Consider the following 57,671-nt stretch of genomic DNA (forward strand, 5'->3'; position numbering starts at 1 on the left):
CCTTACGGCTTCGCACGGACCTGTGTTTTTAGTAAACAGTCGCTTCTCGCTGGTCTCTGCGGCCACCCCCAGCTCAGAGTGCAAGACTCATCACCAGTTGTGGCCCCCCTTCTCCCGAAGTTACGGGGGCATTTTGCCGAGTTCCTTAACCATAGTTCACCCGAACGCCTCGGTATTCTCTACCTGACCACCTGAGTCGGTTTAGGGTACGGGCCGCCATGAAACTCGCTAGAGGCTTTTCTCGACAGCATAGGATCATCCACTTCACCACAATCGGCTCGGCATCAGGTCTCAGGCTTCATGCTGTCCGGATTTACCTGGACAACGCCCTACACCCTTACCCCGGGACAACCACCGCCCGGGCTGGACTACCTTCCTGCGTCACCCCATCGCTTACCTACTACCACCTTGGGTCGACGGCTCCACCACTTTCCATTCCCCGAAGGGTCCGGAACGGCTTCACGGCCTTAGCATTAATGGGCTCGATACTGGGCGTTTCAAAGCGGGTACCGGAATATCAACCGGTTGTCCATCGACTACGCCTGTCGGCCTCGCCTTAGGTCCCGACTTACCCTGGGCAGATCAGCTTGACCCAGGAACCCTTAGTCAATCGGCGCACACGTTTCTCACGTGTGTATCGCTACTCATGCCTGCATTCTCACTCGTGAACCGTCCACCACTAGCTTCCGCTGCAGCTTCACCCGGCACACGACGCTCCCCTACCCAACCCAACAGGCGTTGGCCCTATTGCTGGATTGACACGACTTCGGCGGTACGCTTGAGCCCCGCTACATTGTCGGCGCGGAATCACTTGACCAGTGAGCTATTACGCACTCTTTCAAGGGTGGCTGCTTCTAAGCCAACCTCCTGGTTGTCTCTGCGACTCCACATCCTTTCCCACTTAGCGTACGCTTAGGGGCCTTAGTCGATGCTCTGGGCTGTTTCCCTCTCGACCATGGAGCTTATCCCCCACAGTCTCACTGCCGCGCTCTCACTTACCGGCATTCGGAGTTTGGCTAAGGTCAGTAACCCGGTAGGGCCCATCGCCTATCCAGTGCTCTACCTCCGGCAAGAAACACACGACGCTGCACCTAAATGCATTTCGGGGAGAACCAGCTATCACGGAGTTTGATTGGCCTTTCACCCCTAACCACAGGTCATCCCCCAGGTTTTCAACCCTGGTGGGTTCGGTCCTCCACGACCTCTTACAGCCGCTTCAACCTGCCCATGGCTAGATCACTCCGCTTCGGGTCTAGAGCGTGCAACTCAAACGCCCTGTTCGGACTCGCTTTCGCTACGGCTTCCCCACACGGGTTAACCTCGCTACACACCGCTAACTCGCAGGCTCATTCTTCAAAAGGCACGCAGTCACGACGTTGTACAAGTACTCAACGCGACGCTCCCACGGCTTGTAGGCACACGGTTTCAGGTACTATTTCACTCCGCTCCCGCGGTACTTTTCACCATTCCCTCACGGTACTATCCGCTATCGGTCACCAGGGAATATTTAGGCTTAGCGGGTGGTCCCGCCAGATTCACACGGGATTTCTCGGGCCCCGTGCTACTTGGGTGTCTCTCAAACGAGCCGTTGATGTTTCAGCTACGGGGGTCTTACCCTCTACGCCGGACCTTTCGCATGTCCTTCGCCTACACCAACGGTTTCTGACTCGCCTCACAGCCGGCAGACTGTGAAAGAGAGATCCCACAACCCCGCATGCGCAACCCCTGCCGGGTATCACACGCATACGGTTTGGCCTCATCCGGTTTCGCTCGCCACTACTCCCGGAATCACGGTTGTTTTCTCTTCCTGAGGGTACTGAGATGTTTCACTTCCCCTCGTTCCCTCCACATACCCTATGTGTTCAGGTACGGGTGACAGCCCATGACGACTGCCGGGTTTCCCCATTCGGAAACCCCCGGATCAAAGCCTGGTTGACGGCTCCCCGGGGACTATCGTGGCCTCCCACGTCCTTCATCGGTTCCTGGTGCCAAGGCATCCACCGTGCGCCCTTAAAAACTTGGCCACAGATGCTCGCGTCCACTGTGCAGTTCTCAAACAACGACCAGCCACCCATCACCCCGAACCAACCGGTTCGAGTGCACTGGGGCCGGCAACCGAAGACACAACCTTCACGGCCGCACCTTCAGACACCCAACAGCGTGCCCGGCCCTCCCGTCCGTACCCGACCCGCGTTCCACGCTCCGAAGAGCAGTACTTGCGGCCCGAACCGGCCGAGAGCGCCGAATAGTCAACGTTCCACCCATGAGCTGACCGTGCAGGACACTTGCCTGCAGACGGTGCTGTGCTCCTTAGAAAGGAGGTGATCCAGCCGCACCTTCCGGTACGGCTACCTTGTTACGACTTCGTCCCAATCGCCAGTCCCACCTTCGACAGCTCCCTCCCACAAGGGGTTGGGCCACCGGCTTCGGGTGTTACCGACTTTCGTGACGTGACGGGCGGTGTGTACAAGGCCCGGGAACGTATTCACCGCAGCAATGCTGATCTGCGATTACTAGCAACTCCGACTTCATGGGGTCGAGTTGCAGACCCCAATCCGAACTGAGACCGGCTTTTTGAGATTCGCTCCGCCTCACGGCATCGCAGCTCTTTGTACCGGCCATTGTAGCACGTGTGCAGCCCAAGACATAAGGGGCATGATGACTTGACGTCGTCCCCACCTTCCTCCGAGTTGACCCCGGCAGTCTCCTGTGAGTCCCCATCACCCCGAAGGGCATGCTGGCAACACAGAACAAGGGTTGCGCTCGTTGCGGGACTTAACCCAACATCTCACGACACGAGCTGACGACAGCCATGCACCACCTGTATACCGACCACAAGGGGGACACCATCTCTGATGTTTTCCGGTATATGTCAAGCCTTGGTAAGGTTCTTCGCGTTGCGTCGAATTAAGCCACATGCTCCGCTGCTTGTGCGGGCCCCCGTCAATTCCTTTGAGTTTTAGCCTTGCGGCCGTACTCCCCAGGCGGGGAACTTAATGCGTTAGCTGCGGCACCGACGACGTGGAATGTCGCCAACACCTAGTTCCCAACGTTTACGGCGTGGACTACCAGGGTATCTAATCCTGTTCGCTCCCCACGCTTTCGCTCCTCAGCGTCAGTAATGGCCCAGAGATCCGCCTTCGCCACCGGTGTTCCTCCTGATATCTGCGCATTTCACCGCTACACCAGGAATTCCGATCTCCCCTACCACACTCTAGCCAGCCCGTATCGAATGCAGACCCGGGGTTAAGCCCCGGGCTTTCACATCCGACGCGACTGGCCGCCTACGAGCTCTTTACGCCCAATAATTCCGGACAACGCTTGCGCCCTACGTATTACCGCGGCTGCTGGCACGTAGTTAGCCGGCGCTTCTTCTGCAGGTACCGTCACTTGCGCTTCTTCCCTGCTGAAAGAGGTTTACAACCCGAAGGCCGTCATCCCTCACGCGGCGTCGCTGCATCAGGCTTTCGCCCATTGTGCAATATTCCCCACTGCTGCCTCCCGTAGGAGTCTGGGCCGTGTCTCAGTCCCAGTGTGGCCGGTCGCCCTCTCAGGCCGGCTACCCGTCGTCGCCTTGGTAGGCCATCACCCCACCAACAAGCTGATAGGCCGCGGGCTCATCCTTCACCGCCGGAGCTTTCAACCCCCCACCATGCGGTGGAAGGTGTTATCCGGTATTAGACCCCGTTTCCAGGGCTTGTCCCAGAGTGAAGGGCAGATTGCCCACGTGTTACTCACCCGTTCGCCACTAATCCACCCCGAAGGGCTTCATCGTTCGACTTGCATGTGTTAAGCACGCCGCCAGCGTTCGTCCTGAGCCAGGATCAAACTCTCCATGAATGTTTACCCGTCATCGGGTGCACACATCACGTAAGAGCGGGACGGAACCACCGGAATAAGGCGGCCCGTCCACAGCGTCCTCGCTGTGTTTGTCGCCACCCACACCTCAAACAAGGAGGCGGGTGGACTTTTCAAAGGAACCTCGATCCGCCGGAGCGGATACGGGGTTGTCAATCTGGCGTTGACTTTTGGCACGCTGTTGAGTTCTCAAGGAACGGACGCTTCCTTCGTACTCACCCTCGCGGGCTTTCCTCCGGGCGCTTCCCTTCGGCATTTCGTGTTCCCGACTCTATCAGACTCTTTCGTGTCCGATTTCCTCGGCGCCTTTCCGGTTCTCCCTCTCGGGTTTCCCTTTCCGGCGGTTCCGACTCTATCAGATCCTTTCGGCCCTGATTTCCGGTCTCCCGGAGCCAAGTCGGCTTGTCTTCCCGGCTGTTGGGCCGTTCCGACTCCCGAACTCTAGCGGATTTTCCCGGCAACCCGTAATCGGGTCTTCCGGGCCCGATCGAAATGAATTCGGCATGCCGAAAACACTCCCGGTCGGGAGGTCGTGCTGAGTTGGGTGGCCGCAGAATCTGCGGCGGATGGTTGTTGCAGAACCGTATCGGCTCCGCGACAACTCGAAGAACCTTACGGATCGGGCAGGGGGGTGTCAACCCCGGCCCCGGCTCCTGTCCACTGGTTTTTCCGTCGAGGTCGGTCGAGCGGGGTCAGTCGAGGTCGGTGAGGCGTCCGCCCGCGTCCGGCTGTGCGTGCTCCACCCGGCGGAGCAGGCGGATCAGCATCTCGCCGAGGAGGCCGCGCTCCTCGGCGGACAGGTCCTGGAGGAGGTCCTCCTCAAAGTCGCTGGCCATGCGCATGGCCTCCAGCCACTTCGTACGGCCCTCGTCCGTCAGCTCGACGATGACGCGCACCCGGTTGTTCTCGTCGCGGTCGCGCGTGACCAGGCCTTCGCCGGCCATGCGGTCGATGCGGTGCGTCATCGCGGCCGGCGTGAGGCCGAGGCGCTTGGCGAGTTCGCCGGGGCCCAGGCGATAGGGCTCGCCCGCCAGGAGCAGGGTCTTGAGGACCTCCCACTCCGCGTTGCTGATGCCGAGGGCGGCGACCTGGCGGCCGTACGCCACGTTCATCCGGCGGTTCAGGCGGCCCAGGGCCGAGACGACCTTTTCCACCTGGGGGTCGAGGTCGCGGAACTCCCGCTGGTACGCGGCGATCTGCTCGTCGAGGGTCGGCTCCTGGGGGCCGTCGGGCTCGGCGGGCTCGGTGGTCTCAGCCATGTCGCGAGTATGGCACGGGGTCCGTTGGCGTCTAAGTCCTTGAGTGTGTATTGTTAAGGATCTAATTTTAGTGTTGAAGTCTTCAGAACTGAGCCCTTCAGGTTCAAGTCCTCCAAGCTTCTAGACCCCAAGGTGGTGAAGTGTGACCAAGGCGATGGGTGCTGCGATGCGCCGGATCCAGGCAGGTAACGCGCTGAGCGCGTTTGGACTCGGGTTCACCGTTCCGTACCTCTATGTGTACGTGGCTCAGGTGCGGGATCTGGGTGCGACCACGGCCGGCGTCGTGCTCGCCGTCTTCGCCATGGCCGCGCTTGTCGTGCTGCCGTTCACCGGCCGCGTCATCGACCGGCGCGGTCCGCTGCCGGTGCTGGTCGGTGCCGCGGTGCTGGCCTCGGCCGGCGCGCTGAGCATGGGCTTCGCCTCCAGCGTGCCCGCCGCCGTGGCCTCGGCCGCGCTGCTCGGCGCCGGGACCGCCGTCATGCAGCCGGCGCTCGCGACGATGATCGTCTGGTGCTCCGGTCCGGCCACCCGCACCCGCGCCTTCGCCATGCAGTTCTTCCTGCAGAACCTCGGGCTCGGCATCGGCGGGCTCATCGGCGGCCAGATCGTGGACAAGAACCGCCCCGCCACCTTCACCCTTCTCTTCTCCATCGAAGCGGTGATGTTCCTGGTGCTCGCCGGGATCGCCGCCTCGGTGAAGATGCCGGGCTCGGCAGTCCTCTCGGACGCGCGTCCCAAGGGTGAGCAGAGTGCTGCCGGCGGGATCCGCACGATCCTCGGGCACCGGGCGATGGTGCAGCTGTGCGTCCTTGGCTTTGTGCTGTTCTTCGCCTGCTACGGGCAGTTCGAGTCGGGTCTTGCCGCGTACGGCACCGAGGCCGCCGGGATCCAGCCCTCCACGCTCGGGATCGCGCTGGCCGCCAACACGGCCGTCATCGTGGTCGCTCAGTTCCGGGTGCTGAAGTTCGTCGAGCGCCGGCGCCGCAGCCGCGTCATCGCGTCGGTCGGTCTGATCTGGGCCGTGGCCTGGATCGTGGCCGGTTATGCCGGGCTCGGGCACGGCAGCCAGGCGATGGCGACCGCCGCGTTCGTCTCGACGTACGCGCTCTTCGGGCTCGGTGAAGCGATGCTGTCGCCGACCGTGGCGCCGCTGGTCGCCGATCTGGCGCCGGAGTCGATGGTCGGGCAGTACAACTCGGCGTTCGCGCTGGTCAAGCAGCTCGCGCTGGCCGTCGGTCCGGCGGTGGGCGGGCCCATGGGGGCCGCGCTGCACGGCCCGTACATCGTGACGTTCGTGCTCTTCTCGCTCGGGATCACCTTCCTCGCGCTGCGGCTCGGCAAGGGGCTGACGCTCGCGCAGGACCATCCGATGCTCGCGGCCAAGTCGCGCGTGGTCGCGGTGCACAAGCCCGAGCAGGAGCCCGCCAACGCCTAAGCGGGCAGCGCGAACTCGCACCACACCGCTTTGCCGCCGCCCGGTGTGCGGCGCGAACCCCAGGACGAGGCGATCGTCGCGACGATCGAGATGCCTCGTCCTGCTTCGTCCCCGGGGTCGGCGCGGCGGCGGCGCGGCAGGTGGTCGTCGCCGTCGGTGACCTCGATGATCAGGCGGCGGTCGGTGCGGCGGAGCCTGAGGCGCATCGGCGGGGTGCCGTGCTGGAGCGAGTTGGCCACCAGCTCGCTCGCCGCGAGGACGCCCAGGTCGCGCAGCTCCACCGGGAAGCGCCAGGAGGCGAGGACGCCGGAGGCGAACGCCCGGGCGCGCGGGGCCGCTTCGATGCCGCCGAGCAGGTCGAGCGCCGCGTTGTGGAAGAGCTCGGCGGCAGGTCCCGTGCGGGCCGGGTGCTGGCAGACCAGGACCGCGACGTCGTCGTCGTGTTCCGCGGTGACGCCGAGCGATCGGATCAGGCGGTCGCACACCACCTGCGGCGTGCCGACCGCGCCGGACAGCGCCCGCTCAAGGGCGGCCACTCCCTCGTCGATGTCCTCTCCCCTGCGCTCGACCAGGCCGTCCGTATAGAGGACGGCGGTCGCGCCGGGCGGCAGGGCGATCGTGCCCGAGGTGTGGAGCCAGCCGCCGGTGCCGAGCGGGGGGCCCGTCGGGTCCGCGGCGCGGTGGACGGTGCCGTCCTCATGGCGTACGAGAACGGGCAGGTGGCCCGCCGACGCGTACACCAGGCGGCCCTCGTTGGGGTCGTGCACGGCGTAGACGCAGGTGGCGATCTGGCTGGCGTCGATCTCGGCGGCCAGGCCGTCCAGGAGCTGGAGCACCTCGTGCGGGGGCAGGTCCAGGCGCGCGTACGCCCTGACCGCCGTGCGGAGCTGGCCCATCACGGCGGCGGCACGCACCCCGCGGCCCATCACGTCGCCGATGACCAGGGCGGTGCGGCCCGCGCCAAGGGTGATCACGTCGTACCAGTCGCCGCCGACCGCCGCGTCCTTGCCGCCGGGCTGGTAGGTGGCGGCCACCCGCAGGTCGTCGGGCTGTTCCAGCTCCTGCGGGAGCAGGGAGCGCTGGAGGGTGACGGCGGTCTCGCGGTGGCGGCGCTCGCTCGCGCGCAGCCGCTCGGCGGCCTCGGCGTGGTCGGTGACGTCGGCGGCGAAGACGAGCACGCCGCCCTCGGCGTGGCCGGGGATCTCGACCGGGCTGCACGTCACGGTGTACGAGCCGGCGGCCTGCGTCTTGCGGGACTTGACCGTACGGGGCTTGCCGCTGCGCAGCACCTGGTCCATCAGCGGGAGCAGGCCGAGCTCGTCCAGCTCGGGCAGCGCCTTGGCGGCCGGGGCGCCCAGCGGGCGGGGGCCGAAGGCCGCGGCGTAGGCGTCGTTGACGTACGCGATGCGGTGCTCGGGGCCGTGCAGGAGCGCGACCAGGGCGGGGAGCTGGCCGAGGATGTCGCGCACGGAGAGGTCGTCGAGGGCCGGGGCCTCGGCCGTATCGTCCGGCCAGGGCTGCGGCCCGGATTCACCGCGGGCCGCGGGCACGGAGCCCCGGTCGGCGCGGTCGGTCCGTGCTGCGGCGCGGCGCGGCGTACCGGGGAGCCGGGCGCTCCAACGCGTGAAGTTCACGGTGTTCCAAGCCTCGTGTGTTGCTGCGGGTGCTGTGCTGCCGGTCCTTGTGCGGTGCTGGGTCGCTGGATCACTCTGTGCAGGTGTGGGCCCACCTATGGTCACACGCCCAGTGTGACGGACCGCACTGACAACCGTCAGTTCTCCTGCGGGGCGGGGCCCTTGGCGGGCGGGCCGCCGCCCGCCGCGATCTCGAACTCGGCGCGCGGGTGTTCCAGCGAGCCGAGCGAGACGATCTCGCGTTTGAAGAGCCCGGCGAGCGTCCATTCGGCGAGCACGCGGGCCTTGCGGTTGAACGTCGGGACGCGGCTCAGGTGGTAGGCGCGGTGCATGAACCAGGCCGGGTAGCCCTTGAGTTTGCGGCCGTAGACGTGGGCGACGCCCTTGTGCAGGCCGAGAGAGGCGACCGAGCCGGCGTACTTGTGCCGGTACTCCTTGAGCTCTCCGCCCCGTAGGGACGCCGCGACGTTCTCGGCCAGGACCTTCGCCTGGCGGACGGCGTGCTGGGCGTTGGGCGCGCACTCCTTGCCCTCTCCCCCAGTGCCGAAAGCCTGGGAGGGGCCCCCAGCGGTCACATCGGGTACGGCGGCCGCGTCGCCGGCCGCCCACGCGTGCTCGGTGCCCTCCACGCGCAGCTGTGCCGTGCACTTGAGGCGGCCGCGCTCGTTCAGGGGCAGGTCGGTGGCGGCGAGGATCGGGGCGGGCTTGACGCCGGCGGTCCACACGACGGTGCGGGTGGGGAAGCGGGCGCCGTCGCTGAGGACGGCGACCCGGTTCTCGCAGCTGTCGAGCCGGGTCTCCAGGCGTACGTCGATGTTGCGGGCGCGCAGCTCGCGGATCGCGTACCGGCCCATCTCCTCGCCGACCTCGGGCAGGATCCGGCCGCTGGCCTCGACCAGGATCCACTTCAGGTCCTCGGGCCGGATGTTGTGGTAGTACCGCGCCGTGTAGCGGGCCATGTCCTCCAGCTCGGCGAGCGCCTCGACGCCCGCGTAGCCGCCGCCCACGAAGACGAAGGTGAGGGCCGCGTCGCGGATCGCGGGGTCGCGCGTCGAGGAGGCGATGTCCATCTGCTCGATGACGTGGTTGCGCAGGCCGATGGCCTCCTCGACGGTCTTGAAGCCGATGGCGTAGTCGGCGAGGCCGGGGACGGGCAGGGTGCGCGAGATCGAACCGGGCGCGATGACGAGTTCGTCGTACGCCAGCTGGATGGCGCCGGTGCCGTCCTCGGGTGACGCGAGGGTGGTGACGGTGGCGGTGCGCTTGGTGTGGTCGACGCTGTCGGCCTCGCCGATGACGATGTGGCACTGGTCCAGGACCCGGCGCAGCGGAACCACGACATGGCGCGGGGAGATGTTTCCGGCCGCCGCCTCGGGCAGGAACGGCTGGTACGTCATGTAGGGGTCGGGGGTGACCACGGTGATCCGGACGGCGCCGCTCTTCAGCTCTGCCTTGAGCTTCCGTTGCAGGCGCAGCGCCGTGTACATCCCGACGTATCCGCCGCCGACCACGAGAATGCGCACAGGTTCTGTCACCACCCCATGACGCAACGGGCCCCGGGCTTTGTCCACAGGCCCGGCAAATTGTGTGACTGGAGGGAACTGCTGTGGCGGGTGGCTCATTCTTCGCGCCGCGATGAGAGATGCGCAGGTCAGAGGATGAGTGACACGTGATGGTCCGGGTCCGATTCGGTCAGGTTTCGGTCCTTGGTCCGATCGGGGGGCACACCGTGCGGAAGAACCTCTTCTGAATTGACTCCGGCTCAACTATGTTCGTATCCCGTCGGGGTGTCGGGTTAGGGACCGGTCCCCGGCTGTCAGGGCGGGGAGTCTCCGGGGGGAGACGTTATTACCGGGGGATAAATGCACATTCAGGACTCTCATTGGCAGACCGCCGTCGCAGCTTCCGACGGAAACGGTCGCGTGGGCACGGGTCCGGGCGCGGGCGGATCGCGTTCCGCGCCGCTGCGGGTGGATGCCCAGCGCAATCTTGAGCACGTGCTGCGCGCGGCACGTGAGGTGTTCGGCGAGCTCGGCTACGGGGCGCCGATGGAGGACGTGGCGCGCCGGGCCAGGGTCGGTGTGGGCACCGTCTACCGGCGGTTCCCGAGCAAGGACGTGCTGGTGCGGCGGATAGCCGAGGAGGAGACCTCGCGGCTGACCGACCAGGCCCGCACGGCGCTTGGCCAGGAGGAGGAGCCCTGGTCGGCGCTCTCCCGCTTCCTGCGCACCTCGGTCGCCTCGGGCGCCGGGCGGCTGCTTCCGCCGCAGGTGCTGCGGGTCGGCGTCGACGCCGAGGAGACCGACGGCGTACGTCCCGAGGGCCTGCGGTCCAACGGCGTGCGGGACGGGCTCGACGAGGCGCGGGTGCCGCAGCAGCGTCAGGTGGGCCTCGCCGAGCAGGGCTCCAGCTGGGGCCGGGTCATCGAGCAGCGCACGGCGCCCGAGGCGGAGCTGGACGACGCGGGGGCGGCCGAGCTGCTCGACGTGGTCGGGCAGTTGGTGGACCGGGCGCGGGCGGCCGGTGAGCTGCGCGGTGATGTGACCGTCGCCGATGTGCTCCTGGTGATAGCCACCGCGGCGCCCTCACTGCCGGACGCCACACAGCAGGCCGCGGCCTCGTCGCGGCTGCTCGACATCCTCCTTGAGGGGCTGCGCTCGCGGCCGTCCTGAGGATCAACTCGCCTTCGCAGAGCGCCAGTTGGGGTGTGCGGCGACCGCTCCCGAGCCTTCGAGTCTTCCCCGATCGGGTGACGGGTAGTGCTCGGGTGCGGCAAGTCGCCCCGGATGAGTGGTTGCCGGTCCTGAGACTCGGCTCCACTTGAGCTCTGTGGCACGCTTGCCCGGTGTTCGGGTCTGAGCGTGCTTACAGGAGCTTCCGCGATGGGCGTTGAAGAGCGGGACGAGTCGCGCTCGGGCGGCGGCGGTCCGGAATCCGGCGGCCCTGACGGCGGTCTTCCGCCGCGCCAGGTGCCGAGCCAGGGCGGCCCCGGCGGCGGTTCGCCGGGCGGGCCCGCACCCATTCCGGGACAGCCCCGCGGGGATTCCGGTTCCGAGTCCGCCACTGAGTTCGGCGGGACCGTGCTGCCCGGGCCCTGGGGGCCCATGGACGGCGTCGGGGAGCCGGGCGCGACCGTGCCGCCGCAGCGCGAGGGCGGCCTGCGCGACGGCGCGGCCCTGGGGATCGCCGAGGCCGGACAGTCCGACGCCGACCTCATCCACGCGATGCGGACCGGCGACGACAGCGCGTACGAGGAGCTGTTCAGGCGCCACTCGGACGCGGTGCGGCGCTACGCACGCAGCTGCTGCCGCGACGCGTACACCGCCGACGACCTGACGGCGGAAGTCTTCGCGCGGACGCTTCAGGCGGTACGCGGCGGGGCCGGGCCCGAATACGCCGTGCGCGCCTACCTGATGACCACCGTGCGCAGGGTCGCGGCCTCCTGGACGCGGACCGCCAAGCGGGAGCAGCTGGTCGACGACTTCGCGGTCTTCGCCCAGCAGTCCGCGCGCTCGGCCGAGGTGTCCGACGACGACACCATCGACCTCGGCGCCGACGTACGGGCCATGCACGAGGCCGAGCAGACCCTCGCCATGCAGGCGTTCCGCTCGCTGCCCGAGCGCTGGCAGGCGGTGCTGTGGCACACCACCGTCGAGGAGGAGTCGCCCAGCGAGATCGCGCCGCTGTTCGGGCTGACCGCCAACGCGACCGCGGTGCTGGCGAGCCGGGCCCGCGAGGGCCTCAAACAGGCCTATCTCCAGGCCCATGTCTCCAGCGCGCTGACCTCCGGCGGGGACTGCGCCCGCTATGCCGACCGGCTCGGCGCGTACGCGCGGGGCGGGCTGCGGATGCGGGCCGAGCGCGGGCTCAGCAGGCATCTGGACGAGTGCGCGAAGTGCCGGGTCGCGGTCGTCGAGCTCCAGGACGTCAACGCCGGGATTCCCGCGCTGCTTCCGGTCGCGGTCATCGGCTGGTTCGCCGCGGGGTTCTCGCTCAAGGCCGCCGGAGTGGTGGCGGGTGGCGCCGCCGGGGCCGCGGGCGCGGGTGCCGCCGCCGCGGCTACGGGCGGCAGTTCGTCGGGCGGTACGGCGGGGGGTGCCGCGGCCTCCGAGGGGCTCGGCGCCCCGGCCAAGGCCGGCATCGCCGCGGCGGTGGCCGTCGCGGTGGCGGCGGGTCTCGTGTTCGCGCTGACCGGCCACGATGCGCCGCCGGCCAAGCCCGACGCCAAGCCGCCCGCGGTGGTGCCCGTCGTACCGCAGAAGCAGCCGCCGCCCTCGCCGCCCGAGGCCCCCGCGCCGAAGCCCCCGCCCCCGGCTCCGCCCGCGCCGGAGAAGCCGGCGGCCCGGCCGACGCCGCCGAAGCCGACGCATCCCCGGCCCACGCCGCCCCGGCCGGTGCCGCCGCCCAAGCCGACCCCGCCGAAGCCGACGCCGCCTCCCCCGCCGCCGCCCGCGCCGACCGTGTTCCAGGTGAACCGGCTGCAGTACGGCGTTCTCGGCGACGGCACCAAGCCAGAGGTGCGGCTCGGCGAATCCAGCTGGCTGTGGCAGCGCTCGGGCATGCGCATCGGCGAGCACCGGTATCCGCACGGGGTGACCGTGCACGGCCGGTCCTCGGTGACCATCGACCTCAACCGCCAGTGCCGTACGTACGACGCGTACGCGGGCGTGGACGACCTGACGATGGGGCTCGGGGCGGTGCGGTTCTCGCTGTACGGGGACGGGGCGAGGCTCTGGCAGTCGCCGGCGGTCCACGGCGGCGACCCGGCGGTACCGGTGCACGCCGACATCTCGGGCCGCAGGACGATCCGCCTCGTCGTCGAACCGGCGGGCCCGTTCGGAGGCTCGACGCTGGCGGACTGGGCCCAGTCGGAGATCAGCTGCGGATAGTTCCGTACGGGGCGCGGGCCCGGGTCAGCCCCCGGTGACCGTATCCAGGACCGGCGGGACCTCGGCAGGGGTCAATACCGCTCCGGCCGCCCGTTCCGCCCCGGACTGCTCGGGCGTGAGCGCACGCCGGGCCCGTGCCGTGATGGAATCCTCCATCGCCTGCTCCGGCACGGACCGCGGGATTCCGGCACGCCAGGCCGTGGCCGCCGCCAGGACCCGTACCGCGAGCCCGTGCTCGTCGAGGTCGGCCAGGAACTGGGCCGCGCGCCCGGCGAGGTGGGCCAGGACGATCTCGGTGCACTCGGCGGCGGCCGCCGTGCGCAGGGCGTCCGCCATGGCCCGCAGGCCTGGGAGCGGGCCCGACTCGGCGGCGGTGATCCGGGCGCCGAGCGCGTCGAGCAGCGCGGCGAAGTGCGGGGGCAGCGGGCCCGTCATGGCGAGTGCGACGGCCTCTTCGCGCAGGGCGCGGGCGGCGGCGGGCTCGCCCCGGTCGAGGGCGATGGTGGCGAGCAGTGCGTGGATGTACGGAGTGGCGTCGCCGACCCGGTAGCGGTCCGCCTCCGTGGAGGCCTCGGCCAGGGACTTCTCGGCGGCGTCCAAGTCGCCGCTGCGGTAGGCGAGTTCGGCGACCCGGGCGATGAGGAACGGCGCCTCGTGGTGGGCGCCCACCTCGCGGGCCAGTTGCAGCGCCTCCTCGTAGGCGGGCCGGGCCTGCTCGGGGCGGCCGCGCATCATCGCGGCCTCGGCGGCGGCGCTGGCCACCTGGGCACGCATCCAGCGGTCGCCCACGCGGCGGCCGAGCTCGCGCAGTTCGGCGAGGTCGTCGTCGATGCCCGCGAAGCCGCCGGGCGTGTCGATGGCCATGTGCGTACGGAACATCAGGGCCACTCCGGTCGCCCAAGCGTCGCCGTGGCGGCGGCAGTTGGCGACGACCGCGTCGATCGACTCGCGCACCAGGGCCGGGGTGTCGGTGAAGAACGTGGTGAACGGCCAGAGCAGTCCCGGGAAGCGGGCCGACTCGGGCCCGCCGGCCTCGAAGGCCTTCCGGAGCTGGACGAGGCGGTCCTGCACGACCGGGCTGTCGAGGCCCTCGCGGGGGTTGGCGTCGGAGAGCAGGAAGAACCGGAGCAGATCGAGGTGGAGCCGCGGCCAGTAGCGCGGGTCGGACCCGTCGGCGGGCGCGGGCGAGAGCTCCGCGACGGCGAGGCCCCAGGCGGCTCCCTCGGTCCGGTAGTTGCGCAGCCACCAGAACCAGCCCATGGCGAGGGCGAGTTCGGTGGCGGCCACCTCGTCGGCGGTGGGCGGAGTCGTCGTGCGGCGCAGTACGGCCCGGATGTTGTCGAGCTCGGTCTCCAGGCGGCCGATCCAGGGGAGCTGCTCGCGCGAGCGGACTCTGGGTTCGGCACGGCGGGCGAGCTCGCGGTAGTACGCGGCGTGGGCGTCGGCGGCCTCGCGCAGCGCCTCGGGGGTCTCGGCGGCGCGCTCGGCGGCGTACTCGTGGATGGTCTCCAGCATGCGGTAGCGCATGCCGGTGCCGTCGGGCGCGGGGACCGCGATGACCAGGGACTTGTCGACGAGGGCGGCCAGGTCGTCGGTGGCGCCGCACACCGCCTGGGCGGCGGCGAGGTCCCAGCCGCCGGCGAAGACGGAGGCGCGGCGCAGGACGGCGCGTTCGGGTTCGTCCAGGAGGTCCCAGGACCAGTCGACGACGGCCCGCAGGGTCTGCTGCCTCGGCAGTACGGTGCGGCTGCCGCTGGTGAGCAGACGGAAGCGGTCGTCGAGCCGGTCCGCGATCTGACGAGGTGTCAGTACGCGGAGTCGCGCCGCGGCCAGTTCGATGGCGAGCGGGAGTCCGTCCAGGCGGCGGCAGATCTCGGCGACTGCCTCGGGGTCGACGTCCGGGTCGAAGTCGGGGCGTACGGTGCGGGCGCGCTCGGCGAACAGACGGTGGGCCGGGATGGGCGGCAGCGGCTCGACCGGGCGGACCGCCTCGCCGGGCACGCCGAGCGGTTCTCGGCTGGTGGCGAGGATGCGGAGCCGGGGACAGCGGGTAAGGAGCGTCTCGGCGAGGAGGGCCGCGGCGTCGATGACGTGCTCGCAGTTGTCGAGGACGAGCAGGGTGTCCGGGCGGCGGGAGAGGTCCTCGACCAGGCGGGCGGTCGGGTCGTCGTGGCCGGGCGCCTGGCCGGCCTGGGGCAGCAGGATCGTCTCGCGCAGGCCAAGGGCGGAGACCACGGCGCCGGGGACGGCCTCGGGGTGGTCGAGCGGTGCGAGTTCGACGAGCCAGGCGGCCGCTTCCGACCCCGCCGCCGCCTGTTCCGCGAGGCGGGTCTTGCCGGTGCCGCCGGGGCCGGTGAGCGTGACGAGCCTGGAGCCCGCCAAGTCCGCCCGGATCAGCGCCAGTTCGGGCTCGCGGCCGACGAAGGAGGTCAGTCGGCGGCGGAGGTTGCCTTCGCCGGGGCGGGGGGCTTCGGCGGGGCGCGCAGGTGCGGCCTCCAGCAACTCCGTGTACAGGGAGGTCAGTTCGGGGCCGGGGTCCGCGCCGAGCGACTCGGCCAGGGTGCGGCGGGCCTTCTCGTAGGCGGCCAGGGCGTCGGCCCGGCGGCCCTCGTTCCTCAGCGTACGGATCAGCTGGGCGTGCAGCGTCTCGTCGTACGGGTGCGAGGCGAGCAGCTCCGTCAGTTCGGGGAGCAGTGCGCTCGTGGCGCCTCGCCTCAGGTCGGCCTCGATGCGGTTGCGCTGTGCGGCCAGGCGCTGGGCTTCGGGGCGTACGGCCGCGTCGCGTTCGGGGAGGTCGTTCAGGGCGGGGCCGCGCCACAGGGCGAGGGCTGCGCGCAGGGTCCGGGCGGCGGACTCCGGGTCGCCCCCGGCCAGCTGGGCCGCGCCCTCTGCCGCGCGGTCCTCGAACTCGTACAGGTCGATCGCGTCGCGCGGGGCCGTCAGGCGGTACCCGGCGGGGCCGGACTCCACGGCTTCTCTGCCGAGGGTGCGGCGGAGCCTTCCCACCAGGGCCTGGAGGGCCGCGGGGGCGTCCTGTGGGGGATCGCCCGCCCATACGTCGTCGATCAGAGTGGGTACGGGTACGGGGCGGGGGGTGCGCAGCGCAAGGGCGGTCAGCAGGGTGCGCAGCCTCGGCCCGCCGAGGGATATGGCGGTGCCGTCGTCGTCGTGCGCCTCGGTGGCGCCCAGGATCAGGTACCGCACGGTTGCCATTTTGACCTAGCCTCCCCCGTTGAAGCACGGGGATTCTCCGTCCGCCCTCGGCTCGTGTCGTGAGCCGGGGCCACGGTGTTTCCTGGTTCCTCCCGGCAGGTGCCGGGGTTGTGCGCGCTGCCGGGCGGCTGCCTGGTCTTACGTGCGCTCCGCAGGCGTTTACCTCGCTCGTTGCCGGGCGAGGGCCCCAGGTCCTGGGGTGGGTGGTTCTGTTGTGCCGACCGCGAGGATGCGGCGGCCTTCGTAGCGGACGTTCTTGCCCGCGTCCCAGTCCCGGTCGTGCCGGGTGCCGCAGCTCGGGCACGTCCATATGCGAACGTTGAGCGGCTTGGGGCCGTCCCGGTAGCCACAGGCTGAGCAGATCTGAGAGGAGGGGAAGTGCCGGTCGACCTTGGCGAATGAGCGGCCGCGCCGGATCGCCTTGTACTCCAGCATCTGCACGAACTGTGCCCAGCCTGCGTCGTGCACGCTCTTGGCCAGACGGGTTCGCACCAGTCCCCGCACGTTCAGGGTCTCGGTGAAGACGGCTTGGTTCTCGCTCGTCAATCTGTGAGACCACTGGTGGTGGAAGTTGCGGCGTGCGTCGGCGACCTGGGCGTGTGCGCGGGCTACCCGGGTGCGGGCCTTGTCCCGATTGCTGCTGCCCTTCTTCTTCCGCGACAGCTCCCGCTGCCGCTTCTTCAGCTTCTTCTCCGCCCGCCGCAGGTACTTCGGGCTCGCGATGTGCGAGCCGTCCGCGAGGACCGCGGTGGGGGTCCCCCCTGGTCCTCAAGACCTTGGGGGAGCGTCAGGCCGAGGTCGATGCCCTGATCTCCGTCCGTGGGCGGCAGTACATCGGCGGCCCCGACCGGCGCATCCGACAAGAACGCCCGCTCCGGGGTCCTCTTCGCCTGCGTGATCAGGAGTTTGGACAGATCAGCGTTCTTCGGGACCTGCTGATACGGGCCGTGTGCGAGCCGGTGACCGGTACTGCCCAGCAGATTGTTCGACGCCTTCACCGGCCTGACCCGGGCCAGCGCGTCGTTCCAGACCACACGCCGACACCCGAACACCCTGGCCGCACTGATGCACTGGCCGGGCGTCGGGTAGACGCGGTACTGATAACGAAGCTGCACGACCACCACGCTAACGGCCACCACTGACAACGCCCCTTCCCAGACAGGGCATCCGTGCTCCAGCCCAAATCAGACCAGTCTCGAGAAGCCATTCCCTACCGGCATCCGGTGGCGGGGTGTTCCTGTGCGGGGGCATCGGGCGATGCTCGGCCGGGCCGGGCCGAGGCTTTCCCGCCTCTTCCCCCGTTCTGCCCATTGGAGAGGGCTGAGCAGTAGCGGGGCGTTCCTCGCCACCGCCTGCGACGGGCTGGGCTCCGGTGGGGCGAGGACACGGCATCGGCTTCCGCCCCTGATAAGAAGCCGCGTCTCAAGACCGCAACGTAGGCCGTCGAGGCGGAACCACCCCTCCCGCCACCGCCCGCTGCCTCGGCGCTGCCGTGCCCGTCCAGCAGGTGCCCCGGCGGGACAGCAGGCGCCGCAGCCACAGTTCTGTCGAGATCAGGTCTGCCAGGCCGTCCAGGGGGAGGGGGGCGCCTTCGGATGCCGCTCGTAGTGCCTTGCGGATGGTCCGGGCCTCGATCAGGCCCGCGTCCGCGAGCAGCGGGGCTTCGAAGAGGGAGATCAGCGGGTCGGCCGACTGGCGCAGGCCCGCTCTCGCGGCGGCCGTCGAGGGGGCGTGGGACGGGGTGCCCCAGCCGGGGGGCAGGTCGCGGACCCCGGATGCCGAGAGCACCGTACGCAGGATCGCCGCGCGGGCGCCCGGCTGGACCCGCAGGGATTCCGGCAGGGCCCGGCACGCCCGTACCACCTGGTTGTCCAGGAACGGCGCGTGCAGGCGCTGGCTGCGTACCTCCGCGGCCTGCTCCAGGACGCGGTGGTCCGCCGCATAACGGGCGAGCGCGGCCGACGCGCGGGCCTCCCCCGGGCGCTGCGACGGGGCCGGGCGGGTCGCCGAGGCCATCAGGCGAACCGATACTTCGGCGAGTGCTTCCCCGGTCAGCCAGCGGGCCGCCGGGCCGGGGCGCGTCCATGACAGCGCGGCAAGCGAGATCGACAGCGGGCTCGCCGTGTCGTCCAGGCGGGGTGCCCCCCGGCCGTCCGCCGCCGACGCCCGCAGCGCGTCCGCCGCCGATTCGATCCCGGTTCGGTACGGAGTTCTGGCCAGGCGCCGGGCCGCCCTGTAGACCGTCAGGGGGACGAACAACGAATGCGCCGACGGGCCGCCCGCTTTTGCCAGTGCTGTTGCCGGGCGGAGCAGATGGCGGCGCTGACGGTCCATCAACAGGTCGGCCAGGCGCGCCGGATGGGCGTCCAGGACCTGGCGGGCGCCGCTTCCCGTGAAGTGGTCCGCGCTGCCCGACAGCAGGCGGCGGCGGTGGCGCGGGGCCGCGATCAGGGAGGGTCCCGGCTCGTCCGTCAGGGGGCCCTCCAGGTCCGCGTACGGCAGGCACTCCTCGCCTCCCGTCACCACCACGTGGTGCAGGCGGGGGTTGGCCGCCATCGCTCCGGCCCGTTCCAGCTCGGCCTGGCGCCCCGCGCCCGGGACCGTGAGGTCGTTGAAGGTGACGGCCAGGAGGCGTTCGCCCGCGCCCGTGCCGTGGCCGAGCACCGTGCCCGGCACCCCGGGCAGCCCGGCCGCGAGCAGGGCGAGGGTCGCGGAGGCGGGGCCTCCGGAGAGGTCGGCTCCTATGCCGGGGGCCGGGCCCCCGCGGGCGGCGCGCCGCTCGGCCGGGCCCATGCCGGGGACCGGGCCGGGGTCGGGCGGCAGGGTCTCGGGCGCGTGCCGGGGTGCGGTGAGCCTGGCCCGCACCGCCGAGACCAGGGCCTCGCGTACGCCCTCCACCGCTGCGGCGGGCGCCAGTTGCGGCGCGGCCACCGCGAGCGAGGCGACCGGCTCGTACCCGGTGATCTCGCGCGAACCCTCGCGCAGCACGAGCGCGTGGCCGGGCGGGATGCGGCGCACGCCCGCGTACGGGGTGGAGTCGCCGAGCGCCTCGGGCACGTCGGGGCAGGCGAGGAGGGCGGCGAGGTGGCCGATGTCGAGCTGGGCCTCGATGAGGTCGGCGAGCGGAAGTGCCGCCGTTCCGTAGGCCGTTCCGCCCGCCCAGGGGGTGTAGAAGACGGGCCGGGCGCCGGCCAGGTCGCCGACGACCGTGACGCGGCGGGCCACTTGGGCGACCGCCGTGTAGCTGCCGGGCCAGGCGGAGAGGTGGCGCAGCGCGCCCCCGCGCGCGGCGAACAGGCCGACCCTGAGCTCCTCGTCGGTGGCGGCGCAGCAGCCCAGTACCGCGAGGCGGGTGTCGGCTCCGACGCTGACGATGCGGATCTCGTCGGGGCGCCAGTCCCCCACCGCCCACAGCGGATCCGGGTCGCCCCACAGGAGCTGGGCGCCGACGGGATGGACCGTGCGCCCCTCGCCGGGCTCGCCGACGGCACCGGCCGTGCCGTATCCGCCCGGACCGTGGCTGCCCGCGCGGAAGCTTGCGGCGACGCTGCTCCACCCCACCAACCACCGCATCGCGCCTCCACAGGCTGTGGACAACTCGTGGACAACCTCGGGCCGGCCTCGATATGACGACCCGTCAGAATGCTCGGCGCTGGGGCTCAGCACTGGGCTCGCGTACGGGCCGAAGGAGGCCGGGACCCCATGCTGCCACGACAACGGCACCCCGGAGGGGCTACGGGTAGCGGGCGCAAAAAGTGAATGCGCCCCGGCGGGTGGCCGATTGGCGTCGGTCCCGGGATGCACGGGACCGGTCATCGGTGATCGGCAACCGGCTCCGGGGCCCTCATCCCAGGGGCGATATCCGGCCATTCTCGGGACGCGGCGGGCTCGTCACACCGGCCTCCGGAAGCCCTCAACACACAGTCCGGGAGGCGCTGTTCGCCTCCCGGACCGGTCCGCCGCCCGCGGGGATTGAGGCGGCGGTGTCCCCCAGCCCGCTGGATCCATGCAGCGGGCCGACCCACGCACCACACATGGAAGCGCTCCCCTGGAGGACCGGCGAGAGCGCACGGCCGGGCGCACGGCCACACGGCGGGAGCGCGGCGGCGGCCGGTCCCGCCTCACCCCCGGCGCAGCGGTCCGGCGATCGCCGCGCGTCCGCGGGCGTCAGCAACTGTTCGTACGGAAAACAATCTCGCCATACGGAAGACCGCCTCTTAACGGTCGGGATGCGGCGAACTACGCTGTGTTTACTGCTGTTCCCCGCGAGCGGCATATTCCCGGGGGTTCGGCCACGTGCTTTTGCGGCCGGCGATCCGGACACCACACCGCCCGGGGGGAACGCCGTCTGTGTCGAGGGGTGGCGCATGTCCAGGGAGCAACGCGGGCCGAACGAGAAGCTCGGCACCGTTCTCGCCCTCGCGGGAATAAGCAATGCGGGCCTGGCGCGACGGGTCAACGACCTCGGCGCGCAGCGGGGCCTGACCCTTCGCTACGACAAGACCTCCGTGGCCCGGTGGGTCTCCAAGGGCATGGTGCCCCAGGGCGCCGCGCCCCATCTCATAGCGGCGGCGATCGGCGCCAAACTGGGCCGGCCCGTCCCGCTGCACGAAATCGGCCTCGCGGACGCGGATCCGGCCCCCGAGGTCGGGCTCGCCTTCCCGCGCGACGTTTCGGAGGCGGTGCGCTCGGCGACCGATCTGTACCGGCTGGATCTGGCCGGACGGCGGGCCGGCGGCGGCATCTGGCAGTCGCTCGCCGGCTCGTTCGCGGTCAGCGCGTACGCCACGCCCGCGTCCCGCTGGCTCATAACTCCCGCCGACTCCTCGGTCGCCCGCAGCATCGAGCTGACCGACCTGCCACCGCTGAAGGTGGGCCACAGCGACGTCGCCAAGCTGCGCGAGGCGGCCGAGGACGCGCGCCGGTGGGACTCCAAGTACGGCGGCGGCGACTGGCGTTCGTCGATGGTTCCCGAGTGCTTACGGGTCGACGCGGCCCCGCTGCTGCTCGGTTCGTACAGCGACGAGGTGGGTCGCGCGCTGTTCGGCGCGACCGCCGAACTGACCAGGCTGGCCGGGTGGATGGCCTTCGACACCGGCCAGCAGGAGGCCGCCCAGCGCTACTACATCCAGGCGCTGCGGCTCGCCCGCGCCGCGGCCGACGTGCCGCTCGGCGGCTACGTGCTCGCGTCGATGTCGCTCCAGGCCACTTACCGCGGCTTCGCCGACGAGGGCGTCGACCTCGCGCAGGCCGCCGTCGAGCGCAACCGCGGCCTCGCCACCGCCCGCACCATGTCCTTCTTCCGCCTCGTGGAGGCGCGCGCCCACGCCAAGGCCGGCGACGGGCACCCCGCCGAGGCCGCCCTGAAGGCCGCCGAGGCCTGGCTGGAGCGCTCGCGCGACGGCGACTGCGACCCGTCCTGGCTCGGCTTCTACTCCTACGACCGCTTCGCGGCGGACGCGGCGGAGTGCTACCGCGACCTGAAGGCGCCCCGCCAGGTCCGCCGCTTCACCGAGCAGGCGCTTTCGCGGCCGACCGAGGAGTTCGTCCGCTCGCACGGGCTGCGTCTGGTGGTGAGCGCGGTGGCCGAGCTGGAGTCGGGGAACCTGGACGCGGCGTGCGCGGCGGGCACCCGGGCCGTCGAGGTCGCGGGCCGCATCTCCTCGGCCCGTACGACCGAGTACGTCCGCGATCTGCTGCACCGCCTGGAGCCGTACGGGGACGAGCCGAGGGTCGCCGAGCTGCGCGAGCGCGCCAGGCCACTCCTGATGACCCCGGCGTAGACCCCTCTACCGGACGTTTACCGGGATTGTCAGTGGGTCAGTGCAGTATGTGGTGAGGGGGTCCGGGGCCGTCCTCCGGGAAAGAACGCGACCGGGGTGGGAGGTGTGTGGGTGACGACGTACGACTGCGATGTCCTGGTGGTCGGCGGCGGGATCGTGGGTCTGTCGACGGCGTACGCCCTCACGCGGGCCGCGCCGGGGACACGCGTGGTGGTCCTGGAGAAGGAGAGCGGCCCCGCCCGGCACCAGACGGGGCGCAACAGCGGGGTCATCCACAGCGGCATCTACTACAAGCCGGGCTCGCTGAAAGCGCGCTTCGCGGTGCGGGGCGCGGCCGAGATGGTCGAGTTCTGCGCCCGGCACGGCATCGCGCACGAGGTCACCGGCAAGCTGATCGTGGCCACCGAGCGCGCCGAGCTGCCCCGGCTGCACGCCCTGGTCCAGCGCGGCCGGGAGAACGGCATCCCGGTGCGCGAGCTGGGCCCGGCCCAGATAGCGGCGTACGAGCCGGAGGTACGCGGCCTTGCGGCGATCCACGTCGGCACGACGGGGGTGTGCGACTACGGGGCGGTGGCGGCCCGCCTCGCCGAGCTGTCCGGCGCGCACGTGCGGTACGGCGCGGAGGTCGTCCGCATCGACCGGCGCCCCTCGCTCGGCGTCGCCGTGCGCACGGCCGACGGTACGGTGCTGCGCGCCCGGGCCCTGGTGAACTGCGCGGGCCTGCACTGCGACCGGGTGGCCCGACTCGCGGGCGACGACCCCGGGGTGCGGATCGTGCCGTTCCGCGGCGAGTACTACGAGCTGGCCCGGCCCGGCCTGGTCAAGGGCCTGGTCTACCCGGTGCCCGACCCCGCCTTCCCCTTCCTCGGCGTCCACCTGACCCGGGGTGTCGACGGCTCGGTCCACGTCGGCCCCAACGCGGTGCCGGCCGCGGCCCGCGAGGGCTACGACTGGCGCACGGTCCGCCCCGCCGAGCTCGCCGGCACCCTCGGCTGGCCCGGCACCTGGCGGATAGCCCGCCGCCACTGGCGCTACGGCGCGGGCGAACTGCACCGCTCCCTCTCGAAGCGAGCCTTCACCGAGGCGGTCCGCCGCCTGCTCCCCGGGGTGGAGGAAGCGGACCTGCGCACGGCCCCGGCAGGAGTCCGGGCCCAGGCCGTCCTGCGGGACGGCACCCTGGTGGACGACTTCCTGATCCGGGAAACCCCGAGAGTGGTCCACGTCCTGAACGCCCCGAGCCCGGCGGCGACGGCGTCGTTGCCGATCGGGAGGGAGGTGGCGAGGCGGACCCTGGCGTCCCTGCCCCGCCCCTGACCCGGCCATCCGTTCGCGCAGTTCCCCGCGCCCCTCAAGCCTGTCTTCGCCCGCAGGCCGTGGTCGCTTCTCGCGCAGTTCCCCGCGCCCCTGGGGGCCGGGCGCGTGGGTGTGGCATTGTGCGGGTTCCGTCGCGTGAGCGAGCCCAACCAGCACGCCCTAAGGGGCGCGGGGAACTGCGCGACCAGCCACCCAACCACCCGCACCCGAGCACAAAGACGCGGAAGCGCCCCCGCCCCACCAGGGCAAACCGTAAATACCCGGGGCCGTGGGGCCGAGCCCCGCTGGACAGCAGCACGCCCGCCGACAGCAGCACCGCGAAGCGAAGCCGCACCCCCGCCGACACCAGGGTCGTAGAATTGGCCGCATTGTGTCTGAGCACCCCCACACCCCAGAAGCCCCGGCCGCGGCGGCCACCGAAAAGGTCCTGCCCAGGGACAAGGCACCCCGCTTCCCGGGCGGCCCGGCGGCCGACCCCGCCGGATCCCACCACGAACGCAGGATCCGCAGCTTCCAGCCCCGCCGCAGCCGAGTCACCACCGGCCAGGGCGAGTACCTGGAGCGCCTGTGGCCGGTGTGGGGCTTCGACATCGACGGGCTGCGCAAGATCGACCTGGGCGAGATGTTCGACGGCCTTCCCGTCGTCCTGGAGATCGGCTTCGGCATGGGCGAGGCCACCGCGCAGATGGCCGCGGACGCCCCCGCCACCGGCATCCTCGCCGTGGACGTGCACACCCCCGGCCAGGGCAACCTCCTCGGTCTCGCCGAGCGCGGCGGCCTGAGCAACGTCCGGGTGGCCAACGGCGACGCGATCATCCTGCTGCGCGAAATGCTGGAGCCGGACGCCCTGGACGGCCTGCGCGTGTACTTCCCGGACCCGTGGCCCAAGAAGCGGCACCACAAGCGCCGCCTGATCCAGCCCGAGTTCCTCTCGCTGGCCGCGACGCGGATGAAGCCCGGCGCCGTACTGCACTGTGCGACGGACTGGGAGGACTACGCCGAGCAGATGCTCGAAGTGCTCGACGCGCACCCCGACTTCGAGAACACGGTGGAGGGCGGCGGCTACGCCCCGCGGCCCGCGTTCCGGCCGCTGACGCGGTTCGAGGGGCAGGGTCTCGACAAGGGGCATGTGGTGCACGACCTGCTGTTCCGACGGGTCGGGCACAGCGGGTAGTGCAGGCACCGTCGCGGATTGTCAGTGACCCTCGTTAGGGTCGTCTGGTGTCCTTCGAGTCGCTTCCGCATCGCCCGCATCCCGGGCAGGCGCCCCAGCAGGCCGGGCCGGCCATTGCGGCCCAGCCGGTTCCGGCGTGCGCGGACGAGCCCCGGTTCGACGCGGTCCCGCCGGACCGGTCGAAGTGGCGCTACCGGCCGCGCCGCGACTTCTGGCGTTCCAAGGCGGTCCGCGCGGGCGCGCTGATCACCCTGCTCGCCCTGTGCGGCCTGGTCATCCTCGCGCTCGTACGGGAACAGACCGGCACCGAGGGGTTCCTGGTAGGGCTCGGGCTCGCGGTGCTTCCGGTGCCGCTCCTCGGCGCCGCGTTCCGCTGGCTGGACCGGGTCGACCCCGGGCCGTGGCGCAACCTCCTGTTCGCCCTGGCGTGGGGCGCCTGCGCCGCCGCTCTGGTGGCGATCATCGCCAACTCGTTCGCGACGCGCTGGATAGCCACGGCCACCGCCGACCCCTCCTCGGCCGACCATCTGGGCGCCAGCGTCATAGCCCCGATCGTCGAGGAGAGCGCGAAGGCGGCGGCCGTCCTGCTGCTCTTCCTCTTCCGCAGACGCGACTTCAAGGGGATCGTCGACGGCGTGGTCTTCGCCGGTTTCACCGCGACCGGCTTCGCCTTCACCGAGAACATCCTCTATCTGGGCAACGCGTTCGGCGAGGACCAGGCAAGCCACAGCGCGGGCCTCGCCTCGACGACGGCGGCGACGTTCTTCGTACGGGTTGTCATGTCGCCGTTCGCGCACCCGCTGTTCACGGTGCTCACCGGCATCGGGTTCGGCGCGGCCGCGCTCGCGGCGCCCGGCAAGCGGCTGCGCCGCGTCGTGTTCCCGCTGGGCGGCCTGGTCTGCGCGATGGGCATGCACGCCCTGTGGAACAGCTCGACGCTGTTCGGGGTGTACGGCTTCTACATCGTGTACGGGGCGTTCATGGTGCCGGTGTTCGGGCTGCTCACCTGGCTCGCGATCTGGAGCCGGCAGCGCGAGCTGCGTACGGTCGCCGCCGAGCTGCCCGCCTATGCCGCGGCTGGCTGGCTCGGGCCCGCGGAGCCGCTCGCGCTGTCCTCGATGGCGGCCCGCGCGACGGCCCGCGACTTCGCGCACCGCACCTTCGGGGGGAAGCCGGCGGCGCGGGCGGTCGCCGAGTACGAGGCGTTCGCGACCGCGCTCGCCTTCCTGCGGCACCGCGCCTACCGCAGCGCGGGCGCGGTCGGCCCCGGTCCCGACTTCGCCGCCCGCGAGCAGGAGCTGCTCCACCATCTGTGGGAGCGCAAGCCGGTCGCAGGCCCGGCGCTGCTGTACGCGGCGGGGGCCACGGGCCGGATCTGGCTGCCCCCGCAGCCGGGCCCGCCGCACCCGTACACCCAGCACGCCCAGTACGCGCCGTATGTTCCCTACGTTCCGCAGGTTCCCTACGGGCAGCCGGGCCCGGCCGCGGGCCCGGCGCCGTACAACCCGTACCTACGCTGAGGCGGCCGTCAGCTCGGCGACCTGCGCGTCGGTCAGCTCCAGGTCGGCGACCGCGAGCAGCGCCGGGAGCTGCTCGACGGTACGGGCCGAGGCGATGGGCGCCGCGACGGTCGGCCGGGCGGCCAGCCAGGCCAGCGCCACCGTGGCGATCTCGGCGCCGGTCTCCTGGGCGGCCTTGTCGAGCGCGGCGAGCACCCTGCGGCCCCGCTCGGTCTCCAGGTGCTCCCCCGCGCCCTCGGCCCGCAGGCTGTTCACGGACTGGCCCGGGCGGTACTTGCCGGTGAGGAAGCCGGAGGCGAGCGAGAAGTAGGGGACGGCGGCCAGGCCCGCGCGGGACGCGGTCTCCTGGAGGGCGCCCTCGTAGGTGCCGCGCGAGACCAGGTTGTAGTGCGGCTGCAGCACCGCGTACTTGGCGAGGCCCTCGCGGTCGGAGAAGTCCAGGGACTCCTGGAGCCGCTCCGGGCTGATGTTGGAGGCGCCGAGCGCGCGGACCTTGCCGTCCCGCACCAGCTGGTCCAGGGCGGTCACGATCTCCTCGACGGGGACGGAGGGGTCGTCGAAGTGCGTGTAGTACAGGTCGATGTAATCGGTGCCGAGGCGGCGCAGCGACTCCTCGACGGCGGCCTTGATGTTGGTCGGGGCCAGGCCCTTGTAGCCGGGCAGCGCCCCGACCTTGGTGGCCACGACCACGTCGTCCCGGTTGCCGCGGGCGGCCAGCCACTTCCCGATGATCGCCTCGGACTCGCCACCGGAGTTTCCCTCGCCCCAGGCGGAATACAGGTCGGCGGTGTCGACGAAGTTGCCGCCGCCGTGGGTGTAGGCGTCCAGGACGGCGAAGGACTGGTCCTGGTCGGCTGTCCAGCCGAAGACGTTGCCGCCGAGGGAAAGGGGGAAGACGGAGAGGTCGGAGCTGCCGAGCACACGGAGAGAGGTCATGAGTTGATCAACTCCCTTACGGGGGTGGCTATTCCGGGCACCCCCGCCCGCAAGCAACTGGGGCTCCGCCCCAGACCCCGATCGCGCCTTAAAGGCGCTCGTCCTCAAACGCCGGACGGGCTAGGGGTGGCTGCTGCCCGTCATTAGCCACCTCAGGGGTTGAGCCCCTTCGACTGGAGCCAGGTCATCGGGTCGATGCCCGTGCCGGACGGGGTGTGGACCTCCAGGTGGAGGTGCGGCCCCGTCACGTTCCCGGTCGCGCCCACGCGACCGATCACGTCACCCGTCGACACCTTCTGCCCCTCACTCACCGCCAGCGAAGACTGGTGGCAGTACCAGAGCTCACTGCCGTCATCCAGCGTGATCACCGTGCGGTAGCCGTACGCCCCGGCCCAGCCCGCCGACTTGATCGTCCCGGAGTGGATGGCCTTGAGCGGCGTCCCCGTGGGGGCGGCGAAGTCGAGGCCGGTGTGGTGGCCGGAGGACCACATCGAGCCGGCCTCGCCGAAGGTGGAGGTGATCGTGTACGAGCCGACCGGCAGCGAGTAGCTCGCGGCCAGCTTGGCGAGCCGCTCCTCCTCCGCCTTCTTGGCCGCGGCCTCCTCGGCCGCCTTCTTCTCGGCGGCGGCCTTGGCGGCGGCCGCGTCCTGCTTGGCCTTGGCGTCGGCGGCCGCCTTCTCCGCCGCGGCCTTCTGCGCGGCCGCCTTCGCCTCGGCGACCGCACTGGCCTTCTGCTGCTCGGCCTGCTGGAGGATGCGGGCGCGCAGCGCCTCGCCCGCGTCGGTGGCACCCTGCTCGGCCTCGCTGGTGGACAGCCCCGTCATGGTCAGCGGCGAGGCGGCGATCTTCTGATCGGCCCTGGCGGCAGCGGTCTTGGGAGCATCCGGGCTGTCGTGCGAGACCAGCTCGCCGACGCCGGGCAGCGACCCGAGGTCGGGCAGGTTCTCGGATATGGAGTCGGGCAGCGATATGGAGACCGGCGGCTTGGTCTGCGCGGTGGCCATGCCGCCCGCGCCGACCGCGGCGATGACGCCGACGCCCAGCACCGTGGAGCTGCGGGCGAGCCCGCCACGCTGCTTGGCCACCCGGTGCCGGCCGCGTACCGGACGTACGGACTCCTCGGTCGGGTCCCACTCCTCCCAGCTCTCGGTCTCGCCGGGTACGTCCCCGTACAGCGAAACAGGGGGCAGGGGGGTGTTGAGGGCAGGCTCGTTGGACGCCACGAAGGCGCGCTCCTTTCCTTCCTTACCGCCTACCGGGTTAGCTGCCGGGTTCGGAGCAGGAAGGTCTCCTACGAGCGTCCATAACGGACGTCCGATTCACCCCAAGTTTGATGGTTCCCCGGTTCCCTCGCGGGATTCGGCGCATGCGCACGGTGCCGCCTTGGCGGCGACTGGGACGACCGCGCTGCGTTATCGAACGTTAATAGACAGCGGGGGCGGATTCCAAGCCGTTCCCATTGATCGTTAACGGTCCCGGCCGGGACTTAGTACCCCATAGCCGGTTCAAATCGGGCGAGTTGACAGCCTCTCAGGGTCACCCTCGCCACACCCGCTTTCTGACAGTGTGTCAATTGTTATGCGCAGCGGCACCCTTCGGGCACACACCGTGACGCCCTCTACTTCACGATCTTGACCGTGCGGCGCCGCTGCGGCTGGCCCTCGGCCGGGCGAGCCACCGCGAGCAGCGCCATGTCGTCGTTGGAGCCGCCGCCCGTGTAGCGGCGTACGTCGTCGACGAGCGCGTCCAGGACCTCCTCCGGGCCGGGGAAGATCGCGCCGCGCAGCCGGGTGCCGGGGTCGTAGAAGACGCCGGAGCCGTCGCGCGCCTCGGACAGGCCGTCGGTGTAGAGCAGCAGCGTCGCCCCGGGCGGGAAGGGGCGCACGTCCGCCCGGTCCGGCCACACCCCGAGATCGGCCATGCCGAGCGGCAGCGCGGGCTCGGACGGCACGAGCGCGTCGAGCGAGCCGTCCGCCTGCAGCATGAACGGCTCGGGGTGCCCCCGGTTCACCAGGCGTACGGTGCCGTCACCGCGCGGGATCTCGGCGAGCAGCGCGGTGGTGAACCCCTCGACCGCGTCCAGCCGGTCGCGCCGGGTGCCCTCGCGGGCCAGCGCCCGCTCCAGGCGCTGGGCGACCGCCTCCAGGGAGGACTCCTGCTCGGCGGCCTCCCGGAACGCACCGATCACCACGGCGACGGCCTCCACCGCCTGGAGCCCCTTGCCGCGTACGTCGCCGACGATGAGCCGGACCCCGTACGGGGTGTCCTGCACGGCGAACAGGTCCCCGCCGATGAAGGCGTCCGCCTGCGCGGCCTCGTACCGCGCGGCGACATTGAGCCCGCCGATACGGGGCGCCGGTGTGGGCAGCACGGCGCGCTGGGCGGTCTCCGCGATGACGCGCTGGGAGGCGAGCTGTTCGCCGCTGCGGCGCAGGATGCGGTTGATGACGAGGGCGAGCGCGCCCACCGTGAGCACGGTGAACAGCTCGCTGGACCCTTCGCCGAGGTTGGGCAGATCGTGTATGAACCAGAGCGCCACGACGGCGGCCAACGAACCCAGGCCCACGAGAGCGGTGCCGCGGCCCGAGTAGAACGGGGCGGCGACGACCGGCGCGCCCGCGAACAGCGCGGCGGCGGTCAGGTCGGGCGGGGTCGAGGCGTCGAAAACGAAGCCGACGACGATCAGCAGTACGGGTAGCGCCCGTACCAGGCGCCCGTCGCCCTCTGCTCGCTGCCGCACCCGTCCAGCCTGGCGCTTCCCGGCTCCCGCGGCGACTCGGCCGCACCCAACCGGGGCAGTCAGCGGCGGCGGCAGCGGTGGGGCCCCGGGCGTCCCCGGGCGCAGCTTCCCCTGGTGTGGCGATGGTTCGCACCCTGGTCGGGCACGCACGGCAGCTCGGCCCAGCCGCCACGATTCAGGCGGCAGCCGTGCGCGGGGCCCGCGGACCCGGCGGCCGACGCCCCGTTGACGGGGAGGGGCTCCCCCAGCTCCTCGCAGCCGCTCAGCAGGAACGCACCCACGGCGAGCAGCAACACGACAGGCACCTTCCGCCGTGTCCCCACCCGTGTCCCGATATTCCTGCGCTCACTCATGGCGCACGCGAGACTACTCCCCGCACGCGCCCCTGGCGTCCGGCCCGTCCGTGAGGTGCCGCTCGGCGTACACCGTCAGGCCGTCCCGTACGAAGGCCGCCGTGCCCTCGCCGTGCTTGTCGTAGTTGACGCCGAAGCGCGGGTCGTCGACGTACATCCGGCCGAGCCCGATGACGTACGACCTGCCGACGCTCGCCGTGGTGGACAGCCAGGCGACATGGCGCCGCGCGATGTCCTGCGCCTCGTCACCGTCGGCCGCGAGCCCGGCCTGGTGCGCCCGCCCCCAGTCCCGGGCGATGTCCTCGTGCTCCTTCAGGAATCCCTTCCTCTGAGCCTCGCTGAGCGAGCGCCACCAGCGGTCGCCCTTCTCATAGGCGTCCCGCCCCCAGCGCCGGCTCACCTCCTCCTCGTACTGGGTGTGGTCAAAGCCGTCGAACACTTCCTCCGCCATGAGCTCCTCTCCCTTCTCGGTCTTGTGCAGGGTGGTCCGCACGGACGCGATCTGCCGCGCGATGCGCTCGCGCTCCTGTTCAAGGAGGCGCAGATGGGTCCGCAGGGCGGCCGCCGGATCGCGCTCGCCCTCCAGGAGCTCGCCGATGACCGGCAGTGAGAGCCCCAGCTCCCGCAGGAGCAGGATCCGCTGAAGCCTGACCAGGGCGTCCTGGTCGTAATAGCGGTATCCGTTGCTTCCGATCCGGCTCGGGGCGAGCAGGCCGAGGTCTCCGTAGTGGCGGAGGGTGCGGCTCGTCGTCCCGGCCTTCTTGGCGATCTCCTGGATCGACCACTCCTTGCCGTTCACATCGACCAAGCTAGATCTTGACGTTGCGTAAAGGTCAAGGCGCTTCGGCGGAAGGCGGCGGGGGAACGCGAAGAGGCCCGGCACTTGATGACAAGTGCCGGGCCTCTTCGTTCAGTAGCGGGGACAGGATTTGAACCTGCGACCTCTGGGTTATGAGCCCAGCGAGCTACCGAGCTGCTCCACCCCGCGTCGGTAAACACAACTGTACGCCATTCGGAGGGGTGCTCAGAACCAAGGGGTGCGAAGGTTCTCGTCAGCGGGGGGCGGGAGCCAGGGAACGGGCGAGGTCCAGCCAGCGGGCGAGGGTGCGTGCGGCCGCCCCGGAATCGATCGAGTGCCGGGCCTCGCGCAGCCCGGCCGCGAAGGCATCGTCCAGACTCCGCTCCTCCAGCCCCCGGTGCGCGGCGAGCGCCCCCGCGGCGTTGGCGAGGACGGCATCGCGGACCGGCCCGGTGTCGCCGTCCATGACGCGGCGGATGGCGAGCGCGTTGTAGGCGGCATCGCCCCCGCGCAGCGCGTCGGGTGTGCAGCGGGGAAGCCCGAACTCGGCTGTGTCCAGGCGCAGTTGACGCACGGACTTCCCCGCGGCGACCCACACCTGGGTGGGGGCGGCGGTGGTGATCTCGTCCAGCCCGTCGTCGCCGCGTACGACCAGCGCACTGGCCCCGCGGGCCGCGAGGACGTCCGCGAGGACGGGGGCCAGCTCCGTGTTGGAGCAGCCGACGACGGCGGTGCGGGGCCGGGCCGGGTTGGTCAGCGGGGCGAGGTAGTTGATGACGGTGGGCACGCCGAGGCTCTTGCGGACCGGCCCCGCGTGGCGCAGCCCGTGGTGGAAGCGGGGCGCGAAGGTGAAGCCGATGCCGGCCTCGTGGACGCAGCGGGCGACGGCGTCCGGGGTGAGGCCGAGCGGCAGCCCGAGCGCCTCCAGCACGTCGGCGGCCCCGGCCTTGCTGGAGACGGACCGCCCACCGTGCTTGACGACCGGCACACCGGCCCCGGCCACGACGATGGCGGCCATCGTGGACACGTTGACGGTGTGCGCCCCGTCGCCCCCGGTGCCGACGATGTCGACGACGCCGGACCCGTCCACGGCAAGGGGAACAACCCGCTCCATCAGCGCGTCGAGCAGCCCGTGGATCTCCTCGGCGCTCTCGCCCTTGGCACGCAGCGCCACCAGGAACCCGGCGAACTGGGCCGGCTCGGCGGCATCGTCCATGACCTGCCGCATGGCCCAGCGGGCATCGTCCGCGCCGAGGTCCTCGCCACGCAGCAGTACGGCCAGCAGGTGCCGCCAGGAGCGGTCGGTGTCGGTCACGGTTTCCCCTCGATGCGGGCACGGCGGGACCGCGCGCTGGTCCCGCCCACGCTATCGACCGCCCCGGTCCCCACCTCGTACCGGGCGAGCGGATCGGCGGTGCCGCCCCGGCGGGCCGTGACCGCCGAGCCACTAACGTGCAGCCGTGACCGCACCTGTACAGCGCCCACTGCTCTTCCTCGACGTCGACGGACCGCTCATCCCGTTCGGGCGCCCGGGCGGACATCCGACGTACGAGCTGGACCCCGAACCGCGGGGGGCCGCCTCCAACCCCCTCCTGACCAGGCTGAATCCCGAGTACGGGCCTCGGCTGGCAGCGCTTGGCTGCGAGCTGGTGTGGGCCACGACGTGGATGGCCGATGCGAACGAGTGCATCGCCCCACGGCTCGGCCTGCCAGAACTGCCGGTGGTGACCTGGCCGGAGGCGTACGAGGACGATGAGCAGGGCGGGCTGCACTGGAAGACCCGGGCCCTCGTCGACTACGCGGCCGGGCGGCCCTTCGCCTGGGTCGACGACGAGATCACCGCCGCCGACCGGGCATGGGTGGCCGCGCACGTTCGAGACCGGGCCCTGCTCCACCGCGTCGACCCGCGTCAGGGACTCACGGATGCCGACTTCGCCGCGCTTGAGGGGTGGTTGCGGACCGCGGGGCAGGGGTTGCCCGCCTGACGCCCGACGGGAAAGGCAGCGTGGCCGGCGGCTGCTGCCCGACCACGACCACCATGACGAGAACGGCCCCGCCGCCAGAACTCTGCACGCTCCAACTCGCTGACCACTTCCCCGCATTGGGGCACCGGCACGACGGTCACGAAGGAAGACCACCCGGGTCCAGGGCGGCGATGCGCGGTCAGCCTAGACCGGCCACATCCGACGCATGAACCGAAGAAACGGTTCACAAGAGACGACATTCCCCCATACGCATGAAATGCAGCCTGCGACCTTGACATGAAGGGTCGTCAATCTGCCGTATCCGAACCGGAGTTGTCCCTGCTCACCGGCGGATGGCCGAGGACGCTCCTAGGCGCGCCGCGCAGCAAGGCGTAACTTCTCCGGGACGCCCTGGACCCCGGCGGATGCTGTAGACGTGCGGCCGCCGGAGGCGCTGTACTGGCCCCGCCTCCCGTGGCCGCCCACCCCATGCTTCAGCGGGAGGTCCGCCATGTCACACGCCGTGCGCCACACCTGGCCTCCGCCCCGTCTCCCCGTCTCGGACACGCCGGGGCTGTCCCTGCCCCGGCTGTCCTTCACGGTGGAGACCGAATGTGCCGAGCGCACCAACAAGCTTGTGGGCGGGGCCGCCCGCAGTCTGCTGGCCGCGATCGGGGCCCCGGCCCCGGTGGCCCAGAAAGTGGGGGACGCGGCCACGGTGGCCGCCCATTACCTGGTCGGACACAGCCAGCAGTCCCGCTACCAGCTGCGGATCCACACCGATCCGGCCGGCATCACCCTCGCCGTCACCGACTACCTCGAACGGCCGGTCGACGGGCCGCCCGCCTGGCTGCCCGTCGCCCGCAACGGCCAGTTCCAAAGGCCCGCCGCCGATCCGCCGCACGGCAAGGACCATGAGCTGGACCTGCACCGCACCCCGGACGGCCACATCAGCCTCACCCACCGCACCCCGTGGCCCAGACCGGCCACACCACAGCCCGCGCACTGACCACCCCAACTCGCCCACCCTCAGGCATGGCGCGAAGGCCAGGGCTCGCAGCCGGTCCAGGGGAGTCCCGGCAGAGACCGAGGGCGCCCAGCGCGAGCGCCCCGGTGCCGAGCGGCAACGAGAACGCCGCCCGTAGCCCCGGCTCCTCGGCCTGCTGGGCGAATACCGGCCAGCGGTGGGCGTCGGCCCCGGCGGCCAAATCCGGCGCCACCACCGGAGCCGCCTCTTGCGGCGCACGGCGGCAGGGGCCGTCGCCGTGGGTCTACTGGGCCTCGGCCAACCGGGCCGCCGTGTCGCCGCCGGCGCACAGCAGCACCCGCGCGGCGCTGCTCGCGGCGAGGTACACCGAGGCGCCGGTGACCAGGAGCAGGCCCAGGCGGGCCCGGCACAGTGCCGCCAGGATCTGCCGGGCATCGGCGCCGGCCGCGGCCTTCGCCAGGGCATCGGTGACCTTGTGCAAACCGTCCGGTCCGGCCAGTCCCGACCCACCGCTGCCGTCGTAGCCGTTACGGTCCTCGGGCCACATGCGCCTCACCTCCGCCCAGCCGCACCGTCAGCCGGCCTGATCCACCGCTGCTGCCGACGGAACGCGCCGAATATCCTCCCCCGCCGTGCCTCCGGGAAGTGACCTGAAGAGCGTCTTTCCCGAGTGGGACGGCTCGGCTAATTTCTGTACAGGCCCCGGACCCCGGCTGCGTACACGTCCCTGTGGACCGTCTTGAGGTGCAGCCAGGAGCAGCAGTGGCAGGCCAGGACCCATCAAACGACGCTCTGCCCAGCGCGTCTGTTCCGCAGCCTGTGGTGTGCCGCGTTCCGCTGCCGCGACGGTACGGCCCGCAGTACTGGGCCGGGCCTCTGATCGTGGCCTTCCGCCGGCGACTTCTGCGGCTGACGCACCGTGCGCATGGCCAGTTCCGGCCGCACGGGCGCGCCCGGCACGGCACGTCGGCGCGCTCAAGTCGCCTTGCCTTCCCGCCCTTCCCGCGCCGTCTCCCTGGCTGCCCGCTGCCTGCGGGCTCCGGCGCGGGCCGGCACCCGGGCGGCCACCTGTCCGGGAAAGGAGGTGACAGCCACCCAGCCGTTCGCCGTGCGGGGTCCTCGGGCCGCAGTCCAGGTCCCGGACGACGGCACCGAATTCTCCGTGGGACGTGGGAGCCGATGGCGCGGGGTACGTACGCGAGCCCGCCCCGCATCCCTCGCACCGCCGCCCCGCTGAACCGGCCGCGGCGACAAGGGGAGCTCACTGGACTCCCGTGGGGCACCGGGCACTCCCGCTGACCCGGCGGCCCATGGTCGAGGGCGGACCTGGTCCCGCGGCGGAACACGCCATGGGGAGGGGACCAGGTCCGCGAACTCCCCGCCGCGCCATCCTCCAGCCCCGCCCGGGCCCTGGTGACCCCCGCGATGTCACGCAACCGGAAGCAGAGGGTTTCCGGCCGGGTTGCCGAGCGTCGGGGGGGAGGGAAGCGTCAGCGGCGGACGGCGTCCCCTCCCCGTCCGGTGCCGGCCGACCTCGTTCAGCGCCCAGCGTGCCAGCCGCTCGGCCCCCGGCGCCGCGCCGGCCAGAATTTTCCGCCGAGAGACCGATTGCGACGGATCTTCATCGAGGTCCGACACCACTCGTCCCGCCCGCACCCGCCATCACGGCCCCCTGTCCAACCGCGGTGCACGAAGGCGGAAGCCTGGCGCCCGTCATCATGCCCAGTGGTGAATCCATGCCGCCTTGTGATTTTCTGCCGCGCAACCCCGGCTTCGGACCCACCCTGCCGGGTATCCGAACTGACAACGTCACCGACCGCACCCGGCCCCAAACCCCTGGTAGGTGCACGCATGACCTCCCTACAGGCGCACCAGGAGGCCGCAGCTTCCCTGCTCGCCCTGGCCGACCCCGCTCTCCAGGCGGACGACGACTGCCTGCTCCATCAGCTGGCAGGTGTCGCCCTGCACACCCCGGGCGTGACAGCGACCAGTTGCAGCCTGACCGGCCCGTCGAGCCGCGCCGCACACATAGCCGCGTCCGACGAGGGCGCCGCCCACATGGAACGCCTCCAGCACGAGCTGGCCGAAGGCCCGTGCCGCGACACGCTGCGCACCAGCAAACCCCTCACCAACATCCTGCTGGGCCACCCGCAGAGCCGCACCCGCTGGCCACGCTTCAGCCACCACGCGCTGGACGCCGGGCTGCCCGCCATCACCACCCTCCCCATCCACGTGGCCGATGACGTCGCGGGCACCCTCAACCTCTACCACCAGCCCGGCGCCCTCCGTCCCGCCGACGTCACGTGGGCACGACTGCTGATCCGGGCCACCGCGATCGGCCTGCACCACCGCCACGCACTCGAAGACGTCCTCCACCGCAACGAACAGCTGCAGAACGCCCTGGACACCCGAGTCCTCATCGAACAAGCCAAAGGCATCCTCGCCGAACGCTTCGACTGCTCCCCCGCGGACGCCTTCACGCGCCTGCGCGACCACGCCCGCAGGCGCCATCTCAAGGTCACCGCTCTGGCAGCGCAGATCGTCACCAACTCACCCGCCACAGGCCCGTTCTCCCGCCCGTGAGGGCCGGTACACGCCGAGGGGCGTGTTCAGTGCGTCGGGCGGCGGTCTCCCGGTGTTGTCGGGGGGCCGCCGCCCGTGCGGGGCTATGCGCGGTTTTGCTGGAAGGCCCAGAAGGCGTTGTCGGAGCCGCGGTGGGCGACCATGATGCGGTTGTCGTGGAACTTGGCCGGGACGGGCAGGCCGGGGAGGTTGCCGCCCAGGCGGTCGACCTGGGTGAAGACGTCTTCGTTGGTCTTCTGCTGCTCGGTGACGTAGAGGCTGCGGTCGTCGGCGATGACGAAGACCTCCAGGCGGCCGTCCATCGCGAGGATGGCGGTCGGTGTCTCCACGATCTTCCCGGACAGCGTCTGGGGGGCCTTGAAAGCGGTGTAGCCGGCCTGCTCGACGGCGTGGTAGCCGGTGGTGCCCTGCCGCCAGAAGACGCGGATGCGCTGGTCGGCGTCGGTGACCGCGAATGGGCTGCCGACGACGCCCGCGTTCTGGTCCGAGACGCGGAAGTATCCGATCCAGTTGCCGGTGGCGTCGGCGGACTTCTGCGCGTTGCCCCAGATCTCGTCGGCGGCGCCGTGGACGAAGACCTGAAGGCGGCCTTCGCCGTTGCGGGCGACGGTGGGCGCCAGCCTGTGGTTGGCTGCGGTGTCCCCGGCCAGACTGTCGGGCTGGGCGAAACCGGCGTAGTCCACCTGGACCTGGTCGACGTGCCACAGGGCGCGGTCGGTCCCGTTGTAGAAGACCGAGATCCGCCCGTCCGCGTTCAGCGCGGCCGCCGGGTTGCTGGCCGCCCCCGTGGCGATCCTCTCGGGGCTGGCCCAACTGCCGTTGATGACCTGCTGGCGCAGGTGCCAGATGCTGTTGTCCGGGCCGCGCCAGAAGACGTGAATGCGGCCGCTGGGGCCGCGCAGGGCGATGGGACTGCCGTCGACCGTGCCGGCGGTGTTGGGTATCGGCTGCCAGTCCTTGGCCCAAGTCCAGTCGAAGTCCTGCCACTTGGTGTACAGATCGCTGCCGCCGCCCCGGACGAAGACCTGGAGGCGGTCGTCGGCGTTGGGCGCCACGGCGGGGTCATCGACGATGCCCCCGCCAAGACCGAACCCGTCTTTCCAGGCATAGCCAGGTGTTGTCGAAGGTGCCACGGAAACCCCCTGCTCGATGCGGGATGGAAGCGTGCCGACGTGGACAGTAGCCACGCCCCTTCGCCCCCGGGACCCCGCTCGCCCAAGAATGTCCGGGAAACGCTTTCTGTCCGGAAAGGCCATCTTGCGGCCATGCTTGGCTCCCCCCCCCGCCGAGCGCCTACGACTCATGTCCGTGGATCAGACCGTGATCCGTACCGGGGGCACGGCCGGAATGCTGCTCCCGTTCCCCGTCGGTACCGCACCGCGCGGTGCGTTCCTCGTGGGCGGCGCGCAGAGCTCAACTGACGGGAACGACCAAGCCCGTTGGTGCCGGGTTCATCCGCAGCAGGACTGCGGCGCGGTCGCTTCGGCCGTGTTCGTCTCCGTAGCGGGCTTGGTGGCCCGGACGATGGCCGAGTGCATGCCGTCGGCGACCGAGTGGGTCGGGGTGATCTCGATGCCGGTGAATCCGGCGGACTCCAGTCCCTGCCGGTACTCGGCGAAGGAGAGCGCGCCCGCGATGCAGCCGACGTAGTCGCCGCGCTCGGCTCGCTGGGCGGGGGTGAGTGCGTCGTCGGCGACGACGTCCGAGATCCCGATCCGGCCGCCGGGGGCCAGGACACGGAAGGTCTCGGCGAAGACCGCCTGCTTGTCGGTGGACAGGTTGATGACGCAGTTGGAGATCACGACGTCGATCGTGTTCGCGGGGAGCGGGATGGCCTCGATGGTGCCCTTGAGGAACTCGACGTTCGTCGCGCCGGCCTTCTTCTGATTGGCCAGGGCCAGAGCGAGCATCTCCTCGGTCATGTCGAGCCCGTACGCCTTGCCGGTCGGTCCGACCCGCCGCGCGGACAGCAGTACGTCAACGCCTCCGCCCGAGCCGAGGTCGAGGACCCGCTCGCCCTCGTGCAGGTCGGCTACGGCGGTCGGGTTGCCGCAGCCGAGGGAGGCGGCGACGGCTCCGGCGGGCAGCGCCTCGCGCTCGTCGGCGGCGTACAGGGTGGAGCCGAAGTTGTCGCCGATCTCGATGGCCTGCGGACCGCAACAGGCGGTGCCCCCGCTGCGAGCATCGGCTCCGCTGGAGCTTCGCGCCCCCTTCTGGACCTGCGTGGCCGCTGCCGCGTACCGCTGACGGACGGTCTCGCGCAGATCTGTGGACTGCTCGCTCATGACGCTGACTCCTCGACGGCGGGGCCTGGCGGGGCCCGGATCGGCCTGTTTCGATGTTCCTCGATGCAACCTTGCGCCTTGTATCGAAGTTCGTCAACATAGAGGCATGTCGAAACAAGAGCTTGTGGTGCTCGGCCAGGACGGCGGCGATGCGGCCGATGGCTGCTGCCCGGGATTGCTGACCGCGCCCCTGGACGAGGACCAGGCCGTCGAGCTGGCGAAGGTGTTCAAGGCCCTGGGCGACCCGGTGCGGCTGCGGCTGCTGTCGATGATCGCCTCGCGGGACGGCGGCGAGATCTGCGTCTGCGACCTCACCCCCGCATTCGATCTGTCGCAGCCGACGATCTCGCATCACCTCAAGCTGCTGCGGCAGGCCGGACTCATCGACTGCGAGCGGCGCGGAACCTGGGTCTACTACTGGTTGCTGCCCGAGATGACCGACCGGCTCGCGGGCCTCCTCACCCGCCCCGCCGGAAAGCCCCTGCCCTCCTCCGCCGAGGTCACCGCGTGAGCGCCGCGCCCGAGGGTCCGGTCGCCGGCCGCCTGTCGTTCCTCGACCGGTACCTCGCCGTCTGGATTCTCGCCGCGATGGCGGTCGGCCTCGGGCTCGGCCGCGTCGTGCCCGGCCTCGGGGACGCGCTCGCCAAGGTCACCGTGACCGGGGTGTCGCTGCCGATCGCGCTCGGCCTGCTCGTGATGATGTACCCGGTCCTCGCCAAGGTGCGCTACGACCGCCTCGACACCGTCACCCGCGACCGCCGCCTGCTGCTGCCCTCGCTCCTGTTGAACTGGATCGTGGGCCCGGCGCTCATGTTCGCGTTGGCGTGGCTGTTCCTGCCGGACCTGCCCGAGTACCGCACCGGCCTGATCATCGTCGGGCTGGCCCGCTGTATCGCCATGGTGATCATCTGGAACGACCTGGCCTGTGGCGACCGCGAGGCCGCCGCCGTCCTGGTCGCACTGAACTCGGTGTTCCAGGTGATCGCGTTCTCGGCCCTCGGCTGGTTCTACCTGTCCGTGCTGCCCGGCTGGCTCGGCCTGGAGCAGGCCGGCGGGATGGGGTCTCCCCTGCTCGATCGGAGCCGAGGGCTTGGGGAAGTACCGGTCTGGGAGATCGCCCGAAGCGTGCTGACCTTCCTCGGCGTCCCGCTCGCCGCCGGGTACCTCACGCGCCGGATCGGGGAGAGGACCAAGGGCCGCGCCTGGTACGAGGCGAAGCTCATTCCGAGGATCGGGCCGTTCGCGTTGTACGGGCTGCTGTTCACGATCGTCGTCCTGTTCGCGCTGCAAGGCGACGCCATCACCTCCCGGCCGCTCGACGTCACCCGCATCGCGCTGCCCCTGCTCGTCTACTTCGCCCTCATGTGGGCGGGCTCCATGGCCCTCGGCCGCGCCGCCGGACTCGACTACCCGCGTGCGACGACGCTCGCGTTCACGGCTGCGGGCAACAACTTCGAGCTGGCCATCGCCGTCGCCATCGCCACGTTCGGCGCCACCAGTGGGCAGGCACTCGCCGGAGTCGTCGGCCCGCTCATCGAAGTACCGGTGCTGATCGGCCTCGTCTACGTCGCGCTGTACGCCCGCCGCTTCTTCCCCTCCCCCGCACCCGTGACCGAGGAAGACCCGCCCATGTCTGACACCGCCCTGCCGTCCGTCCTCTTCGTCTGCGTCCACAACGCCGGCCGCTCGCAGATGGCCGCCGCGTTCCTGACTCACCTCGCGGGCGACCGCGTCGAGGTCCGCTCGGCCGGGTCCGCCCCCGCCGGCCACGTGAACCCGGCGGTCGTCGAGGCGATGGCCGAGGTCGGCGTCGACATCGCCGCCGAGACCCCGAAGCTCCTCACCGTCGAGGCCGTACAGGCGTCCGACGTGGTGATCACCATGGGGTGTGGCGACGCCTGTCCCGTCTTCCCCGGCAAGCGGTACCTCGACTGGAAGCTCGACGACCCCGCCGGGCAGGGCCTCGATGCCGTCCGTCCGATCCGGGACGAGATCCAGCACCGGGTACGAAGGCTGCTCGTCGAACTGCTGCCTCACTCAGCCTGAGCAGCCCGCCGAACAGGCCGTTGTCAGTGGGCTGTTGCATTCGCGCACGTGCGCTTACGAGGTGCGACCGGTCGCGGGCGCCGCGAGACCTGGCAACGACAAGCGACGGGTGGCTTGCTGGGCGATCCGGACCGGAACGGCCTGTGCCGGCGCGTCCGCTCACGCATCGCTCACGCACAGGGAGATGCCGCCCTACGTCAGAGGGTGGGTTCGGTCAGCCTGGGGTCGGCACGCCCTTCGACGATTTCGCGTGCCACGTCGCGCACCCGTCGTTGATGGGCGCGTGCGTGCTTGCGCAGGAGGGCAAAGGCGTCGTCCATGGGCAGGGAGAGACGGGTCGCGATGACGCCCTTGGCCTGTTCGATGACGGCGTGGGTGGTCAGGGCGTGCTCCAACTGGGCGGTCAGGGTCCGGCTGCGGTCGGCCTCGCGCGCTCGGTGCAGGGCGACCGCGGTGAAGTCGGCCATCGACTGGCCGAGCGCCAGCATGTCCGAGGGCAGCGGGCTCTGCCCGTCCGACAGGAGGATGAGTGCGCCGCTGGTGCGGGTGTGCTCCCGCAGGGGCAGAGCCACCACGCTCGTGTAGCCCAGTCCCACTGCCCGCGGGGTGTAGTGCGGCCATCTCTGCCTGGCCGGACGGCCGGCAAGGGCTGTCCGGCTTGGCAGCGAGAGACGGCGGTGGCAGTCGTGACCGGGGCCCTCGCACCATCCGGCCGCGTCGTGCTCCAGGCGGTAGACCTCGGGGTCGGAACCCGCCACCTGTACGGCCCCGTCCTGCTCTGGGGCGAATACCACTGCTGCCGCGCGGACGCCGAGCAGGGGAGGGGTGCGGTCGGCGAGGACCGAGAGGGTGACGGGAATGTTCAGTGGACCGTCCGTCGTGCTGCCGGACAACGCTACGAACGCCTCGGCCAACCGCTGTTGCGGCGTCATGAGAACTCTCCGTCTGTCAGCTGGATTCCGCGGCTGTGTGCAGGATCTGACGGGCGATCACCTCGGTGGACACGTCCTCGCTGAACGCGCGCGCCTTGATGAGCGCGAGTGCGTCGTCGACCCGGCGGCCGATTCGGGCGGAGAGCATGCCCGCCGCCTGCTGCACGACGTCCCGGTGGTCGGTTCCGCCGTAGAGCTCGGGGTCGGGGTCGGGGCCGAGGAGCACGATGCGGGTGAGGGCACCGGCGATCTCGGCGAATTCTCGGGCGCTCGCGAGGCCGGGACGCGGGCAGAACACCGTCAGTGCTCCGATGCAGCTGATCCCCGTGCCCAGCGGAACGGCGGCCACCGAGGTGATCCCCAGAGAGGTGATGGCTGGACCGTAGGTGGGCCAGCGCGCTTCTATGGCCGGTGCCGACCCCAGGATCAGGCAGTGGCCGGACACCGCGTCCCTGGCCGGACCCTCACCGAGTACGTACTCCAAGTCCAGTGCGGTGTAGGACCGTTCGTCCGACACGGCGACCGCGAGCTGGTTCCGGCCGGAATCGACCAGGGCGAGCGCCGCGCTGCTCGTCCCGCACGCTTCCGCGACGCCGGCCATGAAGCGGGGCTGGGCTCCGCTTCCCCGGGCCCATTCCGTCGTGCGACGGGCAAATGCCTCCTGGAGCCGGGCCGAGGAGCGATGGCACGCGGCCGATCTGCGGTGCGACGCCGCGATGTGTGCGTGGAACTCCCGCCCAGGCTCTGCTGCCAGCAGTTCGTGGCGCTCGGCGGTCGCTTCGGCCCGCTCGGCACGCTCCAGAGCCAGAGCCGCCCGGCGTCGTGCGACCTCCGCCAAGTCGAGGGCCTCTTCGTGCCGATGAGGGTCCATCTTCGAAGCGTACGCCGTGGGGGCTCAGCCGGACTCGTCGTTCCGGCTCTCCTCCATCATCAGGACGACGCCTCCGTTGTGGCCGTCGAACGGGGAGCAGAACACGTCGCAGGTAATGGGCCTGCCGATGCGGCTCAAGGACTGCACACCGATCGGACCGGAGCGCTTGTGGGACGTCAGGCACTCTGCCACGACGGGCTGCAGCACCTCGGTCGGCAGCCCGAAGTCCAGTGAGAAGAAAGGCTCGTTCAGGACCTCGTCCGCGCGCAGCCCCCACAGGTCCACGGCGCCCCGGTTCCAGCTCTTGACCTTCAGGTCGCTGTCCAGGACCACCACCCCGGCCGCGATGCTGGTCAGGACGGCTTCCAGGAAGGCCCTGACCTCGTCGAGCTCCTCCGTGCGGATGCGCATCTCGTCGTTCATGGTCTCCAGTTCCTCGTTGCCCGACTGGAGTTCCTCGTTGGTGGTCTCCAACTCTTCGTTGGTGGACTGGAGTTCCTCGTCGGTCGTCTCCAGCTCCTCGATGCTGGACTGGAGTTCCTCGTTGGTGGTCTCCAGCTCCTCGTTGGTGGACTGGAGTTCCTCGTATGCCGTTTCCAGGTCTTCGCGGACCCGCTTGACCTCGGACTTCAGCTGGGTGGCCACGGTCACGTCGGTGAAGGAGATCACGGTGGCGGTGTGCAGGCCGTTCGGTCCGGCGAGCGGCTGGATGAGGATGTCGTAGTACTGGATGTCCTCGCCCACTCGGCGCTCGACCCTGTTGACCCGAAGAGACCGGCGCTCGTGCATGGACTGGTCGATCAGGGAGCGGAGTTCGACCGGCCGGTAGGAGATTTCGAGATCCTGGAACGGGCGGCCGATGTCGGTGGAGCTCAAGGCGAACTGGGTCCTTGCCTGACTGTTGACGACTACGACGATTCCGTCGTCGTCAATGGCGATCGCAGAGGTCGGGCCCGCGTCGAGGACCAGGTCGCGGAGCTGGCGCGTACGCGCCACCGAGTGCAGCTCGATCCCCGTATTGGCTCTGATCTTCAACGGCGCCGGGTGGTAGGGCAGTCCGGCTTCGCCCGCGCAGCGCCTGAAGATCCGCTGCCGCATGTTGACGACTTCGAACCGGTCGGCATCGTTCAGCAGCATCTCGGCCTTGCCGAGGAAGAGGAAGCCGTTGGGGCGCAGCGCGAAGTGGAAGCGGTCGATGATCTGGGTCTGAGCCTCGACGTTGAAGTACATCAGCGTGTTCCGGCAGACCAGCAGATCGAGCCGCGAGATCGGGGCGTCCCGGGTGATGTCGTGGCGCCCGAAGATCACTCGGCGCCGCAGGTCCGGGCGGAAGCTGAACTGCGCGCCATTCTGCTCGAAGTACTTCTCGCGCAGCTCCGCGGCGAGCGGCTCCAGGGCCTTCACCGGGTACAGGCCCGAGCGGGCTTCGCGCAGGGCTTCCTCGTCGATGTCCGTGGCGTAGATCTTGACCCGGCGCAGGCACTCCTCGACGCCTAGTGCTTCCGCGAACATCATGGCCAGGGAGTACGCCTCCTCGCCGCTGGAGCAGCCCGCGCTCCACACTCTGATCTCCTGGTCGGGTGCGAGGCTCGCGAGCAGTTCGGGGACGACCTCGCGCTGGAGGAGGGTCCAGGCGTCCGGATCACGGAAGACGGACGTGACGTTGATCAGGATCGTGTTGAAGAGGGCGTCGAATTCGTCCGCGCTGGTTTCGAGCAGGTCCCGGTAGTCCGGATAGGCGCGGAGGCCCACGTCGGTCATCCGCTTGTGGATCCGCCGCCCCAGGGTCGAGCGCTTGTACCCGGTGAAGTCGAAGCCACGGGCATCCCTGATGAAGGCGAGCAGCTCCTCCAGGGCGTCTTCATCGGTTCCGGTGTCCTGCGGCTCGCTCATCACTGGCCTTTGTTCTCGACAAGTCCGCGAATGACCATGGGAATCTCTGCAAGGGGGAGCACGAAGTCGACCGTTCCCGTGTCCACCGCGGCCTGTGGCATCCCCTTGAACTCGGCCGTGAGCGGGTCCTGGGCGATGACGGTGCCGCCGCGCGACTTGACGGCGTCCACTCCCATCGCACCGTCGCTACCGGTTCCCGTGAGCACGCATGCGATGGCCCGCGCGCCGTAGGCACCGGCGACCGATTCGAAGAGCAGGTCGGCAGAGGGGCGTACGAAGTGGACGAGCTCCGTGCTGGTCAGCGTCACGACGCCGTCGTGGCCGACGAGCAGATGCCGGTCGGGCGGTGCGATGTAGACCGTTCCGGCCTGCACTCGCTCCCCCTCCTCGGCGAGCTTGACCAGAAGGTCGGTGCGGCGGGACAGAACGTCGGCGAGCACGGTGCGGTGCCGCGGATCGAGATGCTGCACCAGCAGCACGGGCACCGGGAGCGCCGGGCCCAGGCCCCCCAGAAGCACACTCAACGCCTGGATGCCGCCGGCGGACGATGCGACAGCGACGATGGCGTATTGGTCTGCGGAGGATCGGTCTGCCGTCACGTGGCGAGCCTAGCGGACCCCATACCCGGCGACGCGGTTGCGAAAGGCCCGACGGACGGGTGGGAGAGACGTGTCCGGATTGCCGCGAGAGCCCGCACGCGTGTCGGCCACTCAGGTGAGCAGATCCGGCACATGGCTCCGCACGGCGTCGTCGCAGGCTCCTCCAGGGCACCCGACGTCCGTCCGCGTCGAACTCCGCTCCCTCGGGAGCATGTCAAGCGGTTTCGGCGAAGGGCACTCCAACGGAGGGCTTGTGTTCCAGGAGAACCGTTCTTTTCGTAAAAGCGGCCTGTCATCGGCCTAGGGTCGTCGTGTCGTCACCCTTGATCCCGGTGGCTGTGGGCCCCATTGTCGTCCGCCCCGAGGCTGAGGTGGGCAGTCCCGCGAACCACGGTGATGCCGCCATGCCCCGCCCTGCCAAGCCGTCCGTCTGCCACGTCCTCGCCTATCGGACGCGAGGACACACGGTGATCGAACTTCGCGGCGAGATCGACATCGCCGCCGTCCTTCACGTCACTCCGCTCCTGGATGACATAACGGTCGGCCCGGCTCTCACGGTCGTGATCGACCTCAGCCCCGTCGTATTCATGGACTGCTCCGGTTTGGGGCTGCTGTGTCGTGCCCGTCGGCGGGTCGAAGGGAGGGGCGGAAGTCTGGTACTCGTCTGCCCCCACCTCATGATCCGCAGGATCCTTCGAATCGCGAAGCTCACAGAGCTCTTCGACCTGTCGCACACCCTGGAAGAAGCCCTCATCAGCGCTCCGCAAGCGAGCTGACGAGCCCTGCTCGCGGCGGCGCGGCCAGCGTCTCGGCTGTTCCTTCCCGCCTTTGGGCGCGAGACCGGACGGGTCAGGTACCGCCCGCCGGTTGCGTGTCCTCGTGCGTCGCGGTATCCGTAGGAGAGTCGCATGGTCGAACAACCCCCCAAGCGATACTCGCCCGAAGGCACCCCATTGGGGCGCAGCGCGGACAACATCTGGTTCGGCAACAGCTACTCCACTGAAACCCCGCGCGCCCGCAAGCTGTGGTGGCGGATCAGGGACGTACTGCACTGGCCGGTGAAGAACAGCAAGTAGCGCCACTGGCCAAAGGGAACACCGAGCACGAGTGGGCCCTTCCCGCAGGAACACTCTGCGAGAGGGGCCCACTGCGCTCCACCGCCCAACAGGTCCTGCCCAGGCCGGAGTCGTGCGGAGTGCCGCGGCGGGCGGGGTGCCGACGGCACCCCGCGGGTGTTCTGCGGCCTGGTGAGAGCGGGCAGTGGCTGTGCCAGTAACTCGCGATGGCGTTTCGCGATGGCGTTTCGCGATGGCGTTTCGCGATGACTTCGGATGGCGTTCGGGGCCTTTTCGTTGATCGATGTCAGCGCGTTTCGAGGTCGCCTGGCCTGCGATGCCGGCAGCTTCCTGGGCATGCGTCGAAGCCGGGGGTTCTGGCCATCCTCGGGGAGGGGCTCCGGACGGGTGTCGGGGGCTGGACAGGTGCGGCATGCTGGAAGGACGCACCCCGGGTTGGTGCGGAGGGAGGCGCGGTGAGGGGCCGTGGACTTCTCCTGGGCGCTGAGGCTGCCCCGTGAACAGATCAGTGTGCTGCTGGCCGGGCGGCTGGCGGGTGCCGCGATGCTGGCCCTGGGTGTCGGGGGGTCGTCGGCGAGCACGATGCGGCACAACGTGCAGGCCGCCGGCGGCTATCTGGTCGCTCACAGCAGTGCCCCGTTCTTCCGGGTGCTGCTGAGCGTCCGGGGCATAGCGTGTCAGGTGACGCTCACCGACAAGGACTTCGCCCCGCATCTCGTCCAACAGCCCGGCGACAGCGACGGCGAGGACCATACGGTGGAACGCAAACAGATCGCCCATCAGCTGTCCCTGGCCGCCGACCGGGTGGAGATCCATCACAACCAGCATGGCGGGATCCTGCTGCGCTTTCAGATTCCACTGTTCCAGGGGCAGCCCGCGCCCGGCCCCGAGTTCTAGGCTGAGCCCGGAAGGAGACGAAGCAGCGGATGGCCGGCGCCTTCCCGGTGGCGATGGCCGCCCCGGCCCGTGGCCTCACCGCACCCCCAGAAGGTTCCTGTGGGGCAGGCGTCACATCAGCCGGTCGCCAGACCGGGACCGCGCCGGTCCCCGACGCCCGCACAGGCGGAGACCCCCATGCCTGACCAGGCTCACAGCCCCATTCAAGAGGACAGCTCCCTCTATCCGGCAGACCTGCTGGCCCAGCGCCTGAACATGATCTCCGACTTCGTCGACCAGGCGTGTACGGACTTCGAGCGCCACCCCGCGCAGTCACGACGGATGCTGCTGGTGTTCACCGCGGTCCTCGGCGGCCTCACCCAGGACCTGCACGCCATCCTGACCCCCCAACTCGGCGAACGCGCGCGGCAGGCGGTCGACGCGGCGGCCGACGCCGACGGCAGTCCGCTGAGCGAGCACGACCGGGGCAGCTCGGCCCGGCTGCTGGCGGGGATCTGGGGCACCGGCGCCACCGAAGGTGTCACCGCCGAGAACTGGCGGACCCTGGCCCCGGGCCTGGCCGCCGCCTGCATCCAAGTCGCCCGCCTCACCGGCCAGTACGAGCAATGGAACGGAGACGGCACCAGCCCCTGACCCGGTGAGAAGAGAGTTGCCCGTACAGCCCCCAGCGGGAGAAGCCCACTCAGCGTCCCACCGCAAGACCCCAACTGCCGTCAAAACAAAGCGACATCGCTAAAGCCGGTCACTGACCGCCTTCCACAGACACTTACCAACGCCATCCGGAGTCACGCACACAGCCAGGGCAGGGTTGCGGTGGCCGGATGGCTGTCATCGTGGCTTTCGGTGGCTACCAGCACCGGGAGCCGGGCCGCCAGAGGTGGGTGTCGTGGGCGCCGTTGCGGGCTGCACCGTTCCGGCGTGGGGCGAGGCCGTCATGGTTGAGCGGCGGGCGGCTTCGGCGCTGCGGTTCCGGGTGGGATTGTGGCTGGCGTGCTGAATGCGGGTGATCAGGACACGGGCGGGCTGGCGGGCGCTGTCCAGTTCACGCTGGGAGGCGGCCTCCTTCAGCAGCCGATGCTTCAGCAGCCGATGCGGCTTGTGTCCGCGGGCCTCTGCGTCGGCGAGGACGGTGGCGAGTGCGGGCCAGGCGGGACTTCAGCTTGGGCAGGGCGAGGTCGGGGGCGATCTTCCCGCCGGGGTGGAAGATCTGCTCGCCGTCCTCGTTCACATCGCCGGGCCGGCCGACCGCGTACCCGAGACGGAGCATCCGCTCAGGCCCTGAGCGACCCCTGAAACACCGGAACGCCCCAGCCGATGATTCCCGGCTGGAGCGTTCCTCGGCAGGTCAGAGGGGCTAACCCCTCCCCCACCACAGGTAGGCCATGTCGGACTCGAACCGACAACCAACGGATTAAAAGTCCGCTGCTCTGCCAATTGAGCTAATGGCCCTTGGCGAGTCACCCCCGAGCATAGCCGGACGGCGCCCGGCAGCCGATCGGGTATCGGCTGTCGGGCCCGTCGCGGGTCGAACAACCTGCCCCCCGAGCCCCTCCCGCCCCGGACATAACAGGTCGTATCGCCCAACGCGGGGCGAACCGTAGGGTGTCACGGCACCCGGCGCGGGCCGAGCCGCGAGGCGTCACGGGGCGGGCCGGCACTCGGCACCCTCATTCTCGAAGCTCCCCCGCCTCCCCCGCCTCCGTCGGCCGCAGGAACCACCGGCGGGCCGACGCCAGCCACCACGCCGTCGCGAAGCCCAGGACCGCCAGGACCGCTATCGGGGCGTAGTTGAAGGTTTCCCAGGTCACCGGGGAGACCTGCGGCAGCATGAACAGGACTGTGATGACCGCCACCCAGGCCACCGCCGCGATGCCGATCGGGCGGGACCAGCGGCTCAGGTGCCAGGGGCCCCTCGCGAAGGCGTCGCCGCGGAACAGGCGCAGCAGGGTCGGGATCACGTACGCGATGTACAGGCCGATCACGGCGATGGAGGTCACGGCCGCGTACGCCGTTACGTTGATCAGGTACGGGAGGCCCAACAGCAACGCCGCTCCCGCCGCCAGCCACACCGCCGCCACCGGCGTGCGCGTGCGCGGGCTTACGGTGTGCCACAGGCGCGAGAAGGGCAGCGCGCCATCGCGCGAAAAGGCGTAGATCATGCGGGAGTTGGCGGTCACCGAGGCCATTCCGCAGAAGAGCTGAGCCCCGATCACCACCAACAGCAACAGCTTGCCGCCGGTCGCTCCCAGCGAGTCCAGGAGGATCTGGGCCGGGGGCGCGCCCGTGTCCGAGTTCAGCTGGGTGTCGTACGAGCCGATCGCGTACGTGAAGCCGAGCAGCAGGACGAAGCCCGCTATCCAGGACGTCCAGATCGAGCGGACGATGCCGCGCGGGCCCGCCGTCGAAGCGTCGTGGGTCTCCTCCGTCATGTGCGCGGAGGCGTCGTACCCGGTGAACGTGTACTGCGCCATCAGCAGGCCGATCAGGACCACGTACACGCTGTTCGTGAAGCCCGTCTCGTTCACGAAGCGGGTGAAGACGAAGGATGTGGACTGGTGCTTGCCGGGGACGAGTGCCAGTGCCGCCACGATCGCCGCCACGCCAAGGACGTGCCACCACACGCTCACGCTGTTCAGGACGGCGACGATGCGCACCCCGAACGTGTTCAGGAGGCCGTGCAGCAGGAGGATCGCCGCGAAGAGCAGGATCGTGCGGGCCGGGGTCACCTCGAAGCCGAACTGGAGGTTCAGGTACGCCCCGAGGAACGACGCCGCGCCGAAGTCGACGCCGGCCGTCACCGCGATCTGGCCCAGCACGTTGAACCAGCCCGTGAACCACGCCCACGCGGCGGCCTGGCGGGGCGGGGCCAGGCGGTGGGCCCAGAAGTAGAGGCCCGCCGAGGTGGGGTAGGCCGAGCAGATCTCGGCCATCGCGAGGCCGACGACCAGCGTCATCAGGCCCACCGCGACCCAGCTCCAGGTGATGAGGGCCGGGCCGCCGGTCTTCATGCCGTACGCGTACATCGTCAGGCAGCCGGAGAGCACCGAGATGATCGTGAACGAGACGGCGTAGTTGGAGAAGGCCGACATGCGGCGGGCGAGGACCTGCTTGTAGCCCAGCTGCGCCAGGCGCTCCTCGTCCGACCCCGGTGTTCCCCCGGGCGTCCCCTCGCTGGTGGTGCCGACGTCACTTGTCATGCCCCCGGTGATGCCCGCACCGGGGGCCCGACATGCCATCAGCCGGTCGTGGAATGACCGGATCTGGCCGCCCGCGCCATCAACCTGTCGGCTAATACAGCGACTTGTACATGTTCCAGCCGCCGCCGAGCAGCTTCCGCTCACCGAACGCGCCGTTGCCCGCGCCCGGGTACAGCCAGAGCGTGCCGTTCTTCTCGCGGGCCAGCAGATCGGGCCTGCCGTCGCCGTCGAGGTCGCCCGCGCCCACCAGGGCGTCGAAGCCGCCCCAGCCGGCGCCGAGCCGGATCCGGTCGGCGAAGCCGCCCTTGCCGTTGCCGGGGTACGTCCACAGGACGCCGGCCGCGTCCCGGGCAAGGAGGTCGCCCTTGCCGTCGCCGGTCAGGTCGCCCGCGCCGACGACCAGGAGCCCGCCCCAGCCCCAGCCCGCCTTGACCGGCTCCTTGAAGCCAAGGGCGCCGTTGTCGGAGTAGACGTACAGGTCACCGCCGGACGTGCGGGCCACCAGGTCCGCGCGACCGTCGCCGTCCACGTCACCGGGCGAGACCAGGGTGTCGTACGCGTTCCAGCCGCGCCCCAGGCTCCGGTACGCCGTCGACGGCGTCAGCGGGGCCCCGCAGGCGGGGGTGTACGCGCGCAGCTCTCCGCTCGCCATCCGCACCAGGACGTCGTTGCACCGGTCGCCGTTCACGTCCCGGTACGGGATCGCGGCGGTCAGCGCGTTCGCCCCGGTCCAGCCCTCGCCCTGGGCCTGCGCCTCGCCGGCGACGCCGGGTCCGGTCCGCAGGTCGAAGCGGCCGGACGGGGTGAGCGCGAGGAGGTCGGCGCGCCCGTCGGGGCCGCCCGCCCCGACGAAGTCCCGCGCGACGGGGGCACCGCCGGTCAGGCCGACCGTCCCGGTCCGGGTGAGCGCCGCGCCCTGTCCGTCGGCCGGGGTCACGGTCAGCGTCCAGGTGTAGGCACCATTGGCGGCGTACTGCCCGCCGTCCGCCTTCCCGTCCCAAGCGGGCTTCACGAGCCCGCGCGCCTCACCGCCGCTGAGGGTGCGGACGGTCGCGCCCGCGCTGTTCTTGAGGGTGAGCCGCCAGGAGGCGGCGGGCTTGCTGAGCCACCAACGGGGCGTCCAGGGACCGGAGTTGACGTTCACTCGGCCGGGCGCGTCCATGTCGAGGACGCTCAGCGCGGAGGTGGGGATGCCGGTCGGGACGACGTGGATGGCGTCCTCGGCGTCGGTGTACGCGACGGGCCCGCCGAACCGGTCCACGGCCCAGCCCTTGCCCGGCTCGCCCCGCTTGGGCGTGCCCAGCGCGCGCGTGCCGGAGGCGCCCCGCACATCGGTGACGCTCAGCACGCCGCCCTGCTGCCACGCCACGTACCCGTCCCCGAGCCGGGCGCTCTGGTGCGCGGGCAGCGCGACGTTCCGCTTGGCGGCGGTGTCGTACACCCCGGATGCCGAACTCCCGCACTCCCAGAGAAGGTTGGTGCCGTTGGCCTGGAGGGAAGTGATGTCACAGTCGCTCACCTTGACGGTGGCGAGGGTCTTGCCGGTGCGCACGTCGAGGGCCTCGGCGGAGCCGGTGGCGGTCTCCAGCCAGAGGGTGGAGCCGTTCAGGGCGTACGCGTCGTCGTAGCGGTGGCCGCTGTAGACCATCTCGCCCTTGTCGAGGTCGAACACCCAGATGGTCGAGAAGTTGCTCGTCGCCACGTACCGCCCCGACGCGTCGAGCGGGCCGGGCGACCCGAACCGGTTCCGGTCGACCACGGTCCTGCCGGGCAGGGAACCACCGTCGTCGACGACCCGCAGGCCGTCGTCCGCCCGGTACACGAGCCGCCCGTCGCCCGTGGGCTGGAGCGGGGGGCAGCTGTCGTCGGCGCAGCCCTTCGCGAAGACCTTCGGGTCCACGCCGCGCTCGACGCGCACGCCGGCCTTCGGTGCGCCGGAGACCGTGAGGTCGGTGCCGCGCAGCCGGACGGGGCGTTCGTCGTCGCCCAGCACGTGGTCGAGGGTGCTCAGCCGGCCCTGCGCGAGGTACGTCCCGAAGGCGGTGGTCCGCACCAGTGGCGCGGGCGCGACCTCGGTCACCGCGAACGTGCCGTCGGCGCCCGGCGCCCCGACCGCGACGACGGCTTGCTTGCCGTCCTGGACCCGGGCGATCAGCATCGTCCCGTCCGCCCTGAACTGGGGCATCGCCGTGGACCTGGCGAAGATCTCCCGCTCCGGACCGCCGCCGAACGGCACGGCTACGAGGCGGTAGTTGAGCGAGGAGTACGTGGTGCCGCCGTCCGCCGCAATCCGACGGGCCAGCACGACGTTGTCACCGACCGTGCCGAGCACCCGGGCCCCGTCGGTGCGCGGGACTTTGAAGTCGAAGGCCGGCTTGAGGCCGGGGTCGCCCGCCTGGGCCAACTTGTTGATGTCCGCCTTGTTCCAGACCGTCATCCGGCCGTCGTCGTGCCACTGGGCGATGCGCGACCCGCTCAGCACCGTGCCGTACGGGACGTCGTCGAGGTGGGTACTGCCTCCGTAGCCGCTCGCGGGCGCCCACTCCACCCAGCCGAAGTCGCCGTACTTGGCGGTGAAGAGCATGCCGTCCTGGTCGGAGTCGAGCGGCAGGACATCGTCCGACTGAGCGCCGCCGGCGTACTCGTCCCGGACCGTCCCGTCGCGCCAGGACAGCCGGTGGACGGAATGGCCGGAGACGCCGCGCTGCTCGGTCATGACGGTCTCGCCGACAACCGCCAGGAAGCCCTGGTCCGGCGGGATCGTCATGGTCCGCGTCGAGCCGTTCTTCATGTTCCGCTGGACCACGGTGCGCCCGTCGTCACCGGTGAACGCGATCCAGTCGGAGCCGGTCCCGTACGCCACCGTCATGCCGTCCGGCATCGCGAGGGGCTTGGTGAAGCCGTCGGCGTACGTCGTCCAGTTGAAGCCGTCCTGCTTCCAGCCGGACAGATAGCCGGTCTCGCCCGCGCCGTTCAGGACCGCCGCGTTGTGGTCCGGCCGCTGCTCGGCGGGGATCGTCACCTCGGGCGGGGTGTCGGCGGCGAAGGCCGCCCCGGCGGTCAGCGGCGTGACAGCCGTGGTGAGGCCGATCGTGGCGGCCGCCGCGACAGCGGCGCGGAACAAGGTCTGACGTCTCACGTCGGTACTCCCCAAAACCCTTCGCGGCAGGGGATAACGCTGCGTGCGTCCGGCACGCTCGGTGCACGGAGAAAAGCCCCCGGCTTCCCAAACCCCCCAGAACCCCTCGACCCTAACAGCAGCCTCACAGGAACCGGCAGCCGGTTTCGAACCCGTTCAACCACCCCTGATCCGCCGGAGGCAGGCCGTACGCAAACAGGGCCCGTACGACACCGGAAGGGTGTCGTACGGGCCCTGATGAGCCGTCAGGCAGCGGGATCAGCCGTTGCGCTTCCAGCGGGGCTTGTCGTCGCGGCGGCCGCCGAAGGAACCGGAGTTGGAACCGGAACCGCGGTGGTCGTCACGGCGGCCGTACGGGCGCTCGTGGCCGCCGGAGCGGAAGCCGCCGCCGGCGGGACGGTCGTCACGACGGTCGCGGTTGAACGGACGGTCGCTGCCGCCGCGGTTGAAACCGCCACGGTCGCCACCGCGGTCATCACGGTTGAAGCCACCGGAGGGACGGTCATCGCGACGGAAACCACCGGACGGACGGTCGTCACGACGGAAGCCGCCACGGTCGCCACCGCGGTCATCACGGTTGAAGCCACCGGAGGGACGGTCATCGCGACGGAAACCACCGGACGGACGGTCATCGCGACGGAAGCCGCCACGGTCGCCACCGCGGTCATCACGGTTGAAGCCACCGGAGGGACGGTCGTCACGACGGAAACCACCGGACGGACGGTCATCGCGACGGAAGCCGCCCGAGGGACGGTCGTCACGACGGAAGCCGCCCGAGGGACGGTCATCGCGACGGAAACCACCGGACGGACGGTCGTCACGACGGAAGCCGCCACGGTCGCCACCGCGGTCATCACGGTTGAAGCCGCGGTTGTCACGGCGCTCGAAGTTGCCCCGGTCGTCACGGCGCTGGAAGCCACCGCGGTCCTCGCGGGACTCCTGCTGGACCGGCACGGCAGCGGCGGCAGCAGCAGCCGCGACCTCGGCCTCGGCCTCGGCGAGCACCTCGGCGACCGCGGCCTCCGGGTCCTCGCCGCGCTCGCGGGCGGCACGGGCGACCAGGCGGTCGGCCTCCTCGCGGAGCTCACCGGCCCGGCGCGTCAGGCGCTCCAGCTGCTTGGTGAGGTCGGCGACCTCACGCTCGGCCTGCTTGGCCGAGTTGTTCGCGGAGTCGGCCTGGACCTCGGTCAGCGAACGGGCGCCGGTGATCTCGGCGACCTCCGGGTCGAACGCGCCGGCGCTCTGGATGATGTGGCGCGAGGCGTCGACGCCCGCGTCCTCCATCAGCCGGAAGATCTGGCGGCGCTGGTGCGGCAGCGACAGGGACACCACGACACCGGACTTGCCGGCGCGGGCGGTACGGCCCGAGCGGTGCAGGTAGTCCTTGTGGTCACCGGCCGGGTCCACGTTGAGGACCAGGTCGATGCCGTCGACGTGGATGCCGCGCGCGGCGACGTCGGTGGCGACGAGCGCGTTGACGTAGCCCTTCTTGAAGTCCTCAAGAACGCGGGTGCGGGCGCCCTGGGTCATGCCGCCGTGCAGCGCGTCGGCCTTCACGCCCGACTCGCAGAGCTGCTCGGCGATGCGGTCCGCGCCCAGCTGGGTACGGACGAAGATGATCGTGCGGCCCTTGCGGGCGGCGATGGCGGCGGTGACCGGCGCCTTGTCCTTGGGCTTCACGACCAGGACGTGGTGGGTCATCGTCGAGACGTTGCCCTGCGCGCTGTCGACCTCGTGCGTGACGGGGTTCGTCAGGTAGCGCTTGACCAGGGTGCTGATCTCGTTCTCCATGGTGGCGGAGAAGAGCATGCGCTGGCCGCCGCCGGGGATCTGGTCGAGCAGCTCGGTGACCTCGGGCAGGAAGCCCAGGTCGGACATCTGGTCGGCCTCGTCGAGGACGGCGACCTGGACGTTGGCGAGCGAGCAGGCGCCGCGGTTGATGAGGTCGCGCAGACGGCCCGGGGTGGCGACGAGGACGTCGACGCCTCGCTCCAGGGCGTAGATCTGGTTGCTCATCGACGTACCGCCGCAGACGACCTTCATCTTCAGGCCGAGCACGTCGCCGTACGGCTGGAGGGCGTCCGCGACCTGCATCGCGAGCTCACGCGTCGGCGTGAGGATGATCGCGCGGGGCTTCTTCTTCTCGGTGTGCCCGCCGGCCAGCGCGGCCAGGGTGGGCAGACCGAAGGAGAGGGTCTTGCCGGAGCCGGTGCGGCCACGGCCGAGGATGTCCTTGCCGGCCAGGGCGTCCGGGATGGTCGCGGCCTGGATCGGGAAGGGGGTGGTCACCCCGTTCTGGGCGAGCTTGCGCACGACGCCCTCGGGCAGACCGAGGTCCGCGAAGGTGACGGTGGGCTCGGTGTTCTCGTCCGCCTCGGACTCGACGATCTCGACGACCTCGATGACGTCGGTGGCCGCTACGGCCTCGACGACGTCGTCCTTGCGGGTCTCGATGGAGTCGTTGTTCTCGTTCTCGGGCAGGACGGAGTGATCAGTGCTGGAAATGGACATGCGAAATGCGAAACCTTCCGGAGTCTCGGCACGCGCCCGTCAACTCCGTGAATTCGCAATTCGACCGCCTCAATGCGGTCAGCCACGGCTAGGGAGAGTACGCGCCACACGGCGCTCTTCTGTGTCGGCGCCGGGCAATGGGATCAAACGATCTACTACCATACGCACCCTCACCCCCCTAAGGCAAACCGAGTCAGCCACGGCTAGGGAGAGTACGCGCCACACGGCGCTCTTCTGTGTCGGCGCCGGGCAATGGGATCAAACGATCTACTACCATACGCACCCTCACCCCCCTAAGGCAAACCGAGTCCCCCTAAACCGGTCCCACCTGCGGTGATGCCGTCGGCTCCTGCTGGGCCGGAGTCCGATTGCGGCCCATCGCGCTGTTGTGCGCGCCAGCCTCCGGAGTCGTCGACGGCGAGGCCGGCGGGGTCGGAGCCACCGGGCTCGGCGACGGCGAGGCGGGCGGGGTCGGAGGCACCGGGTGGCTCGGCGACGGGGCCGGCCGCGAGGGGCCGCCCTGCGGAGGCTTGGCCGGGCCCGGCCCGCCGCCCGGCTTCGGGGCGCCCGGCGGGGGCGGGGGCGTGGCCGCCGCCCCCGGCGCCCCGGGCGACCCGCTCGCGCTGGGCGACCCGGAAGGACCGCCCGGCGCCTTCGGGTCGTGCTTGCCGGTACGCCCCCTGCCCGCGCCCGGTCCGCCCTTGCCCTCCTCGGCCCTGGCCGCGTCCCCGTGCCGCCCTGCGGACACCGACGGCTTCGGCCCGCCCTGGTGGTCGCTCACGCTCATACAGCCGGCCGACGCCGTGAGCACAAGGACCGTCACAGCCAGCTCGGCCAGACGGACAGGGGTGGTCAACTGGCGCACAGGGGCACCTCCGGAACACGGGAGCGATGGGGACGTAGGTTCCAACTCCCGGCCCCCCGCCGGGGACACGCCCGGGCCGCACCCGGCTTGCGCCCGACATCCGTCCGAGCGCGACGAGGGGGCCGGGCGGGTGCACCGCGACCCATCGACCGCCCTCAGGGGCTCACCCGTAGCCGGACGCAAACGGGTCTTCGCGTCTCACCCGTACCCGAGGGCGTGCAGCCGTTCGTCGTCGATGCCGAAGTGATGGGCGATCTCATGAACCACCGTCACTTCCGTCTCGGCGACGACCTCCTCGCGCGTCGCGCACATCCGCAGCGTGGGGCCCCGGTAGATGGTGATCCGGTCCGGGAGCACCCCGGCGTACCACTCGCCGTCGCGCACATCCGCAGCGTGGGGCCCCGGTAGATGGTGATCCGGTCCGGGAGCACCCCGGCGTACCACTCGCCGCGGTCGGTGAGCGGGGTTCCCTCGTAGAGGCCGAGCAGCTCGGGGTCGTCGGCGGCCGGCTCGTCCTCGACGAACACCGCGACGTTGTCCATCAGCCGCGTCAGCTCCGGCGGGATCCGGTCCAGCGCCTCGCCGACCAGTTCCTCGAACTCCTCGCGCGTCATCTCCAGCACCCGGCCATTGTCGGTCACGCATCGGCATACCGACCTGCCCGCAGGGGCATATGGCCCCAATGCGAGCCATGTCCGCGACCCGCCAGGCCCTGGCACGGGCGGCGGGCCTGTGCTGCGTCGTGCTGATCGGCGCCTGGCTCGGGCTCCTGGTCGTCGGCAACGTACGCACCCCCGTGGGTCCCATGGACACCACCATGACCCTGCGGCCCTCCTTCACCGGCGGCACCAAGATCAACGTGTCGCCGCTCGGCGCCCTCGAACTGCGCTCCCACCTCGCGCCGCTCCGCCTGGACGT

40 protein-coding genes, 2 tRNA genes, 2 rRNA genes, 3 pseudogenes and 1 riboswitch (2 of these 48 only partly in view) are annotated in these 57,671 nt (G+C 70.7%); of the genes and pseudogenes, 18 read left to right on the forward strand and 29 right to left on the reverse strand.

Annotated features, from left to right (window positions below):
- From ACSHXC_RS18370 to ACSHXC_RS18380, 3 genes are all read right to left on the reverse strand, one after another.
- A 23S ribosomal RNA gene (locus tag ACSHXC_RS18370) occupies positions 1 to 2,024 on the reverse strand (it extends 1,097 nt beyond the left edge of the window).
- Positions 2,025 to 2,314: 290 nt separating this feature from the next.
- Positions 2,315 to 3,840, reverse strand: a 16S ribosomal RNA gene (locus tag ACSHXC_RS18375).
- Together the 16S and 23S rRNA genes form the textbook arrangement of a ribosomal RNA operon.
- A gap of 710 nt (positions 3,841 to 4,550) precedes the next feature.
- A complete protein-coding gene (locus tag ACSHXC_RS18380; RefSeq protein ID WP_438292612.1) occupies positions 4,551 to 5,117 on the reverse strand; it encodes a MarR family winged helix-turn-helix transcriptional regulator in 567 nt (188 codons plus the stop codon).
- Between the two features lie 154 nt (positions 5,118 to 5,271).
- Here ACSHXC_RS18380 and ACSHXC_RS18385 point away from each other — a divergent pair, with 154 nt between their 5' ends.
- Positions 5,272 to 6,552: an MFS transporter gene (locus ACSHXC_RS18385; RefSeq protein WP_438296667.1), complete on the forward strand. Its 1,281-nt coding sequence runs from the start codon at positions 5,272 to 5,274 to the stop codon at positions 6,550 to 6,552.
- Here the strand turns inward: ACSHXC_RS18385 and ACSHXC_RS18390 are convergent.
- Both ACSHXC_RS18390 and ACSHXC_RS18395 read right to left on the reverse strand, forming a co-directional pair.
- Complete coding sequence (locus tag ACSHXC_RS18390; RefSeq protein ID WP_438292613.1) at positions 6,549 to 8,186, reverse strand: ATP-binding SpoIIE family protein phosphatase; 1,638 nt, start codon at positions 8,184 to 8,186, stop codon at positions 6,549 to 6,551. The genes ACSHXC_RS18385 and ACSHXC_RS18390 overlap by 4 nt on opposite strands.
- 137 nt (positions 8,187 to 8,323) lie before the next feature.
- Positions 8,324 to 9,673, reverse strand: coding sequence for an NAD(P)/FAD-dependent oxidoreductase (locus ACSHXC_RS18395; protein ID WP_438296669.1), 1,350 nt, complete (start codon positions 9,671 to 9,673; stop codon positions 8,324 to 8,326).
- A gap of 375 nt (positions 9,674 to 10,048) precedes the next feature.
- Here ACSHXC_RS18395 and ACSHXC_RS18400 point away from each other — a divergent pair, with 375 nt between their 5' ends.
- Both ACSHXC_RS18400 and ACSHXC_RS18405 read left to right on the forward strand, forming a co-directional pair.
- Positions 10,049 to 10,858 carry a TetR/AcrR family transcriptional regulator gene (locus ACSHXC_RS18400; RefSeq protein ID WP_438292614.1) on the forward strand — a complete coding sequence of 270 codons (810 nt, stop codon included), beginning with the start codon at positions 10,049 to 10,051 and terminating at the stop codon, positions 10,856 to 10,858.
- A 210-nt stretch (positions 10,859 to 11,068) separates the two neighbouring features.
- Positions 11,069 to 13,075 (forward strand): sigma-70 family RNA polymerase sigma factor, encoded by a 2,007-nt coding sequence (locus ACSHXC_RS18405; protein WP_438292615.1) that lies wholly within the window; start codon positions 11,069 to 11,071, stop codon positions 13,073 to 13,075.
- A 24-nt stretch (positions 13,076 to 13,099) separates the two neighbouring features.
- Here the strand turns inward: ACSHXC_RS18405 and ACSHXC_RS18410 are convergent, their stop codons facing one another.
- The 4 genes from ACSHXC_RS18410 to ACSHXC_RS18425 all read right to left on the reverse strand — a co-directional run bounded on the left by ACSHXC_RS18410 (position 13,100) and on the right by ACSHXC_RS18425 (position 19,861).
- On the reverse strand, positions 13,100 to 16,279 hold the full coding sequence (locus ACSHXC_RS18410; protein ID WP_438296670.1) for an ATP-binding protein: 3,180 nt from the start codon (positions 16,277 to 16,279) through the stop codon (positions 13,100 to 13,102).
- Between the two features lie 168 nt (positions 16,280 to 16,447).
- The gene (locus ACSHXC_RS18415) at positions 16,448 to 17,011 is read right to left on the reverse strand and encodes an RNA-guided endonuclease TnpB family protein (protein WP_438296672.1); all 564 of its coding nucleotides are present in this window, start codon (positions 17,009 to 17,011) and stop codon (positions 16,448 to 16,450) included.
- Complete coding sequence (locus ACSHXC_RS18420) at positions 16,969 to 17,427, reverse strand: helix-turn-helix domain-containing protein (protein WP_438296674.1); 459 nt, start codon at positions 17,425 to 17,427, stop codon at positions 16,969 to 16,971. Before ACSHXC_RS18420 ends, ACSHXC_RS18415 begins: the two co-directional genes overlap by 43 nt.
- Before the next feature lie 283 nt (positions 17,428 to 17,710).
- Entirely contained in the window at positions 17,711 to 19,861 is a 2,151-nt protein-coding gene (locus ACSHXC_RS18425; protein WP_438292616.1) for an asparagine synthase-related protein, read from the reverse strand.
- Between the two features lie 794 nt (positions 19,862 to 20,655).
- Here ACSHXC_RS18425 and ACSHXC_RS18430 point away from each other — a divergent pair.
- The 4 genes from ACSHXC_RS18430 (at position 20,656) to ACSHXC_RS18445 (ending at position 26,079) form a co-directional block, all read left to right on the forward strand.
- On the forward strand, positions 20,656 to 22,071 hold the full coding sequence (locus ACSHXC_RS18430) for an MFS transporter (protein WP_438292617.1): 1,416 nt from the start codon (positions 20,656 to 20,658) through the stop codon (positions 22,069 to 22,071).
- 111 nt (positions 22,072 to 22,182) lie between these two features.
- Positions 22,183 to 23,385, forward strand: a complete 1,203-nt coding sequence (gene lhgO, locus ACSHXC_RS18435; RefSeq protein ID WP_438292618.1) for an L-2-hydroxyglutarate oxidase — start codon at positions 22,183 to 22,185, stop codon at positions 23,383 to 23,385.
- A 367-nt stretch (positions 23,386 to 23,752) separates the two neighbouring features.
- Positions 23,753 to 24,559, forward strand: a complete 807-nt coding sequence (trmB, locus tag ACSHXC_RS18440) for a tRNA (guanosine(46)-N7)-methyltransferase TrmB (RefSeq protein WP_438296676.1) — start codon at positions 23,753 to 23,755, stop codon at positions 24,557 to 24,559.
- Between the two features lie 47 nt (positions 24,560 to 24,606).
- Entirely contained in the window at positions 24,607 to 26,079 is a 1,473-nt protein-coding gene (locus ACSHXC_RS18445) for a PrsW family intramembrane metalloprotease (RefSeq protein ID WP_438292619.1), read from the forward strand.
- On the opposite strand, the gene ACSHXC_RS18450 is transcribed toward ACSHXC_RS18445, so the two are convergent.
- The 6 genes from ACSHXC_RS18450 to trpD all read right to left on the reverse strand — a co-directional run bounded on the left by ACSHXC_RS18450 (position 26,071) and on the right by trpD (position 32,222).
- The gene (locus tag ACSHXC_RS18450) at positions 26,071 to 27,015 is read right to left on the reverse strand and encodes an aldo/keto reductase (RefSeq protein WP_438292620.1); all 945 of its coding nucleotides are present in this window, start codon (positions 27,013 to 27,015) and stop codon (positions 26,071 to 26,073) included. The two genes, ACSHXC_RS18445 and ACSHXC_RS18450, sit on opposite strands and share 9 nt — an antisense overlap.
- Before the next feature lie 152 nt (positions 27,016 to 27,167).
- Positions 27,168 to 28,238, reverse strand: a complete 1,071-nt coding sequence (locus ACSHXC_RS18455; RefSeq protein WP_438292621.1) for a M23 family metallopeptidase — start codon at positions 28,236 to 28,238, stop codon at positions 27,168 to 27,170.
- An 11-nt stretch (positions 28,239 to 28,249) separates the two neighbouring features.
- Positions 28,250 to 28,390, reverse strand: a riboswitch (cyclic di-AMP (ydaO/yuaA leader).
- A gap of 243 nt (positions 28,391 to 28,633) precedes the next feature.
- Positions 28,634 to 29,755 carry a PP2C family protein-serine/threonine phosphatase gene (locus ACSHXC_RS18460; protein WP_438292622.1) on the reverse strand — a complete coding sequence of 374 codons (1,122 nt, stop codon included), beginning with the start codon at positions 29,753 to 29,755 and terminating at the stop codon, positions 28,634 to 28,636.
- 366 nt (positions 29,756 to 30,121) lie between these two features.
- Positions 30,122 to 30,907, reverse strand: a complete 786-nt coding sequence (locus ACSHXC_RS18465; RefSeq protein WP_438292623.1) for a MerR family transcriptional regulator — start codon at positions 30,905 to 30,907, stop codon at positions 30,122 to 30,124.
- Positions 30,908 to 31,022: 115 nt separating this feature from the next.
- A tRNA-Met gene (locus tag ACSHXC_RS18470) sits at positions 31,023 to 31,096 on the reverse strand.
- A gap of 64 nt (positions 31,097 to 31,160) precedes the next feature.
- On the reverse strand, positions 31,161 to 32,222 hold the full coding sequence (trpD, locus tag ACSHXC_RS18475) for an anthranilate phosphoribosyltransferase (protein WP_438292624.1): 1,062 nt from the start codon (positions 32,220 to 32,222) through the stop codon (positions 31,161 to 31,163).
- 145 nt (positions 32,223 to 32,367) lie between these two features.
- On the opposite strand from trpD, the gene ACSHXC_RS18480 reads away from it, so the two are divergent.
- Together ACSHXC_RS18480 and ACSHXC_RS18485 are read left to right on the forward strand one after the other, a co-directional pair.
- The gene (locus ACSHXC_RS18480; RefSeq protein ID WP_438292625.1) at positions 32,368 to 32,892 is read left to right on the forward strand and encodes an HAD domain-containing protein; all 525 of its coding nucleotides are present in this window, start codon (positions 32,368 to 32,370) and stop codon (positions 32,890 to 32,892) included.
- Between the two features lie 490 nt (positions 32,893 to 33,382).
- Positions 33,383 to 33,880: a hypothetical protein gene (locus ACSHXC_RS18485; protein ID WP_438292626.1), complete on the forward strand. Its 498-nt coding sequence runs from the start codon at positions 33,383 to 33,385 to the stop codon at positions 33,878 to 33,880.
- Positions 33,881 to 34,142: 262 nt separating this feature from the next.
- Here the strand turns inward: ACSHXC_RS18485 and ACSHXC_RS18490 are convergent, their stop codons facing one another.
- Positions 34,143 to 34,406 carry a hypothetical protein gene (locus tag ACSHXC_RS18490; RefSeq protein ID WP_438292627.1) on the reverse strand — a complete coding sequence of 88 codons (264 nt, stop codon included), beginning with the start codon at positions 34,404 to 34,406 and terminating at the stop codon, positions 34,143 to 34,145.
- A 1,304-nt stretch (positions 34,407 to 35,710) separates the two neighbouring features.
- On the opposite strand from ACSHXC_RS18490, the gene ACSHXC_RS18495 reads away from it, so the two are divergent.
- Positions 35,711 to 36,442 carry an ANTAR domain-containing protein gene (locus ACSHXC_RS18495; protein WP_438292628.1) on the forward strand — a complete coding sequence of 244 codons (732 nt, stop codon included), beginning with the start codon at positions 35,711 to 35,713 and terminating at the stop codon, positions 36,440 to 36,442.
- Positions 36,443 to 36,525: 83 nt separating this feature from the next.
- Here the strand turns inward: ACSHXC_RS18495 and ACSHXC_RS18500 are convergent, their stop codons facing one another.
- The gene (locus ACSHXC_RS18500; RefSeq protein ID WP_438292629.1) at positions 36,526 to 37,575 is read right to left on the reverse strand and encodes a hypothetical protein; all 1,050 of its coding nucleotides are present in this window, start codon (positions 37,573 to 37,575) and stop codon (positions 36,526 to 36,528) included.
- A 318-nt stretch (positions 37,576 to 37,893) separates the two neighbouring features.
- A complete protein-coding gene (arsM, locus tag ACSHXC_RS18505) occupies positions 37,894 to 38,727 on the reverse strand; it encodes an arsenite methyltransferase (RefSeq protein ID WP_438292630.1) in 834 nt (277 codons plus the stop codon).
- A gap of 106 nt (positions 38,728 to 38,833) precedes the next feature.
- On the opposite strand from arsM, the gene ACSHXC_RS18510 reads away from it, so the two are divergent.
- The 3 genes and pseudogenes from ACSHXC_RS18510 to ACSHXC_RS18520 all read left to right on the forward strand — a co-directional run bounded on the left by ACSHXC_RS18510 (position 38,834) and on the right by ACSHXC_RS18520 (position 40,773).
- On the forward strand, positions 38,834 to 39,238 hold the full coding sequence (locus ACSHXC_RS18510; protein WP_438292631.1) for an ArsR/SmtB family transcription factor: 405 nt from the start codon (positions 38,834 to 38,836) through the stop codon (positions 39,236 to 39,238).
- Positions 39,235 to 40,344 (forward strand): annotated as a pseudogene (gene arsB, locus ACSHXC_RS18515) (ACR3 family arsenite efflux transporter); the annotation flags it as partial. The gene ACSHXC_RS18510 and the pseudogene arsB, both read left to right, overlap by 4 nt.
- A gap of 12 nt (positions 40,345 to 40,356) precedes the next feature.
- A complete protein-coding gene (locus tag ACSHXC_RS18520) occupies positions 40,357 to 40,773 on the forward strand; it encodes an arsenate reductase ArsC (protein ID WP_438296678.1) in 417 nt (138 codons plus the stop codon).
- 197 nt (positions 40,774 to 40,970) lie between these two features.
- On the opposite strand, the gene ACSHXC_RS18525 is transcribed toward ACSHXC_RS18520, so the two are convergent.
- Genes ACSHXC_RS18525 through ACSHXC_RS18540 form a run of 4 tightly spaced genes read right to left on the reverse strand, consistent with a single transcriptional unit; the run spans position 40,971 to position 45,068 of the window.
- The gene (locus ACSHXC_RS18525) at positions 40,971 to 41,705 is read right to left on the reverse strand and encodes an ANTAR domain-containing response regulator (RefSeq protein ID WP_438292632.1); all 735 of its coding nucleotides are present in this window, start codon (positions 41,703 to 41,705) and stop codon (positions 40,971 to 40,973) included.
- Positions 41,706 to 41,721: 16 nt separating this feature from the next.
- On the reverse strand, positions 41,722 to 42,576 hold the full coding sequence (locus tag ACSHXC_RS18530) for a GAF domain-containing protein (RefSeq protein ID WP_438292633.1): 855 nt from the start codon (positions 42,574 to 42,576) through the stop codon (positions 41,722 to 41,724).
- A 24-nt stretch (positions 42,577 to 42,600) separates the two neighbouring features.
- On the reverse strand, positions 42,601 to 44,469 hold the full coding sequence (locus tag ACSHXC_RS18535; protein WP_438292634.1) for a CheR family methyltransferase: 1,869 nt from the start codon (positions 44,467 to 44,469) through the stop codon (positions 42,601 to 42,603).
- Positions 44,469 to 45,068 carry a chemotaxis protein CheB gene (locus ACSHXC_RS18540; RefSeq protein WP_438292635.1) on the reverse strand — a complete coding sequence of 200 codons (600 nt, stop codon included), beginning with the start codon at positions 45,066 to 45,068 and terminating at the stop codon, positions 44,469 to 44,471. Before ACSHXC_RS18540 ends, ACSHXC_RS18535 begins: the two co-directional genes overlap by 1 nt.
- A 404-nt stretch (positions 45,069 to 45,472) precedes the next feature.
- Between ACSHXC_RS18540 and ACSHXC_RS18545 the strand changes: the two genes are divergently transcribed.
- The 4 genes from ACSHXC_RS18545 to ACSHXC_RS18560 all read left to right on the forward strand — a co-directional run bounded on the left by ACSHXC_RS18545 (position 45,473) and on the right by ACSHXC_RS18560 (position 47,674).
- The gene (locus ACSHXC_RS18545; RefSeq protein WP_438292636.1) at positions 45,473 to 45,844 is read left to right on the forward strand and encodes an STAS domain-containing protein; all 372 of its coding nucleotides are present in this window, start codon (positions 45,473 to 45,475) and stop codon (positions 45,842 to 45,844) included.
- A 132-nt stretch (positions 45,845 to 45,976) separates the two neighbouring features.
- Entirely contained in the window at positions 45,977 to 46,144 is a 168-nt protein-coding gene (locus ACSHXC_RS18550) for a hypothetical protein (protein WP_438292637.1), read from the forward strand.
- Positions 46,145 to 46,609: 465 nt separating this feature from the next.
- Entirely contained in the window at positions 46,610 to 47,041 is a 432-nt protein-coding gene (locus ACSHXC_RS18555; RefSeq protein ID WP_438292638.1) for a hypothetical protein, read from the forward strand.
- Positions 47,042 to 47,218: 177 nt separating this feature from the next.
- The gene (locus tag ACSHXC_RS18560; RefSeq protein WP_438292639.1) at positions 47,219 to 47,674 is read left to right on the forward strand and encodes a hypothetical protein; all 456 of its coding nucleotides are present in this window, start codon (positions 47,219 to 47,221) and stop codon (positions 47,672 to 47,674) included.
- Between the two features lie 195 nt (positions 47,675 to 47,869).
- Here ACSHXC_RS18560 and ACSHXC_RS18565 read toward each other — a convergent pair.
- The 7 genes and pseudogenes from ACSHXC_RS18565 to ACSHXC_RS18595 all read right to left on the reverse strand — a co-directional run.
- A pseudogene (locus tag ACSHXC_RS18565) lies at positions 47,870 to 48,193 on the reverse strand (mobilization protein); the annotation flags it as partial.
- Between the two features lie 224 nt (positions 48,194 to 48,417).
- Positions 48,418 to 48,490: transfer RNA gene (locus ACSHXC_RS18570), tRNA-Lys, on the reverse strand.
- 218 nt (positions 48,491 to 48,708) lie between these two features.
- Positions 48,709 to 50,238 carry an amino acid permease gene (locus tag ACSHXC_RS18575; protein ID WP_438292640.1) on the reverse strand — a complete coding sequence of 510 codons (1,530 nt, stop codon included), beginning with the start codon at positions 50,236 to 50,238 and terminating at the stop codon, positions 48,709 to 48,711.
- 91 nt (positions 50,239 to 50,329) lie between these two features.
- Positions 50,330 to 53,377 carry an FG-GAP-like repeat-containing protein gene (locus ACSHXC_RS18580; RefSeq protein ID WP_438292641.1) on the reverse strand — a complete coding sequence of 1,016 codons (3,048 nt, stop codon included), beginning with the start codon at positions 53,375 to 53,377 and terminating at the stop codon, positions 50,330 to 50,332.
- A gap of 258 nt (positions 53,378 to 53,635) precedes the next feature.
- Positions 53,636 to 55,888 (reverse strand): DEAD/DEAH box helicase, encoded by a 2,253-nt coding sequence (locus ACSHXC_RS18585; RefSeq protein WP_438292642.1) that lies wholly within the window; start codon positions 55,886 to 55,888, stop codon positions 53,636 to 53,638.
- Positions 55,889 to 56,201: 313 nt separating this feature from the next.
- The gene (locus ACSHXC_RS18590) at positions 56,202 to 56,744 is read right to left on the reverse strand and encodes a hypothetical protein (protein ID WP_438292643.1); all 543 of its coding nucleotides are present in this window, start codon (positions 56,742 to 56,744) and stop codon (positions 56,202 to 56,204) included.
- A gap of 207 nt (positions 56,745 to 56,951) precedes the next feature.
- Positions 56,952 to 57,376: pseudogene (locus tag ACSHXC_RS18595) on the reverse strand (metallopeptidase family protein).
- 68 nt (positions 57,377 to 57,444) lie between these two features.
- On the opposite strand from ACSHXC_RS18595, the gene ACSHXC_RS18600 reads away from it, so the two are divergent.
- Positions 57,445 to 57,671: the 5' end (the start) of a metallophosphoesterase family protein gene (locus ACSHXC_RS18600; protein ID WP_438292644.1), read on the forward strand. 1,183 nt of this gene lie beyond the right edge of the window; 227 of the gene's 1,410 nt are visible here — the first part of the coding sequence; its start codon is at positions 57,445 to 57,447; the stop codon falls past the right edge of the window.

This window comes from Streptomyces sp. HUAS TT7 (assembly GCF_051550175.1).
In the GTDB taxonomy this organism is placed as follows: domain Bacteria; phylum Actinomycetota; class Actinomycetes; order Streptomycetales; family Streptomycetaceae; genus Streptomyces.

Coding starts and splice junctions, on each gene's coding strand:
- ACSHXC_RS18400 (WP_438292614.1), top strand. CDS start 10,049: ATGCACATTCAGGACTCTCATTGGCAGACCGCCGTCGCAGCTTCCGAC.
- ACSHXC_RS18530 (WP_438292633.1), bottom strand. CDS start 42,576: ATGGACCCTCATCGGCACGAAGAGGCCCTCGACTTGGCGGAGGTCGCA.
- ACSHXC_RS18385 (WP_438296667.1), top strand. CDS start 5,272: ATGGGTGCTGCGATGCGCCGGATCCAGGCAGGTAACGCGCTGAGCGCG.
- ACSHXC_RS18575 (WP_438292640.1), bottom strand. CDS start 50,238: ATGACAAGTGACGTCGGCACCACCAGCGAGGGGACGCCCGGGGGAACA.
- arsM (WP_438292630.1), bottom strand. CDS start 38,727: ATGAGCGAGCAGTCCACAGATCTGCGCGAGACCGTCCGTCAGCGGTAC.
- ACSHXC_RS18560 (WP_438292639.1), top strand. CDS start 47,219: ATGCCTGACCAGGCTCACAGCCCCATTCAAGAGGACAGCTCCCTCTAT.
- ACSHXC_RS18380 (WP_438292612.1), bottom strand. CDS start 5,117: ATGGCTGAGACCACCGAGCCCGCCGAGCCCGACGGCCCCCAGGAGCCG.
- ACSHXC_RS18490 (WP_438292627.1), bottom strand. CDS start 34,406: ATGTGGCCCGAGGACCGTAACGGCTACGACGGCAGCGGTGGGTCGGGA.
- ACSHXC_RS18585 (WP_438292642.1), bottom strand. CDS start 55,888: ATGTCCATTTCCAGCACTGATCACTCCGTCCTGCCCGAGAACGAGAAC.
- ACSHXC_RS18535 (WP_438292634.1), bottom strand. CDS start 44,469: ATGAGCGAGCCGCAGGACACCGGAACCGATGAAGACGCCCTGGAGGAG.
- ACSHXC_RS18430 (WP_438292617.1), top strand. CDS start 20,656: ATGTCCAGGGAGCAACGCGGGCCGAACGAGAAGCTCGGCACCGTTCTC.
- ACSHXC_RS18545 (WP_438292636.1), top strand. CDS start 45,473: ATGCCCCGCCCTGCCAAGCCGTCCGTCTGCCACGTCCTCGCCTATCGG.
- ACSHXC_RS18450 (WP_438292620.1), bottom strand. CDS start 27,015: ATGACCTCTCTCCGTGTGCTCGGCAGCTCCGACCTCTCCGTCTTCCCC.
- ACSHXC_RS18395 (WP_438296669.1), bottom strand. CDS start 9,673: ATGTACACGGCGCTGCGCCTGCAACGGAAGCTCAAGGCAGAGCTGAAG.
- ACSHXC_RS18510 (WP_438292631.1), top strand. CDS start 38,834: ATGTCGAAACAAGAGCTTGTGGTGCTCGGCCAGGACGGCGGCGATGCG.
- ACSHXC_RS18550 (WP_438292637.1), top strand. CDS start 45,977: ATGGTCGAACAACCCCCCAAGCGATACTCGCCCGAAGGCACCCCATTG.
- ACSHXC_RS18425 (WP_438292616.1), bottom strand. CDS start 19,861: ATGCGGTGGTTGGTGGGGTGGAGCAGCGTCGCCGCAAGCTTCCGCGCG.
- ACSHXC_RS18520 (WP_438296678.1), top strand. CDS start 40,357: ATGTCTGACACCGCCCTGCCGTCCGTCCTCTTCGTCTGCGTCCACAAC.
- ACSHXC_RS18405 (WP_438292615.1), top strand. CDS start 11,069: ATGGGCGTTGAAGAGCGGGACGAGTCGCGCTCGGGCGGCGGCGGTCCG.
- ACSHXC_RS18485 (WP_438292626.1), top strand. CDS start 33,383: ATGTCACACGCCGTGCGCCACACCTGGCCTCCGCCCCGTCTCCCCGTC.
- ACSHXC_RS18525 (WP_438292632.1), bottom strand. CDS start 41,705: ATGACGCCGCAACAGCGGTTGGCCGAGGCGTTCGTAGCGTTGTCCGGC.
- ACSHXC_RS18495 (WP_438292628.1), top strand. CDS start 35,711: ATGACCTCCCTACAGGCGCACCAGGAGGCCGCAGCTTCCCTGCTCGCC.